We start from the raw sequence: 52,915 nt of genomic DNA on the forward strand, positions 1-52,915 counted from the left end.
CGGTGCCGCTCGGCACCACGCTGCATCTCTCGGCCGAGGTGACCGCGGTGGCGGGCCGCAAGATCTACTCCAGGGCCGTCGGGAGCCTCGACGGCGTTCCGATTCCATCTGCCTCTGTCCGACCGCCGCACACCTTTCCGAGGCGCCTCCAGCGAAATCGAGCCGGTATGACTGCAGCGGGACGACGCGAGTCATTCAAGTCCCCTTGCTGATAGGTGAGTTGGGGTACCGAGCGATGAGGCTTGACGTGTCCCTGGTCCGACTTATCCACAGGGCAAAGCGGACCCGCGGGATCCGCGAGATCGTCTGCGCATGACGAATCACGGCGAAACCACTGGATCCTCCGAAAACGGCCCGGCTGTCGGGCGCGACGGTCACACCCCTCGCGACAGTGACACCTCTCACGACAGTCAGGCTCCTCGTGACGTTCACGTACCGCGCGATTGGCACACCCCGCGCAACGGACACGACCACGGCCGACCCCTCGGACCGGAGACGCACACCGGCCCGACCGCCTACGACAGGCACGGCGCGGAGCACCAGGTCACGCTGCGCACCCCGGCCGAACTGGCCGACGCACTGCCCTATCTGCTCGGATACCGCCCCGAGGACAGCATCGTCCTGGTCGCCCTGCACGACAGGGACGGCCGGGGCCGCTTCGGCGGCCGGGCCCGGCTCGGTATTCCCGTCGGCGAGGACGACTGGGGCTGCGTCGCACGGCAGCTGGCGCAGGGCCTGGTGACGGGAAGCGAACGCAGGGGAGCGCGACCCGAACAGATGGTCGCCTACCTCTGCCAGGAACCGGCGCCGGGCGAGTCGGGCCGGCAGGTCATGGAGCGGCTGCGGCCACTGGCCCAGAAGCTCCGTGTCGAGTGCGGTCGGCTCGATGTCCCGGTGATCGAGGCCCTCTGCATCTCGGACGGCCGCTTCTGGTCGTACTGCTGCAGCAACGAGATCTGCTGTCCGCCCGAAGGCCTGCGGATGGGTTTGCCCGGTACGTCGGTACTGGCCGCCGCGGCCACTTACGCCGGCCTGCAGGTGCGGGGCACGCTCCGTGAGCTGCGGGCCAGGCTGCAGCCCTGGGAGACGGCGGCCGCCCTGGACCAGGAGATCGCCCTGGACGCGGCGAGCGCGGCCCTCGTGCCCAGGATCCTCGACGACGCCAGCCGCGCGGGCGTCGCCGAGGAGACGCTCGAACTGGCGCGGAGCGTCATCCATCGCCTGGCGGAAGCACCGCCGATGTCCGGCGCGCTCCTCGCGGATCTGCGCGACGACGAACTGCTCGCCCACGACGAGGCCGCCACGCTGATCCTGGGTCTGCAGGACCGCGCCACGCGCGACCGCGCGGCGGAATGGATGGAGGGCGACGAGGCCGCCCCGGCACTGCGCCTCTGGCGGGCGCTCGCCCGTCGCTGCGTCGGCCCCTACGGCGAACACGCGGCGGCGCCACTGACCCTGGCCGGCTGGGTCGCCTGGTCCAGCGGGGACGACCTGGAGGCCCGGGAAGCGCTCGCCATGGCCCTCGGCGCAGACCCCGGCTATCTCTTCGCCCGTCTGCTGCACCAGGCGTGCAACGAGAGCTTGGACCCGGAGTCGATCCGCCGCTGCCTGCGCGCGGAACGCCGTGACCGTGACGGGGCGCCGGCCCGGCAGTACGAGGGCAAGGGGGAAGCCGCGGTCGAGGACAGCGACCTGACTTCGGGACCGAACCAGGTTCCGCGGGCACCGATGGAATCTCGCCGGGTAGCGAAGGAACCCAGTCCAGCACTTGAACCCACCTCGGCAGGGATGGAATCCACCCAGGCACCCGAGGACGCCCCGCGCGTCCGTCGCCGTTCCCGCTCCGGCGGTACGGCCGTCAGCCGCTCGGCGAAGGCTGCGGTCCGAGGAAGTGGGGCGAGCGTCCCTCGGCCCCGGACGCCGGCGACACGAGGAGGAGGTCGTCCCGGCATCACTCAGACGGGTGGCACGCGCCCTGGTGCGCCCGGCCAGGGGCCGGATCGTCGTCGTGACAACTGCCCCGGGGGCGTGCAGCCGGGAGGCGGTCGTGGCGAGGGGGAGACGTGAGCGATTGCTCCCGGCACATGGGGATCTGGGACCGACGCCGCCATTCGGCCGTGTCGGTCGTCCCAGGGCGTGACCCGGAGGAGCCCCGCTCCGTTCACCTGAGTGGCGGAACGGCTGAAGAGCCGGTGCTGCCGCACAGTCCACGCCTGTCCGGATTCTCCCACCCGGCGCCGTACACGCCCGAGGTGAACAGAGCGCAGAAGAAGCCACCGCATGCATCAGCCGACGCCACCCGCTGCCATCGACGACCGCACCGGGGCCGGGCGATCCCAGCCGCGTCCTTGGACGGCCACCGACCTGTCCGCACCGAATCCTTCCCCGGGCCCATCAATGGGCCGATCACAGAACCCAGCACCGGACGGTTCGCAGGAGCCATCGCAGAGCCGCTCACCGGTCAGTTCACTGAGCGGGTCTCCGGGCGGTTCACGGAACCCACCGCACAGTCGCCCACCGGTCAGTTCACCGAGCGGGTCTCCGGGCGGGTCTCCGGGCGGTTCACGGAACCCACCGCACAGCCGCCCACCGGTCGGTTCACTGAGCGGGTCGTCAGGCAGCTCACAGAACCCATCACAGAGCCGCTCCCCGGACAGTCCGCAGAACAGGTCACCGGACAGATCACCCAGCAGCGCACCGATCCGATCGCCGGGCGGCCCGACCTCGCCACTTCCCGGAGCCGCCCCTACGCCCCGACCCGCCCCTGCACGCCGAGCCGGCCCCACCCTCACGCCCCGACCCGCCGCCATTCCCCCGTCCTCACCCATGCCCCGAGCCGCTCCCTCACCGCCCTCACTCTCCCCCCTACCCCCGCCCTCATCCCCATCCTCGTCCCCACCCCCGCCTCCTCGCCGCCCCACCGGATTGCCCTCCACCCACACCGCCATGATCTGCGTGGCCCTGCCGGGCCTCGCCATCTCCACGGACCAGGGGCAGCTGACCGGGCGGGGGCTGGAGGGGTTCTACCGCGCGGGTCGACGCCTCCTCGCCCGCTGCCAGGTCCGTGTGGCCGGACGCGAACCGCTCGCCGTCCAGGCCAGGATGACCGCGGCCGATCAGGCCCGCTTCGTGGGCACACTGCGCGTCTCCTCGAACTCCGGCCCGGACCCGGACGTGATGGTCGAACGTGTCCGGCATGCGGACGGCACCGAGCGGATCACCCTCCGCAGCGCGGCCTTGCGCCCGTTGCGCATCCCGGTCGAGGTCGCCCTCGGGACGGACCTGGCGGAACTGGGCGCCATCGCGTCCGGCATGGGCGGACCCGAACTGCCCGCCACCGTCCACGACTCGGGCCTGCGTTGGTCCTGCGCCACCGCGACCTCCTCGGTGACGGCGGATCCGCCGCCCGCCGACGCACTGGCCTCGGCCGGCCTGTTGCGCTGGGAACTGGAGCTGCCTCCCGGCGGCAGCAGGAGTGTGGAGCTGCGGGTCCGGCCGGACGGAGCAGGCCCTTTTCGGGCAGCGGGCCGTTCGGCTGCGAGCCCTCTCGCCGACGTATCCGCGTCCGGCGACGATCCCAGGGTCCAGCCGCTCCTGAGGACGAGCGTCGACGACCTTCGGGCTCTCCTGTTGCGCGACCCCGCACATCCGTCCGACACCTATCTCGCCGCCGGAGCGCCCTGGCGCTGCGGACCGGCCCCCGCGGAGGCTCTGGCCGCGGCCCGGATGACGCTGGCCCTCGGCACCCGGCTGGCCGTCGGCACTCTGCGCGCCCTCGCCCGCACCCAACTCCCGGGCACGGGAGCGCAGGCCGGCATGATCCCGGGGCCCCGACGGGACGCGGGCACCCACTTGCCGCCGGGTTGCACGGGCACGGAGGCCACGCTCCTCTTTCCCGTGCTGCTGGCCGAGGCCCGCCGCTGGGGGCTTCCCGAGCAGGAGACGGAGGAACTGCTGCCCGCCGCCGAACGCTGTCTGACCTGGCTGCGGACGGCCGTGGCTGAGTGCACCTACCTCTGCGATCCCCGCCCCGGGGGCCCCGTCCGCTGCGAGACGCAGGCCCATGCCCACCGCGCGGCACTTCTCGGTGCCGATCTGCTCGATGCCCACGGCCGGCCCGGTGGGGCCGAGTTGCGGGAGTGGGCTCAGGTGTTGCGGAGGGCGTTTCGTGAGGAGTTCTGGATCGACGATCTGGGTGGCGGGCGACCGGCGGCCGCCCGCACCCCCGACGGAGGCCGAGTACCGCACCTGGGCGCCGCCGCCGTCCATCTCCTCGACACCGGCCTGCTGGGCGGGGGCCGACCGGCCGTCGGCCTGCTCGACAAGGTGCAGACCGAACAACTGGCGCGACTGCTCGGCGCCCCGGCCATGGACTCGGGCTGGGGGCTGCGCTCACTGGCGGTGAAGGAGGCAGGACACAACCCGTTCGGTCACCGGAGCGGCGCGGTACGGGTCCATGAGACGGCCGTGGCCGTCGCGGGCCTGGCCGGAGCAGGCTACGAAAAGGCGGCGAACTCCCTGCTGCGCGGAGTGCTCGCGGCGTCCGAAGCCTTCGGCCACCGGCTCCCCGAGATGTACGCGGGGGAGCGGCGGACCGAGGGGAGCGCTCCCCTCCCGCACCCGGCCGCATGCCGTCCGGCGGCCACCGCGGCGGCGGCCGGTGTGCTCCTGCTGACCACGCTCGCGGGAATCCGCCCCGACGCTCCGGCCGGCACGGTCACGCTGCGACCGGTGCACAGTGCGCCCCTCGGAGAGATCGTCCTGACCGGACTCCGGGTCGCCGGCGCACCCTTTTCCGTACGGGTGAGCCGGCTCGGGCTCGCCATGGTCGAGGAGGCGGCCGACGGGCTGCAACTGGGAGTGTGACCTCGGACGACGCGCTACCGTGCCACCACGGGGAGCAGAGGGCGGGCCCATACCGGACCGAAGTGGATCAGCGGCCGAAGCGCTCGGCGAAGGGAGTGTTTATCGTCAGGCAGACGACTATGATCGCCGCATGCCCTACGACCCGTCAGCCTTTCCGCCCTTCGCCGTCACCGTGGACCTGGTCGTGCTGACCGTGCGCCGCCATGCCCTGTGCGCGCTGGCGGTACGCAGGGGTGAACCGCCCTTTCAAGGACGCTGGGCGCTACCGGGCGGATTCGTACGGGCCGACGAGGACCTGGCGCAGGCGGCGGCACGGGAACTGGCGGAGGAGACCGGGCTGCGCGCCCATGATCCGTCCGTCCCCGCCCAGGACAACGGCGCCCACCTCGAACAGCTCGCGACCTACGGCGACCCCAAGCGCGACCCGCGGATGCGGGTGGTCAGCGTGGCCCATCTCGCCCTCGCGCCCGACCTGCCCGCACCCCGAGCGGGCGGTGACGCCAGCAACGCACGGTGGGCCCCCGTCGACGAGCTGCTGCAGCAGGGCGGCTACGGCCGTGACGGCGAGCCCGAGGCACCCCTCGCCTTCGACCACGCCCAGATCCTGTCCGACGGCGTGGAGCGTGCCCGCTCCAAGATCGAGTACTCGTCGCTGGCCACGGCGTTCTGCCCCACCGAGTTCACCGTCGGCGAGCTGCGCCGGGTCTACGAAGCGGTGTGGGGTGTGGCGCTCGACCCGCGCAACTTCCACCGCAAGGTGACCGGCACCCCGGGGTTCCTCGTGCCCACAGGCGGCACCACCACCCGCCAGGGCGGCCGCCCGGCCCAGCTGTTCCGGGCCGGCGGTGCCACACTGCTCAACCCCCCGATGCTGCGCCCCGAAGTGTGACGGCGGAGCCCGCGCGGCGCGCTCCTGCCGCGCTGCTTCCACGGACCGGGCGATGCCCGAAAAACCGGAAATAGCACGCTATCTTGCTGTAGGTGATCCAGGCCTTCGGACTGACCAGCAACCCCCGCAAGGACCTTCCGCCCGCCGTCGACGACGTCTCCTTCGAAGCGCGCGCGGGCCGCGTCACCGCGCTCCTCGGCACACCGGGAGCAGGCAAGACGACCGCGCTCAGACTCATGCTCCAGCTCCAACAAGGCCGTGGCATCGCCTACTTCAGGGGCCGCCCCCTGCACCGCATCGCCCACCCCTCGCGTGAGGTCGGCGTACTCCTGGGCGACGTACCGGGCCATCCGGCCCGCACCGTCCGCGGTCACCTGCACATGCTGTGCGCCGCCGCGGGCGTCCCGGTCCGTCGCGCCGACGAAGTCCTCGAAGTCGTCGGCCTCGTCAGCCTGCGCGACGAGCGCCTCAGCACTCTCTCCCGCGGCATGGACCGCCGCCTCGGCCTGGCCTGTGCCCTCCTGCCCGACCCGCACACGCTCGTCCTCGACGAACCGGCCGAAGGCCTCTCCACCCGGGAGACCCACTGGCTGCACAGCACCCTGCGTGCCCACGCCACCCAGGGCGGCACCGTCCTGCTCACCACCGCCGATCCCAAGGAGGCCGCCCGCAGCGCCGATCGGGTCGTCACCCTGGACCGGGGCAGACTCGTAGCCGACCAGGACGCCGCCGAATTCGCCCGCACCCGGCTCCGCCCCCGAGTGGCCGTCCGCAGCCCGCACGCCGCACGACTCGCCGCCCTCCTGACCAAGGAGGCCCGCACCGCACGCCGCTCGGTCGAGGTCGTCCGCGAGAGCGGCAACCGCCTTTCCGTGTACGGCAGTACCTGCGCCGACGTCGGCGAGGCCGCGTTCCGGCACGGCATCCTCGTACACCAACTCGCTGACGAGACCGGGGACATGGGGCCGGGAGCGGAACCGGCTCCCGTCGGCCCCTCTGAAGTGCCCGACGCGCCGCAGGCGATCGAGACGCGACTCACCGTGGCCCAGAACCCCGAGCCCGGTACGGAACCGCGCCCCGGGGCGCCCGGTGACGTATCGCTTCAGGCTGCCGTCGGACCACCCTCCGAGGCGCCTGCGGGCGCACCTTTCGACGCCCTCTCCCCACTCCCACCCCCCATCTCCGTCCGCCCCGCCCCCAGCCCCCTTCGCCCCCTGCGCTACGAGATCCGCCGTGCCGCCGGGATCGGTACCGGCTTCCTCACCGCGGCCGCCGTGCTGCTGGTGTCCGCCGTGACCGCCGTGCTGCTGGCGCGGATCGGGCACACTCCGCAGTCACGGCTGCTGGCCGCCTGGCCGCGAGAGCTGCCCCTGCCGCCCGCGGCGCTGGGCGCGGGGCTGCTGGGGGCGCTGGCCTTCGGTGACGAGTTCCGCCACCCCGCGCTGGCGGCGGACCGCGGCACCGTGCCCCGCCGGCTGGGGCTGCTCGCCGCGAAACTCGTGGTCGCCGCGGCCACCGCGCTGATGCTGGCCTTCCTCGCCGTGGGCTGCGACGCCGAAGTGCTCTATCTCCTCTACGGACGGGAGCTCTCACAAGTTCCCGCCGACTGGCTCTCGCTGGGCGCGAGTTGGATCGGGCTCGTCGTCGGATGTGCCTGGGCCGGGGTGCTGGCCGCCGGTGTCTTCAGGTCCACCACGGCGGGACTCGCGGCCGTGCTGGCCGTTCCGGTCGTCGTCGTGCCCCTCGTACAGAAGGCCTTGACGGGATCGTCCGTGCGGACCGCGGCCGGATTGCCGCTTCGGCTGCGCGAGACGCTCCTGCTGCGGCTGCCCTTCGGGGGAGAGCGCTATCTGTCCGGGGTGGCGCGGGTGATCGTCCAACCCGTGGGCGGGGCACTGGCGTTGTCGCTGACCGCTCTGCTCTGCGCGTATCTGCTCACGACCTTGCGCGGCAGGGTCAGATGACGACCGTCTCTGACCTTTCGTCACGGCCTGCGCACAACTCCCCGGGGAAAGCCCATTTCTTTCCGATAAGGCGTCAATTGCGACGGGGTGAGCGATCACCCTTTCGTGTGCTTTTCACCAAAGACCTCAAGGCAGTTGAGGACGACGCCGACAAAGGATCCGTGAGTACCCTTGCGCACACCATGATGACCGCCGCCCGCTCCGCAGACTCCGGTCTCGCCGGCCCGGGCGAACTCGACCGCTACCCCTACGCCGAGGCCGCCGTCCCCGGTCGCGTGGGAGTCCCCGCCTGGGAGAGCGCGGACCCGGAGCTGGGCCGCGTCGGCCGGCGCGCCGCGGGCAGCCGCGGACGCGGGCTGCACGGCCAACTCGTCCAGCAGCTGGGCCAGATGATCGTCTCCGGGGACCTGGGCGCCGACCGTCCGCTGGTGCCCGAGGAGATCGGCCAGCGTTTCGAGGTCTCCCGCACCGTGGTCCGCGAGTCGCTCCGCGTCCTGGAGGCCAAGGGCCTGGTCAGCGCCCGCCCGAACGTGGGCACGCGCGTGCGTCCCGTGAGCGACTGGAACCTCCTCGACCCGGACATCATCGAGTGGCGGGCCTTCGGCCCCCAGCGGGACGACCAGCGCCGCGAGCTGAGCGAGCTGCGCTGGACCATCGAGCCGCTGGCCGCCCGTCTCGCCGCCGGGCACGGGCGCGAGGACGTGCAGCAGCGGCTCGCCGACATGGTCGAGATCATGGGTCACGCCATGGGGCAGGGCGACGCGCTCACCTTCTCCCGCGCCGACGCCGAGTTCCACTCCCTGCTCATCCAGGTCGCGGGCAACCGCATGCTGGAGCACCTCTCCGGGATCGTGTCGGCCGCCCTCCACGTCTCCGGCGGCCCGGTGACGGGCTGTGACCGGCCGAACGAGGTGTCGCTCGCGCACCACGGCAGGATCGTCGACGCGCTCGCCGCGGGGGACGGTTCGGCGGCCGAGGCGGCCATGCGCCAACTGCTCACCGTCCACCCCGAGGTGGAGCGCGTGGTGCCCGCGCCACGCGAGCACTGAGCCGGGACCGCGGGCGGCGCGGCCGGGACCGCCTCCCCCTCCTGGGGCACCCCCCGGTCGGCGAACCGTCTGCCGTCGGACCCCGCAGGATCCCGGCGATCCTGCGGGGTCCGACGGTGCGACGGGCCGTGTGTTTCCTGGGATGAGCCCGGGTAGGAGAGATGGGTGGCCGTCTCTGACCCTGTCTGACCGTTTTTGAATGCTTACGGGGTGTGACTCGGGCCACGCAGATTGGGCGTAACGCTCGTGGGAACAGCGCGATGACCTAAGAGGTGACAGCCGAGGAGGGAATACGGACGCCGTTGATGGCGCTGTGCATCTTCCCGGCCCCCGCCCGCGCCGTCGGCCCAATCCCCAAGCCGGCGGTCGGCTCCTGTCCGTCCCGGACGGGGCCGGAAGCCGTTTTCCAACGTTCCGAGAGGTTGTTCGTGTCGGCCAGCACATCCCGTACGCTCCCGCCGGAGATCGCCGAGTCCGTCTCTGTCATGGCTCTCATCGAGCGGGGAAAGGCCGAGGGGCAGATCGCCGGCGACGATGTGCGTCGGGCCTTCGAAGCTGACCAGATTCCGGCCACTCAGTGGAAGAACGTACTGCGCAGCCTCAACCAGATCCTCGAGGAAGAGGGTGTGACGCTGATGGTCAGTGCCGCGGAGCCCAAGCGCACCCGAAAGAGCGTCGCAGCGAAGAGTCCGGCCAAGCGCACCGCCACCAAGACGGTCGCGGCGAAGACGGTGACCACCAAGAAGGCCACCGCCACCGCCCCCGCTGCGGCTCCCGCCCCTGAGGCGCCGGTCGAGGACGACGCCACCGGGGTCGCCGCCAAGAAGGCCGTCGCCAAGAAGGCGGCGCCGGCCGCGAAGAAGACCGTCGCCAAGAAGGCGACGGCGGCCAAGAAGACCAGCGCCAAGAAGGACGACGCCGAGATCCTCGAGGAAGAGGTCCTCGAAGACGCCCCCAAGGCCGGCGAGGAGCCCGAGGGCACCGAGAGCGCCGGGTTCGTACTCTCCGACGAGGACGAGGACGACGCGCCCGCGCAGCAGGTCGCCGCGGCCGGCGCCACCGCCGACCCGGTCAAGGACTATCTCAAGCAGATCGGCAAGGTCCCCCTGCTCAACGCCGAGCAGGAGGTCGAGCTCGCCAAGCGCATCGAGGCGGGCCTGTTCGCCGAGGACAAGCTGTCCAACGCCGACAAGCTGGCCCCCAAGCTCAAGCGCGAGCTGGAGATCATCGCCGAGGACGGCCGCCGCGCCAAGAACCACCTTCTGGAGGCCAACCTCCGTCTGGTGGTCTCCCTGGCCAAGCGCTACACCGGCCGCGGCATGCTCTTCCTGGACCTCATCCAGGAGGGCAACCTCGGTCTGATCCGTGCCGTCGAGAAGTTCGACTACACCAAGGGCTACAAGTTCTCCACGTACGCCACCTGGTGGATCCGTCAGGCGATCACCCGCGCCATGGCCGACCAGGCCCGCACCATCCGTATCCCGGTGCACATGGTCGAGGTCATCAACAAGCTCGCCCGCGTGCAGCGCCAGATGCTCCAGGACCTGGGCCGCGAGCCCACCCCGGAGGAGCTGGCCAAGGAGCTCGACATGACCCCGGAGAAGGTCATCGAGGTCCAGAAGTACGGCCGCGAGCCCATCTCCCTGCACACCCCGCTGGGCGAGGACGGCGACAGCGAGTTCGGCGACCTCATCGAGGACTCCGAGGCGGTCGTCCCGGCCGACGCGGTCAGCTTCACGCTCCTGCAGGAGCAGCTGCACTCCGTTCTCGACACCCTGTCCGAGCGCGAGGCGGGCGTCGTCTCGATGCGCTTCGGTCTCACCGACGGTCAGCCGAAGACCCTCGACGAGATCGGCAAGGTCTACGGCGTCACGCGCGAGCGCATCCGCCAGATCGAGTCCAAGACCATGTCGAAGCTGCGCCACCCGTCGCGTTCTCAGGTACTGCGCGACTACCTCGACTAGGCCGCGGTCCTACGACCTTCAAGGCCCGGTTCCCCCTGGGGAGCCGGGCCTTGTCGTTGCCGCGCGGGTGCGGGGTGCCGTGTGCTGAATCACTCTGGGTTTCCAAAGATCATCCGAGAGTGAGGAACCCGAATGCGCCGTCCCGTTTCCCGGGCGCTGGCCCGGCCGCTTGTCCTGGCGGCCGTGGCGACCGTCATACCGCTGCTGTCCGCCGTACCCGCGCCCGCCGACGTCGTCGTGGGCGGTTTCCCGGTCGACATCTCCCAGAGCCCGTGGACGGTCGCGCTGTCCAGCCGTGACCGGTTCGGAGGTACGCGCGCGGGACAGTTCTGCGGAGGTGTGGTGGTGGGCCGTACGACCGTGCTCACCGCGGCGCACTGCATGGGTGAGACGGTTCTGGGCGGTCCGCCCGACCGGGTGCGCGACCTCAAGGTCATCGCGGGCCGTACGGACCTGCTCACGCCCGAGGGCCGGGAGATCCGGGTCCGCCGAGTCCGGGTGAACCCCGGCTACGACAGCTACAGCAACGCGGGGGACTTCGCCGTGCTCACTCTCGCCGAGCCGCTGCCCCAGAGTTCCGTCATCACGATGGCGGCCGCGGGTGATCCCGCCTACGAGCCGGGCATGAGCGCCACGGTCTACGGATGGGGTGATGTCACGGGTGGCGGCGACTACGCGCACAGCCTGCGCGCCGCCCGTGTGCACGTACTGCCCGACGCCCAGTGCGCGAGGGCGTATCCGGGGAGCGCGGACGGCACCTACGCGGCCGACAGCATGCTGTGCGCGGGGGAGGCGGAAGGCGGCCGGGACGCCTGTCAGGGGGACAGCGGCGGGCCCCTCGTCGCCCAGGGGAAGCTGATCGGGCTCGTGTCCTGGGGGAGCGGCTGCGGTCGGGCGGGCGATCCCGGCGTCTACGCGCGCGTGTCGAAGGTGCTACGGCTGTCGGGTGCCGACGGCGCCGTGAGAGGCGCCCGGCAGGGGCGCTGACGGAGCCGCGGACGAGGTCTCCGTACGAGCGCGGGCGGCGCGGTCCCTGAAGCAGGGGCCGCGCCGCCCGTACACCGGCCTGTGCCGGAGCTGGCTCGTCGTTGACGCGAAGTGTCAGCGCTCTTCTTCGGATGCGGACGCGGGAGCGGCCGTCAGCCGCTCCGTCTCGTCCTGTATCTCAGCGGCGATCTTCTTGAGTTCCGGCTCGAACTTGCGGCCGTGGTGGGCGCAGAAGAGCAGTTCTCCGCCGCTGAGCAGGACAACGCGAACGTAGGCCTGCGCGCCGCAACGGTCGCAGCGATCGGCGGCCGTCAGCGGGCTCGCGGGGGTCAGAACAGTAGTCACGTCGCCTCTTCTCTAGCTCGACGAGCTGTCGTACCAGGGTCAACATCCAACCAGCCCCAAAACGTTCCCGCCCGGGGCTTTCCCTCGAAAAAATCTTTCGAGGCCGGCTGTCTGTTGCCGGTTGGCGGCGAATGTGCCGTATTGCGTGTCTTTGTGTCTTACGGGTTCGCTCTGGCTGTCAATGTCCGTCCTCCCGGCTGGCTTGCCGGTTGTTCATGAGGACGTGCCCGGAGCCTAAATGGTTCATGCCTCGAAGGGAACGTGATATGTACTTCACTCCAACGAGGGATCGAACGCGTATGCGACTCTGGACTAGTCTGAGTTCAGACGAGGGTGGCGTTACAACGGCTCTACCAGGCCTCGGTACCCTCTCTACGGCAACCGAAGCCGCGCCCTTACCCAGAAGGGCCTCACCTGAAATTCAGCGAGGAGCGAACCGCGTGACCGCCGAGACGTCCGTGCCGTCCACAGCGCTGCTGGCAGGAGCAGACCGGGACGGTTCCAACTACACCGCGCGGCACCTGCTCGTCCTCGAAGGGCTTGAGGCCGTGCGCAAGCGCCCGGGCATGTACATCGGGTCGACCGACAGCCGCGGTCTGATGCACTGCCTGTGGGAGATCATCGACAACTCCGTCGACGAGGCTCTCGGGAACTACTGCGACCACATCGAGGTGATCCTCCACGACGACGGTTCCGTGGAGGTCCGGGACAACGGCCGGGGCATCCCGGTCGACGTCGAGCCCAAGACGGGCCTGTCCGGCGTCGAGGTCGTCATGACCAAGCTGCACGCCGGCGGCAAGTTCGGAGGCGGCTCCTACGCCGCCTCCGGCGGTCTGCACGGCGTCGGCGCCTCCGTGGTGAACGCCCTGTCGGCCCGCCTGGACGTCGAGGTCGACCGCGGTGGCCATACCCACGCCATCAGCTTCCGCCGCGGTGTGCCGGGCGCCTTCGCCGGGAACGGCGCGGACGCCAAGTTCGACGCCAGCAGCGGGCTGCGCAAGACCAAGAAGATCCCCAGGACCCGCAGCGGCACGCGCGTGCGCTACTGGGCCGACCGCCAGATCTTCCTCAAGGACGCGAAGCTCTCGCTGGAGAACCTGCACCAGCGCGCCCGCCAGACCGCCTTCCTGGTGCCCGGCCTGACCATCGTCGTCCGTGACGAGTTCGGTCTCGGCGAGGGCGGCAGCAAGGGGGAGGAGTCCTTCCGCTTCGACGGCGGCATCAGCGAGTTCTGCGAGTACCTGGCCGCCGACAAGCCGGTCAACGACGTCCTCCGCTTCTCCGGCCAGGGCACCTTCAAGGAGACGGTGCCGGTCCTGGACGAGCACGGTCAGATGACCCCCACCCAGGTCACCCGTGAGCTCGACGTCGACGTCGCGATGCGATGGGGCACGGGCTACGACACGACCCTGAAGTCCTTCGTGAACATCATCGCCACCCCCAAGGGCGGCACCCATGTCGCGGGCTTCGAGACCGCGGTCACCAGCACGCTCAACGAGGTGCTGCGCGCCAAGAAGCTGCTGCGCGTCGCCGAGGACGACATCGTCAAGGACGATGCCCTGGAGGGCCTGACCGCCGTCGTCACCGTCCGGTTGTCCGAGCCCCAGTTCGAGGGCCAGACCAAGGAGGTCCTCGGCACCTCGGCCGCCCGCCGGATCGTGAACACCGTGATCTCCAGGGAGCTCAAGGCGTTTTTGACCTCCACCAAGCGGGACGCCGCGGCCCAGGCCCGCGTGGTCATGGAGAAGGCGGTCGCCGCCGCCCGTACGCGTATCGCGGCCCGCCAGCACAAGGACGCACAGCGCCGGAAGACGGCGCTGGAATCCTCGTCGCTGCCCGCGAAGCTCGCCGACTGCCGCAGCGACGACGTCGACCGCAGCGAGCTCTTCATCGTCGAGGGCGACTCCGCGCTCGGCACCGCCAAGCTCGCCCGGAACTCCGAGTTCCAGGCGCTGCTGCCCATCCGCGGCAAGATCCTCAACGTCCAGAAGTCGTCCGTGACCGACATGCTGAAGAACGCCGAGTGCGGCGCGATCATCCAGGTCATAGGAGCCGGCTCGGGCCGGACCTTCGACATCGACGCGGCCCGCTACGGCAAGATCATCATGATGACCGACGCCGACGTCGACGGTTCCCACATCCGGACCCTGCTGCTGACGCTCTTCCACCGCTACATGCGGCCCATGGTCGAGGCGGGCCGGGTCTTCGCCGCGGTGCCGCCGCTGCACCGGATCGAGATCGTCCAGCCGAAGAAGGGCCAGGACAAGTACGTCTACACGTACTCCGACCGAGAACTGCGGGACAAGCTCCTCGAGCTCCAGAGCCAGGGCGTCCGGTACAAGGACTCCATCCAGCGCTACAAGGGCCTCGGCGAGATGGACGCCGACCAGCTGGCCGAGACGACCATGGACCCGCGCCACCGCACCCTGCGCCGGATCAACCTCTCCGACCTGGACTCCGCCGAGACGGTCTTCGATCTGCTGATGGGCAACGACGTGGCTCCCCGCAAGGAGTTCATCTCCAGCTCGGCGGCGACGCTGGACCGCTCCCGCATCGACGCGTAGGCGCCACGCCGGGCGCGGGCCGGAGGCTGATCCTCCGCCCGCGGGTCTCCCTGCCCGAGCCCGGCGCATCCGCCTGCTTCCGCACCCGCCCGCCTCCGCGTCGGCCGACCGGCCCTCTCCACCCCTGGGTGGAGCCGGCGGCCGTGCCCGGATCCACCCGTGTTCCACCCTGGCTCCGATCTGCCCACCTGTGAATTTCCGTAGCGTCGAAGACGTCGACAGCACCCGCTGCCGCACCCCCTTCTTCGCTCACGGAGGCTCTGATGTCCGGGCTTGTCAACGCGCTGGCGATCGCGGCCGTCGTCGTCCTGGTGGTCGTACGACAGTTCCGCACGCAGCAGATGGGCACGGGCCGGCGCTGGTGGCTCGTGCCCGCCGTCCTGGCCGTCGTCGCGCTGCGCGAGCCCGGCATCGTCGACGCCCGTCACCGCACGGGGTCCGTCCTCCTGCTCGGTGCCGAGCTGCTCATCGGCCTTGCCACCGGAGCCGGCTGGGCGTGGACCACCCGCATATGGGCGGAGCCGGACGGCACCGTGTGGAGCAGGAGCACCAAGGCGAGCGTGACCGTCTGGATCGTCGGTATCGCCCTGCGCGTCGGTCTCTTCGGGCTCGGCACCGCCATCGGCGTGCACCAGGACAGCTCCGCTCTGCTCCTCGCCCTCGCAGGCACCCTCCTGGTCCGCTCCGGGATCCTGCTGTGGCGGTCCCGGTCCATCGCTCCAGGCACGGGCCCGACCCCGGCGTACGGTGACTCCACGGCCTGGTCCGCGCGGAAGGAGCGTGTGTGACGGACAACCCCTGGGCGCGCTGGCCCTCCCGGGAGGCGCTGGGCCGTGAGGGAGCCTCGCGGCCCCGGAGGATGCTCGGCTGGAGCGTGCGTGCGCTGGTCATCGGGATGCTGCTGTGGGGCGCCTACAACAGCACCCGTGTGCACGGCTGGGCCGTGGCAGGAGCCGTGGCGGGGGTCCTGGCGACCGCCGTCGCCGCATGGGCCTTCTGGCGCGCGACGCTCGCGCACCGGCTCCTGCCGTCGATCGCGCTGATCGCCGTGCTCGTGGGGATCGCGGTCGCGGGACAGGCCGCGAGCTTCACGACGGTGTCCCTCGTCATCTGGTGCGGCTGTGCCATCGCCGCTCTGGAGCGGCTTCCCCTGGCCGCCGCGGTACCGGTGACCTCCGTCTCCCTGGCGGCCTACGCCGCGATGAACAACGACGTATGGCTGACCACCGCCGTGACCACTGCCGGACTGGCCCTCGCCGGCTACACCCTGCGCCTGGACGCCGAGGCCCGTGGCCATGCCCAGCGACTGCTCGTCCAGGAGCGGGCCGCCCGGGCCGCCGAGGCCGAGTCGGCGGCGCTCGCGGAGCGGGCACGAATCGCGCGGGAGATCCACGATGTGCTCGCCCACAGCCTCTCGGCGCAGCTCGTGCACCTGGAGGCGGCCCGGCTGCTGATCGAGCGGGGCGCCGACCGGGAACAGATCCTGGACCGGGTGGTGGCGGCACGGGGCATGGCCCGTGACGGGCTCGACGAGACCCGGCAGGCGCTCTCCGCGCTGCGCGGCGAACTGACGCCGCTGGAGGACTTCCTGGCCGAGCTCGTCGGGACGACGACCGGCGCCGAGGTCACCATTACGGGTGAGCGCAAGCCACTGCCCGTCGAGGCGTCGCAGGCCGTGCGCCGGGTCGCTCAGGAGGCCCTGACCAACGTACGCAAGCACGCCCCGGGGGCGAAGGTGCGGCTGCTGCTCGACTACGGCGAGCAGCAAGTGACCCTGGACGTACGGGACTCGGGCGGCCCGCCGGGCGAGCTCACCGCATCGGGCGCCGGGTACGGTCTGCTGGGGATGCGCGAGCGGGCCGAGCTGCTGGGCGGCTCGCTGGCGGCCGGGCCGGACGAGGAGGGGTTCGTGGTGACGCTGAAGGTGCCCGTATGACCGAAGGCGAGGAGGTACGGCCCGCGCGGGTGGTGGTCGCCGACGATCAGACCGTGGTCCGGGAGGGCATCGTGATGCTGCTGGGACTGCTGCCCGGGATCGAGGTCGTCGGAGCCGCGGGCGACGGGGAGGAGGCGGTGCGGCTCGTCGCCGAACTCGCCCCGGACGTGGTGCTGATGGATCTGCGCATGCCCCGCTGCGACGGTGTGGAGGCGACCCGGCGCATCCGGGCGGAGCACCCCGGGACGCAGGTCGTGGTGCTCACGACGTTCGCGGACGACGAGTCCCTGTTCCCGGCGCTGCGTGCGGGAGCGCGGGGCTATCTCACCAAGGACGCGGGAGGAGACGAGATCGTACGGGCCGTGCAGAGCGTGCTGTCCGGTGCCGCCGGGCTGTCGCCGAGCATTCAACGGCGGCTGCTGGAGCGGCTCTCGGAGCCCGAGCCGCAGCCGAGACCCCCGGCGGAGCCGCCCGACGGGCTCACCGCTCGGGAGATCGAGGTGCTGGAGCTGATCTCGGAAGGCCTCAACAACACGGAGATCGGCCGCAAGCTGCATGTGTCCACGGCGACCGTGAAGACGCACATCAACAACATCTTCACCAAGACGGGCCTCAAGGACCGCGCTCAGGCGGTGCGTTACGCGTATGCGAAGGGAATCGCCCGCCCACCAGCGGGTTGAGTCACCTGATGGGGTGAAGAGCACGGGGAAGAGAAGTCGGGGATCTTCCCGTTCTGTCCATCCTTGGGCATGCAGTCAAGCAACGGTCGTCCCCGCGGAGGCGGGGGTGGCGCCGAGAGTTCGGCCGAACACCGCGAGGGCCGCGACCAGGTCCCCGCCGAGGCGTCCGGGAGTATGCGATACGACGATCCGTGGTACGACGCACTCGCCTCCGGATGGGGTGAGCCCACCGGTGCCGGCGTGCCCGAGCCCCGGGCCGAACCGGCGCGGCGGGCGAGGGAGGAGCAGGCCGCGGCCGACGTCTACCTGGAGGTGCAGCGCAGTGCGGCCTTCCAGGAGGTGCGCCGGCGGTACCGCAGGTTCGTGGTGCCGGGCGTGATCGTCTTCCTGGCCTGGTACGTGGGGTATGTCGTCACCGCCACGACCGCGCCCGGGCTGATGGCGCGACCGGTGGCGGGCGCCGTGAACGTGGGGATGCTCGCGGGGCTGGGACAGTTCCTGACCACGTTCGTGCTCGCCTGGGCCTATGCGCGGCATGCGCGGCTGCGCAGGGACCGGGCCGCGCTCGATCTGCGCTGGGACACCCAGGAGCTGACCCGCTCGGTGCGAGGGGGTGCCTCGTGACGGGGCATCACCAGACGCTGGCACTGCTGCTGTTCAGCGCGTTCGTCGCGGTCACGCTCGCGATCACCACATGGGTGAGCCGCGACAGGCATGGTTCGGCGGAGGAGTTCTACGCGGGCGGGCGGCTCTTCTCCCCGCTGGAGAATGGTTTTGCCATCGCCGGCGACTACATGTCCGCAGCGTCCTTCCTCGGCGTCACGGGGCTCATCGCGCTCTTCGGGTACGACGGGCTGCTGTATGTGGTCGGGTTCCTCGTGGCCTGGCTGCTGGTGCTGTTCCTGGTCGCCGAACTGGTGCGCAACTGCGGACGGTTCACGCTGGCCGACGTGGTCGCGGCGCGGATGAGTGAGCGGCCCGTACGGATCGCGACGGGAACCTCCTCGGTCACGGTGTCCGTTCTCTATCTGGTGGCGCAGATGGTGGGTGCGGGCAGCCTGGTCGCGCTGCTGCTGGGAGGGACGAGCCAGGCGGCGCGGGCCTGGACCGTCATCGGGGTCGGCGCTCTCATGGTGATCTATGTGTCGTTGGGAGGGATGCGGGCCACCACCTGGATCCAGATCGTGAAGGCGGTGCTGCTGCTGGCCGGTACGGTCGCGCTGACCGTGCTCGTCCTGCTGAGGTTCCACGGCGACCTCGACCGGCTGCTGCTGACGGCGGCCGAGCGCAGTGGACACGGCGACGCGTTCCTGGCGCCGGGACTGAAATACGGCGGGAGCTGGACCGCCCGCTTCGACTTCATCAGTCTGGGGCTGGCGCTGGTGCTCGGCACGGCGGGCCTGCCGCACATCCTGTCCCGCTTCTACACCGTGCCGACCGCCCGTGCGGCCCGGCGTTCGGTGCTCTGGTCGATCGGGCTCATCGGCGGTTTCTACCTGATGACGATCGTCCTCGGCTTCGGGGCGGCGGCACTCGTGGGTCCGGAGGCGGTACGGCGGTCGAACGCGGCCGGCAACACGGCCGTCCCGCTGCTCGCGCTCGACCTGGGAGGCGGCGCGGGGTCCACGGGTGGAACGGTTCTGTTCGCGATCGTCGCCGCCATCGCCTTCGCAACGATTCTCGCCGTGGTCGCCGGCATCACGCTGGCCTCCTCGGCGTCCGTGGCCCACGACCTGTACGCATCCCTGCGCCGCCGCCATGCCAAGCCACGCGGGGAGGTGGCCGTCGCGCGTATGGCCTCGGTCGGCATCGGCGTGGTGGCGATCGCCCTCGGGCTGCTGGCCCGCGACCTCAATGTGGCTTTCCTGGTGGGCCTCGCCTTTGCCGTCGCCGCGTCCGCGAACCTCCCGGTGCTGATGTACTCGCTGTTCTGGCGCGGCTTCACCACACGGGGAGCGGTGTGGGCCGTGTACGGGGGACTGATCCCCGCGCTCGGGCTTGTCGTGCTGTCTCCGGTGGTGTCGGGAAGCCCCGACTCCCTCTTCCCCGGCCTCGACTTCCAGTACTTCCCGCTCCAGAACCCCGGCCTGGTCTCGATCCCGCTGGGCTTTCTCGCCGGCTGGCTCGGCACGGTCACCTCGGCCGAGGTCCCGGACGAGGCCAAGCACGCCGAGACCGAGGTGCGGTCGCTGACCGGGGCGGGTGCGGTCTAGGCGGCGTGGGCGGCGCCGTCCTGATCGTCGTACGGCTACGGCGTCACCCAGGCGTACAGGTGCTCGGGGCGGCCTGTGTCGCCGTACTTGAGGGAGAGGCGCAGGCGGCCGGCCTGTTCTAGGTGGCGGAGGTAGCGCTGGGCGGTGGAGCGGCTCAGGCCCGTCTCCGCGGCGACCTCGTGGGCGGAGAGGGGGTGGTCGGCGTGGTGCAGGACGTGGCAGATGAGGTCGCTCGTCGGCTCCGAGTGGCCGCTGGGCAGGCCCGGTGAGGACGGCGCGGGAGTGGTGCGCAGGGCACCGAAGATGCGGTCCACCTGCTCCTGGCCCGCGATGCCGCGGCCGCCGACGCGGTCGACGGTGCGGCGCAGGGCGGCGTAGGAGTCGAGGCGGGTGCGCAGGGCTGCGAAGGTGAACGGTTTCACCAGATAGTGCAGCGCGCCCAGGCGCATCGCGGCCTGCACGGTCGTCACATCGCTGGCCGCCGTGATCATGATGACGTCGGTGCCATGGCCCTGTTCCCGCATGCGGTGGACGAGTTCAAGACCGGTCTGGTCGGGCAGATAGTGGTCGAGCAGGACCAGGTCGACGCCCCCGCGCTGCACATTGGCCAGGGCCTGGGCAGCACTGTGCGCGCGGGCGGCCACCCGGAATCCGGGAACCTTTCCCACGTACTTGGCGTTGATCTCGGCGACGCGGAAATCATCGTCCACGACCAGGACGTCAATCATCGGGCCTCTTTCTGTCAAGGCCTGGCGAGCGTTAAGCCCATGTTTCGGCTCCGCAGTTGTAGCGCGAGCAAAACGAGCACAACAGGCTGTTGCAAGCAAAAGAACGGCATGCGCTCACAAGGCTGCTGCTGTGGCCCGAGCCACATCTACCGTCCCCGGCCATGAGCGCAGACACCAGCCCCGCCATCCAGTTGCGGGGCGCGAGCAAGATCTTCAGGACCCCGTCGGGGGGTCTGCACACCGCTGTCAGGGAGCTCGATCTCACGGTCGGGCGAGGTGAGTTCGTCGCCGTCGTCGGACCGACCGGCTGCGGCAAGTCGACCACGTTGACCCTGGTCAGCGGGCTGGAAGAGCCCACCGAGGGTGAGGTCCTGGTCGCCGGGGAGCCGGTGCACGGCGTCGGTGACAAGGTCGGTTTCGTCTTCCAGCAGGACGCCACCTTCCCCTGGCGCACCGTCCTGTCCAACGTCATGGCCGGGCCGCGCTTCCGCGGCGTGCCCAAGGCGGAGGCCAAGGAGAAGGCACGCGAATGGCTGGCCCGGGTCGGGCTCGCGGCCTTCGAGGACCGTTACCCGCACCAGCTCTCCGGCGGCCAGCGCAAGCGTGTCGCGCTCGCCGCGACCTTCGTCAACGACCCCGAGATCCTGCTGATGGACGAGCCGTTCTCGGCGCTCGACGTGCAGACCCGGGCCCTGATGTCGGACGAGCTGCTCGAGCTGTGGGAGGGCACCGGCGCTTCCGTCGTCTTCGTGACCCACGACCTCGAGGAGTCCATCGCACTGGCCGACAAGGTCGTGGTGATGACGGCCGGCCCGGCCACCGTCAAGCAGGTCTTCGACATCGACCTGCCGCGCCCGCGCAAGGTCGAGTCGGTGCGCCTGGAACCGCGGTTCATCGAGATCTACCGCGAGATCTGGGAGTCCCTCGGCGAAGAGGTCCGCATCACCCGTGAGAGGGGTGCCGCGCATGTCGCCTGAGGTTCTCAGCACACCGGTCGTCGACACCGTCAAGGCACCGGACCGTTCGCAGTCACGCGCGCGGGCCGCCCGTAGACGCAAGATCGTCGTCACGGTGGTCCGGGTACTGCTGCTGATCGGCATCCTCGGCCTGTGGGAGGCGCTCTCCCGGGCCAAGGTCATCGATCCGTTCAACTTCTCGATGCCCTCGGAGATCTGGGACCAGATCTGGACCTGGATCACCCATGGCACCGCGCTCGGCCCGCTGGGCGAGCAGATCTGGTACACGCTCTACGAGGCACTGCTGGGCTGGGTGCTCGGTGTGGCCGCCGGTGTCGTGTTCGGTATCGCGCTCGGGCGGATCACCTTCCTCGCCGATGTCCTTGGTCCATACATCAAGGTTCTCAACTCCATGCCGAGGATCATCCTCGCGCCGATCTTCCTGATCTGGTTCGGCCTCGGACCGGCCTCCAAGGTCGCCTCTGCCGTGGTCCTCGTCTTCTTCCCGGTCTTCTTCAACGCCTTCCAGGGCGCCCGCGAGGTCGACCGCAATCTGGTCGCCAACGCCCGCATCCTGGGCGCCAGCGACCGCCGGGTGACCCTTCAGGTCGTCATCCCCTCGGCCACCTCGTGGATCTTCACCAGCCTCCACGTGAGCTTCGGCTTCGCGCTCATCGGCGCCATCGTGGGCGAGTACATCGGTGCCACCAAGGGCATCGGCCTGCTCGTCTCGCAGTCCCAGAACACCTTCAACGCGGCCGGTGTGTACGCCGCGATGGTCATCCTCGCCGTCGTCGCCCTGGCGGCCGAGGGGCTGCTCACCTTCGTCGAGCGCCGGGTCTTCCGCTGGAAGCCGGCGAACTCCTAGCGCCGGCCGCCCCGTCGGGCTCTGTCTCCTCCCCGCACCGCCCTCTCACAAGGACGTGAACCCTCATGCGCAAGTCCGCCAGATACACCACCCTGGCCGCCGCCGGCCTGCTCGCCCTCTCCTCCCTCACCGCCTGCGCCAACGACGCGGCCAGCACCTCCGCCGACGCCGGCAGCAAGGGTGACGGCAAGGGCACGAAGGTCAAGATCATGGTCGGTGGCCTGGACAAGGTCATCTACCTGCCCGCCATGCTCACCCAGCGGCTCGGCTACTTCGACGCCGAGGGCCTCGACGTGGAGATGCTGAGCGAGCCCGCAGGCGTCCAGGCCGAGACCGCGCTGGTCTCCGGGCAGGTCCAGGGGGCCGTCGGGTTCTACGACCACACGCTCGACCTGCAGACCAAGGGCAAGTCGGTCGAGTCCGTCGTGCAGTTCTCGCACGCGCCCGGCGAGGTGGAGATCGTCTCCACCAAGGCGGCGGGCGACATCACCTCGCCCAAGGACTTCAAGGGGAAGAAGCTCGGCGTCACCAGCCTCGGTTCGTCGACCGACTTCCTCACCAAGTACCTCGCCGTCAAGAACGGTGTGAAGGTCAGCGAGTTCACGCCGGTCGCCGTGGGTGCGGGACCGACGTTCATCGCCGCGCTCCAGAAGGGCGCCATCGACGGCGGCATGACGACCGACCCCACGGTCGCCAACATCCTGGACAAGAAAGCGGGCAACGTCCTGCTCGACATGCGGACGCCCGAGGGGTCCCAGAAGGCGCTGGGCGGCCCGTATCCGTCGTCAAGCCTGTACATGCAGACGGACTGGGTCAACAGTCACAAGGACACCGTCCAGAAGATGGTCAACGCATTCGTCAAGACGCTCAAGTGGATGTCCACCCACAGCGCCACCGAGATCGCCGCCAAGATGCCGGCCGACTACTCCCAGGGCAACAAGGCGCTCTACGCGCAGGCCATCAAGAGCACGCTGCCCATGTTCACCACGGACGGTGTGATGCCCGCCGACGGCCCCGCAACCGTTGAGAAGGTGCTCAAGGCGTTCAACCCCAACATCAAGAACGCCAAGGTGGATCTGAGCAAGACGTTCACCACCGAGTTCGTGGAGAAGGCCGCGGGCTGAATCCGTATGTAGAGGGGGCACGGTCCCTTCCCCCGCCCCCAACCGGCCGTGCCCTAGGCGCGGGTCGCCCACACGTAACGGTGTTCAGGGCGGCCCGCGTCGCCGTATTTCAGGGTGAGCCGGGCCCGTCCGGTGCGCTCCAGGAGCTTCAGATAGCGCTGCGCGGTCTGGCGGCTCACCCCGGTCCTGTCGGCGATCTCCTGGGCCGACAGCGGGCCCTCGGCGTTGATCAGGCACCGGCGCACCAGTTCGGCGGTGGTGGGGGAGTGTCCCTTGGGCAGCCCCGGCTCCGACGGGGCGGACAGGGCGCCGAAGATGCGGTCGACCTCGGCCTGTTCGGCCTCGCCGCCACCGTCGAGCGTGCGGCGCAGTTCCGCGTAGGCCTCCAGCTTGGCGCGCAGGCCCGCGAACGCGAACGGTTTGACCAGGTACTGCAGCGCGCCGTGCCGCATCGCGGCCTGCACCGTCGACACGTCCCGAGCCGCCGTCACCATGATCACATCGGTCTGGTGGCCACGTCGGCGCATCTCCTGGACGACCGTCAGACCGGTCTCGTCGGGCAGATAGTGGTCCATGAGGACGAGGTCCAGCCGGGGCAGCTCCTCGAGTTGCCGCAGTGCCTCGGCGGCGCTGTGCGCCTCACCGGCGACGTGGAAGCCCGGCACCTTCTCGACGTAGGCGGCGTTGACCTGCGCGACCCTGGTGTCGTCGTCCACGACCAGGACCTCGATCATCGCGACTCCTCCTTGACGGCTGTCTCCACGAACCCGCTCGGGGCCGACTCAGGCGTGTGCTCGGCCAGCGCCTCGGGAAGTACGACGGTGAACTCGGCGCCGCCGCCCTCCGCCTCCCGCACCGTCGCGCTGCCGCCGTGCCGTTCGGCGAGTCTGCGCACCATGGGGAGCCCGATGCCGCGCTTCCGGTGCGCGGGCGGCTCCTTGGTGGACCACCCCTCGGTGAAGATCAACTCATGCTGTTCCGCGGGGATTCCGGGTCCGGTGTCGCGCACTCTGAGGACGGCGGTACGTCCTTCCGTGCGCAGCTCGACCTCCACGCGCGCGTGCGGTGTCGCCGCCACCGCGTCGAGCGCGTTGTCGACCAGGTTCCCGACGATCGTGACGAGCCCCCTGGGGTCGATCAACCGGTCCGGCAGCCGCGTCCGGTCCGACACCCACAGGGCGACCCCGCGCTCGGCCGCGACGGTCGCCTTGCCCACCAGCAGCGCGGCGAGGAGCGGGTCCTGGATCTTCTCGGTGACCTGCTCGGCGGTGGCCCGGTGGTCGCCGACCACCTCGCCGACGAACTCCACGGCGTCGTCGTACATCTCCAGTTCGAGCAGCCCGAGGAGCGTGTGCATACGGTTGGCGTGCTCGTGGTCCTGGGCGCGCAGGGCGTCGATCAGCCCGCGCGTCGAGTCGAGTTCACGGCCCAGCTGCTCCAGCTCGGTGCGGTCGCGCAGGGTGGCCACCGCGCCGCCGTCGTCGGTGGGCATACGGTTGGCGACCAGGACGCGCTGGCCGCGCACCGTGAGCAGATCGGTGCCCGTCACCCGGCCGGTCAGGATGTCGGCCGTACGTCCCTCGCCGAGCGCCTCGTCGGGGGAACGGCCCACCGCCTCCCGGTCGATGCCCAGCAGACGGTGCGCCTCGTCGTTGAGCAGCCGGATCCGGCCCGTGCGGTCCAGGGCGACGACGCCCTCCCGGATGCCGTGCAGCATCGCCTCGCGCTCCGCGAGCAGCGCCGAGATGTCGGAGAAGGCCAGGTCGCGGGTCTGCCGCTGGACCCGGCGGGAGATCAGCCAGGCGGCCAGCGCGCCGACGGCCAGCGCCCCGCCGGCGTAGGCGAGCAGCCCCGGGATCGCGCTGATGAGTTCCGAGCGCACGCTGTCGTACTTGATCCCGACCGAGACCGCGCCGATGATCTCGCCGCGGGTGTCGCGAAGGGGCACCTTCCCGCGCGCCGAGCGGCCCAGCGTGCCGCTGTCGATCTCCCTGACCTGCTTGCCGGCCAGGGCCTCCTTGGGGCTGGTGGAGACGACCTGGCCGATCTGCTTCACGTTCGTGTGCGACCAGCGCACACCGCGCCGGTCCATCACCACGATGTACTCGGCGTGGGTCGCCACGCGGATCCGCTCCGCCTCCTTCTGGACGGGCCCGCCGGCGGTCGGCGCCGTGTGCTGGAGGTCCTCGGCGATCTGCGGTTGTTCCGCCGTGGTCTGCGCTATGGCCAGGGCGCGGTTCATCGCCTCGTTGTCCAGCTGCTTGCTGAGCGGCGCCAGGAACAAGCCGGTCGCCAGCACCGCCACCCCCGCGGCGATCGCCACCTGCATCAGCAGTACCTGTGAGAACACCCGTTTCGGCATACCGAGGCGCAGGCGGCGGGCGGGGGGAGTGGGGCTCATACCCATGACCGTACGTGGGCCCGCCGGACCTGCCGTAGGGGTGTGGCATGGATCTCTTGATCAATACTGAGCGGATCAGCTCGCGAGTGCCGTCGGCACCAGTTCGCGGACCTGGACGACCTCCATGTGGGCGGGAGAGCCCAGCACCGACGTCCCGCAGCTCTCCGGGCGGGGCGGTGCGGAGGCGCCCTGGGCCACGACGACGCGCCAGCGGCGGCCGTCGGAGTGGGCGACCGTCACCTCCCAGCGCGGAGCCGCACCGCGCGTCCCCACGACGGCCAGGGCCTCCGCCGCGTACTCGCGCGCGGCCGTGCGCACGGCCAGCTCGGCCGCCTGTCCGGGCCGCTCCCAGGCGGAGTTCCCGCGGCACCCCTCGACGACGATCCTCCCCTCCTGCACGGAGTGCAGGACCTGCTTCACGGCGTGGGCCCGGGCGCGGCCGTACGCGTAGCCGTACGGCAGCACGAGCAGAGTCGGCGAGAAGCGATGACCACCCAGATGAGTGACCTCCCAGACCCCCTCCACGCCCGAGGCGGCCAGTTCGGCGGCGAGCGGGCGGCCCAGCAGGGCGCAACAGCGGTCGCGCTTGCCGTTGGTGCAGACGAGGGCCAGCGGGTCGCCCGAGTGCGGCCGTCCGCCCAGCGTCGAGTCGAAGCTCCGGTGCTCGCCCCTGCCGAGGGCCGCGAAGTCCAGGTCGAGCAGGTCCTCGGGATCGCGGATCGTGGCGCTGTGCAGCCACACCCCGCCGGGCTCGGTGTGGGCCGCGTAGACCTGCCGTGCGGAGGGTGTGCCGAGATCGGCGTGGCGGCCCGGGCGGCGGATGAGCGCGACACGCACGCCCGTGCCCTTGGCGGCCGCCTCCAGGGCGCGGCCGAGCGCCGGGTCGAGGTGGCTCGACGTGAGCGCCTTGGCGCCCCAGGGGCCCGGCTGCTCCAGCAGCAGCCAGGTCCGCGCGGTGGCCGCGGTTCCCGCGAGGGGCTCGTCGAGCTCCTGGGAAGCGGTTGAGCACGTACTCACAGAGGTGAGCCTAACCTGACTTGGCCCAGGGTGACTTCCGGTCGGGCTTGTGTCCTACTCCGGCAGGGGTTGCGGCGGTTTCGGGCCTACGTAGTGTCCGCTCGGGCGCATCCGCAGGGGCCGTTCGCCGTACTCCTCCAGGGCATGGGCGATCCAGCCCGCCGTACGCGCGACGGCGAAGATGGTCTCGCCCGCCGTGGCCGGCATCCCGCCGGAGGCGGTGAGCACGGCCAGCGCCAGGTCGACATTGGCGTGCAGCGAGGTGTGGCGGGCCGTGGTGGCCACGATGTCGCGGGCCGCGGAGAGGGCGGGGGCGGCTCCCGGGATCTCCTCCAGGAGGCCGAACAGGACACGCGCGCGTGGGTCCTCGCCCGTGTAGAGGCGATGCCCCAGGCCGGGGATACGGCGGCCCGCCCGCAGCTCCTCCGCGATCACGGGGCCCGCGTCGCCCTCGTCGAGCACATCCATGATCAGCCGGTGCGCGAGGCTGCTGGCGGCGCCGTGAAGGGGGCCTTCGAGCACGCCGAGCCCCGCGGAGACGGCCGCGTAGGCGTGCGCGCGGGCCGAGGCGGCGACCCGCACCGCGAGCGTCGAGGCGGCGAGGTCGTGGTCGACGAGGAGGGCGAGGGCCGTGTCCAGGGCGCGCAACGAGGCCTCGTCGGCGTCCCGGCTGCTCAGCCGCGACCACAGACGGTAGGCGAGCGGGCCCTCGTCGCGGCGGTGGGTCCCCTGCTGGGGCAGGGCGGCGACCAGGGTGGGGATGAGGGTGCGCGCGGTGCCGAGGACGGCCTCCTCGGAGAGGTCGAAACGCAAGGGGTCCGCGGTCGCGGCGGCGATCGCCGCGACCCTCAACCGGTCGGTGGGGCTCGTGTGTTCGGGCAGGCCGTCGACCACGTGACGGGCCAGGGCGGCCCCGGCCTCCGGTGCGGTGAAGGTGATGCCGGGGCGCATGTGGCCGGTCCACAGCCACTCGGCGACCTCTTCGTAGGAGTGGCGGGTGGCCAGGGCCGTGGCGTCCACGCCCCGGAAGTAGTACCGGTCCTCCTCGATGAGCGTGATGCGGGTCCGCACGGACAGCTCGCCGCCGGGGCCCGCACTTCCGCTGCTCTCCCGTCTGTTGCGCCGGGCGAGCGCCTCCACCTCCCTGGCGTCGAAGGTGCTGCCGCGGCCACCGGGGACGCGCCGGCTGCCGAGCTGGCCCCTGCTCACGTACGCGTACACGGTCTCGGGCTTCACGCCCAGCAGTTCGGCGGCTTCCTTCGTGGTCAGCCGCTGTTCGGCGGGACCTGGGGAGGGCTCTTGATCGCGCATGAGGTCACCGTATCGGCATAGCGATGCATGGACTCTTGATATTGATTCAATCAATATTGACAGAGATTAAGTCAAGTATGGACAGTCGAATCAAGTCCAGGGAGGAAATCATGTCCGTCAACAGGTCATCCGCCGTCACCGTCGACGTACCGCGAGGTCTCGCCGGTGTCGTCGTCACCGACACCGAGATCGGGGACGTCCGGGGGCTCGAGGGCTTCTACCACTACCGCCAGTACTCGGCCGTCGAACTCGCACAGACCCGCGGTTTCGAGGACGTCTGGCATCTCATGGTGAACGGCGCGCTGCCGGACGCCCGGCAGCGCGCCGCCTTCGCCGCCGAGACGGCGGCCCCGCGGCGGCTGCCCGACGAGGTGCGGGCGGCGCTGCCCGCCATCGCGGCGGCGAGCGAGGGATCCGGCCCGCTGGCCGGTATGCGCAGCGCGCTGTCGCTGCTCGGGGCGGCGAAGGGATTCCGGCCGGTCTACGACAGCACGGCGGACGAACGCCGGCGCGACACCGTCATCGCCGCGGCGGCCGTGCCGACACTGCTCACCGCGCTGTACCGGCTGGGGCGCGGGCTCGATCCGGTCGAGCCGCGCGACGACCTCTCCTACGCGGCCAACTACCTCTACATGCTGACGGGTTCGGAGCCCGCCCCGGAGCGGGTCCGGGCGATCGAGCAATACTTGATCTCAACCATTGATCACGGCTTCAATGCGTCAACCTTCACGGCGCGGGTGATCGCGTCGACCGGGGCGGACGTGGTGGCCTGCCTGGTCGGAGCCGTAGGGGCCCTCTCCGGCCCGCTCCACGGCGGTGCGCCCAGCCGGGCGCTGGACACCCTGAACGCCATCGGCACGCCCGACCGCATCGACGAGTGGATCCGTGAACGCGTCCTGGCCGGCGACCGCATCATGGGCTTCGGGCATGCCGTCTACCGCACGGAGGACCCCCGTTCCCGCATGCTGCGGGAGGTGGCCGAGAGCTTCGGTGGTCCGCGCGTGGAGTTCGCGGTGGAGGTCGAGCGGCAGGTGGAGGCGATCCTGGCCGAGTTGAAGCCGGGACGTGAACTCCACACCAACGTCGAGTTCTACGCGGGCGTCGTCATGGAACTCTGCGGGCTGCCCCGCGAGATGTTCACCCCGACCTTCGCCGCGGCGCGTGTGGTGGGCTGGAGCGCGAACCTGCTGGAACAGGCGGAGGACCCGAAGATCATCCGTCCGGTGGCGCGATATGTGGGGGCGGCGGCACCGGCGGCGATGCCGGGCGTGGGCTGACAGTGCGGTCCTCATGACCCGACCCGCTGAAATCGTTCAACCGGCGGGGATCCTCACGGCTCGTATCCTGTTCCGGCAGGGAAAGCTCGTACGTGCGCCGCGGCCGCGAGCCGGTGCGCGCGTCGGTGGGAGAGAGGTCGCGCGTTGAGCCAGCCGAGCCATGGTGTCCGGCAGATCCCGGTCGTCGTACTCGCCGGATTCCTGGGCTCCGGCAAGACCACCCTCCTCAACCACCTCCTCCACCACAGCGGCGGCAGCCGTATCGGCGCGGTCGTCAACGACTTCGGCGCCATCGAGATCGACGCCATGGCCGTCGCGGGCGCCCTCGGCGACTCCACCGTCTCCCTCGGGAACGGATGCCTGTGCTGCGCCGTCGACGCGAGCGAACTCGACCAGTATCTGGAGCGGCTGGCCCGGCCCTCCGCCCGTATCGACGTCATCGTCATCGAGGCCAGCGGACTCGCGGAGCCCCAGGAGCTCGTACGGATGCTGCTGGCCAGCGAGCAGCCGGAGGTCGTCTACGGCGGTCTCGTCGAGGTCGTCGACGCCGTCGAGTTCGACGAGACCCGCGCCAGGCATCCGGAGATCGACCGGCATCTCGCCCTCGCCGACCTGGTCGTCGTCAACAAGGCCGACCGGGCCGAGGACGGGGAGAGGGTTCTGCGGCTCGTGCGGTCCCTTGCCGGCCGCGCAGCCGTCGTACCCGCGGTGTACGGACGGGTCGACCCCGAGTTCCTCTTCGACTGCCGGCCCAGTGAGGAGCGCGTCGGACAGCTGTCCTTCGACGACCTGCACCACCACGGGGAGGACGCCGAGCACAGTCATTCCGGACATCTGCACTCGGCGTACGACAGCCTGTCCTTCACCTCGGAGACGGCCATGGACCCGCGTCGGCTGATGGGATTCCTCGACAGCAGGCCCGAGGGGCTGTACCGGATCAAGGGGTACGTCGACTTCGGCGCGTACGACGGGCGGAACCGCTACGCCGTCCATGCCGTCGGCCGCTTCCTGCGGTTCTACCCGGAGCCGTGGACGGCCGGTGAACCGCGGCTCACCCAGCTCGTCCTCATCGGCTCCGGCATCGACGCCCCGGCCCTCGGCAAGGAACTGCAGGCGTGTGCGAGCGACGCCCCGCAGACCGCCGACGAGCACGGCATGTGGGGCGTCCTGCGCTACGTACAGGAGCCGGACGAGGACGTAGTGGAGCCCTCGTAGCGCCGCCTAGACCGGTCCCGCCACCACCGCCACCGTCTTCGGCAGGGAGACGCCCGAGCCGTCGCGGCGCGGGTCGATCTCGGGAAGGTCGGCCGGGGTGCCGTTCTTCTGGGCCGCCTTGGCCGGGACCGCGCCCGCCCAGGCCAGGGACAGACAGTCCTCGCCCTTCAGGAAGCGCTGGCAGCGCACGCCGCCGGTGGCGCGGCCCTTGCGCGGGTACTGGTCGAACGGGGTCAGCTTGGCCGTCGTCTGGACCGAGTCGTCGAGGGTGCCGCGCGAGCCCGCGACCGTGAAGACGACCGCGTCCGCCGCCGGATCCACCGCGGTGAAGGAGATCACCTTCGCGCCCTCGGTGAGCTTGATGCCCGCCATGCCGCCCGCCGGCCGTCCCTGGGGGCGGACCTGCGAGGCCTGGTAGCGCAGCAGTTGGGCGTCGTCGGTGATGAAGACCAGATCCTCCTCGCCGGTGCGCAGTTCGATCGCGCCGACGATACGGTCACCCTCCTTGAGGGTGATGACCTCCAACTCCTCCTTGTTCGACGGGTAGTCGGGCACCACGCGCTTGACGACGCCCTGTTCGGTGCCGAGGGCGAGGCCGGGGGAGGACTCGTCGAGGGTGATCAGGCAGATCACCGTCTCGTCGTCCTCCAGGGAGAGGAACTCGGAGAGGGGCGCGCCGCCGGACAGGTTCGGCGCCGACGCCGTGTCCGGGAGCTGCGGGAGATCCACCACGTTGATCCGCAGCAGACGGCCCGAGGAGGTCACGGCGCCGATCTCGCCACGGGCCGTCGCCGGGACCGCGGAGACGATCACGTCGTGCTTCACGCGCCGGGCGCCCTCGTCCTCCGGGAAGGGCTCGCCGTTCGACGTACGGGCCAGCAGGCCCGTCGAGGACAGCAGCACCCGGCACGGGTCGTCAGCGACCTGCAGTGGCACGGTGGCCGCGGGGGCGCCCGCGGCCTCCAGCAGGACCGTACGCCGCTCGGTGCCGAACTTCTTGGCCACCGCGGCCAGTTCGGAGGAGACCAGCTTGCGCAGCTCCGCGTCCGAGTCGAGGATCCGGGTCAGCTCGGCGATCTCCGCGTTCAGCCGGTCCTTCTCGGACTCCAGCTCGATGCGGTCGTACTTGGTCAGGCGCCGCAGCGGGGTGTCGAGGATGTACTGGGTCTGGATCTCCGACAGGGAGAAGCGCTCCATCAGGCGCTCCTTGGCCTGCGCGCTGTTCTCGCTGGAGCGGATCAGCCGGATGACCTCGTCGATGTCGACGAGCGCCGTGAGCAGGCCTTCCACCAGGTGCAGTCGGTCCCGGCGCTTGGTGCGGCGGAACTCGCTGCGGCGGCGCACGACCTCGAAGCGGTGGTCGAGGTAGACCTCCAGGAGCTCCTTCAGGCCGAGCGTGAGCGGCTGGCCGTCCACCAGCGCGACGTTGTTGATGCCGAAGGACTCCTCCATCGGCGTCAGCTTGTAGAGCTGCTCCAGGACGGCCTCGGGCACGAAGCCGTTCTTGATCTCGATGACCAGGCGCAGGCCGTGCTGGCGGTCGGTGAGGTCCTTGACGTCCGCGATCCCCTGGATCTTCTTCGAGCCGACCAGGTCCTTGATCTTGGCGATCACCTTCTCCGGACCGACCGTGAAGGGCAGTTCGGTGACGACCAGGCCCTTGCGGCGCGCGGTGACCGTCTCGATCTCGACCGTGGCGCGGATCCTGAAGGTGCCGCGGCCCGTCTCGTACGCGTCCCGGACGCCGGCCAGACCCACGATGCGGCCGCCGGTCGGCAGGTCGGGGCCGGGGACGTGCTTCATCAGGGTGTCCAGATCCGCGTTCGGGTAGCGGATCAGGTGGCGGGCGGCCGCGATGACCTCGGAGAGGTTGTGCGGGGGCATGTTGGTCGCCATGCCGACCGCGATGCCCGAGGAGCCGTTGACCAGCAGGTTCGGGAAGGCGGCCGGGAGGGCGACCGGCTCCTGTTCCTGGCCGTCGTAGTTGGGCGCGAAGTCGACCGTGTCCTCGTCGATCGACTCCGTCATCAGACTGGTCGCCTGGGCCTGGCGGCACTCGGTGTACCGCATGGCGGCCGGCGGGTCGTCGTTGCCCAGCGAGCCGAAGTTGCCGTGGCCGTCGACCAGCGGCACTCGCATGGAGAAGGGCTGGGCCATGCGCACCAGGGCGTCGTAGATCGACGCGTCGCCGTGCGGGTGCAGCTTGCCCATGACCTCGCCGACCACGCGCGCGCACTTCACATAGCCGCGGTCGGGGCGCAGTCCCATCTCGTTCATCTGGTAGACGATGCGGCGGTGGACCGGCTTGAGGCCGTCGCGGGCGTCCGGGAGCGCGCGGGAGTAGATGACCGAGTACGCGTACTCGAGGAAGGAGCCCTGCATCTCGTCGACGACGTCGATGTCGAGGATCCGCTCCTCGAACGAGTCGTCGGGCGGCGGGGTCTTCGTGCTGCGGCGGGCCATCGCTGCCGGCTCCTCTTTCCTGGTCGCTCGCTGAAGCGTGAACGGGTTCTGACGCGACCATTGTGGACCGCGGCACTGACAACGTGGACGAGCACCTGGCGTCGGCCTCGGTTCCCGGCGTGGCGGAAGGCTACGCGATCCGCTGTGGGCGTACGTCCCGCGGGAACTTCGCCCAGGGTCCGCACGCTTGCATACAGTGGCAGGACCGGCAGGAAAACCGCGGTTTCCACCACCGCATCCGCGAGGCGAAGGGACGTACATGCCCATGGGTCACACGGCCACAGACCAGGCAGGCTCCGGAGGCCTGACAGCGATCGAGCACCGCCTGGCCAACGGGCTGCGCGTGGTGCTCTCCGAGGACCATCTGACCCCGGTCGCGGCGGTGTGCCTCTGGTACGACGTCGGCTCGCGCCACGAAGTCAAGGGCCGTACCGGCCTGGCTCACCTCTTCGAGCACCTGATGTTCCAGGGCTCGGGCCAGGTGAAGGGCAACGGCCACTTCGAACTGGTGCAGGGAGCCGGCGGCTCGCTCAACGGCACCACCAGCTTCGAGCGCACCAACTACTTCGAGACCATGCCCACCCACCAGCTGGAGCTCGCCCTCTGGCTGGAGGCCGACCGCATGGGCTCGCTGCTCGCCGCCCTGGACGACGAGTCCATGGAGAACCAGCGCGACGTCGTCAAGAACGAGCGCCGGCAGCGCTACGACAACGTGCCCTACGGCACGGCCTTCGAGAAGCTCACCGCCCTCGCCTACCCGGAGGGCCACCCCTACCACCACACTCCGATCGGCTCCATGGCCGACCTGGACGCGGCCACCCTGGAGGACGCGCGCGCGTTCTTCCGCACCTACTACGCCCCCAACAACGCCGTCCTGTCGGTCGTCGGCGACATCGACCCGGAGCAGACGCTCGCCTGGATCGAGAAGTACTTCGGCTCCATCGCCTCGCACGACGGCAAGCCCGCCCCGCGCGACGGCTCGCTGCCGGAGATCATCGGCGAGCAGTTGCGCGAGGTCGTCGAGGAGGAGGTCCCCGCGCGCGCGTTGATGGCCGCCTACCGGCTCCCGCACGACGGCACGCGCGAGGCGGACGCCGCCGACGTGGCGCTGACCGTCCTCGGCGGCGGCGAGTCCTCCCGCCTCTACAACCGCCTCGTGCGCCGCGACCGTACGGCCGTGGCCGCCGGCTTCGGCCTGCTGCGGCTGGCCGGAGCGCCCTCCCTGGGCTGGCTGGACGTGAAGACCTCCGGTGACGTCGAGGTGCCGGTCATCGAGACCGCCATCGACGAGGAGCTCGCCCGGTTCGCCGAGAAGGGCCCCACGGCCGAGGAAATGGAGCGCGCCCAGGCCCAGTTGGAGCGCGAGTGGCTGGACCGGCTGGGCACGGTCGCGGGTCGCGCCGACGAACTGTGCCGGTTCGCCGTCCTGTTCGGCGACCCGCAGCTCGCCCTGACCGCCGTCCAGCGGGTGCTGTCGGTGACCCCCGAGGAGGTCCGCGAGGTCGCCAAGGCCCGCCTGCGCCCCGACAACCGCGCGGTGCTCGTCTACGAGCCGATCGCCGCCGAGACCGCAGAGGACGCCGATCCCCCCGAGGACCCCGAGGCCGAGGCCACGGTCGAAGCCGGCGACAAGAACGAGGAGGCGGCCAAGTGACCGAGCTCGCCACGATGGAGTTCCACCCGCAGCCCCAGGCCGGCGAGGCCAGGCCCTGGGCCTTCCCGGCGCCCGAGCGCGGCGCGCTGGACAACGGCCTGACGGTGCTGCGCTGCCACCGCCCCGGCCAGCAGGTCGTCGCCGTCGAGGTGCTCCTCGACGCGCCCCTGGACGCCGAGTCGGCCGGCTTCGACGGTGTCGCCACGATCATGGCGCGCGCCTTCTCGGAGGGCACCGACAAGCACTCCGCCGAGGAGTTCGCCGCCGAACTGGAGCGCTGCGGCGCCACCCTGGACGCGCACGCCGACCACCCCGGCGTCCGTCTCAGCCTGGAGGTCCCCGCCTCCCGGCTCGCCAAGGCGCTCGGTCTGCTCGCCGACGCGCTCAGGGCGCCCGCGTTCGCCGACAGCGAGGTCGAGCGGCTGGTCCGCAACCGCCTGGACGAGATCCCGCACGAGCTGGCCAACCCCTCCCGCCGTGCCGCCAAGGAGCTCTCCCGCCAGCTGTTCCCGGCGACCTCGCGCATGTCGCGCCCGCGCCAGGGCACCGAGGAGACCGTCGAGAAGATCGACGCGGTGGCGGTACGAGGCTTCTACGACCGTCATGTCCGGCCGGCCACGGCCACCGTCGTGGTCGTCGGCGACCTCGCCGGCATCGACCTGGACGGGCTGCTGGGCGAGACCCTGGGTGCCTGGACCGGCTCCGGCGCCGACCCCCGCCCGGTGCCCGCGGTGACGGCCGACGACACCGGCCGCGTGATCATCGTGGACCGTCCGGGAGCCGTCCAGACGCAGCTCCTCATCGGCCGCGTCGGCGCCGACCGGCACGACCGGGTGTGGCCCGCCCAGGTGCTCGGCACGTACTGCCTGGGCGGCACCCTCACCTCGCGTCTGGACCGTGTGCTGCGCGAGGAGAAGGGCTACACGTACGGGGTGCGCGCCTTCGGGCAGGTCCTCAGGTCCGCCCCGGACGGCACCGGCGCGGCCATGCTCGCCATCAGCGGTTCCGTGGACACCCCGAACACCGGTCCCGCACTGGACGACCTCTGGAAGGTGCTCCGCACGCTCGCCGAGGGCGGTCTCACCGACGCCGAACGCGATGTCGCCGTACAGAACCTCGTCGGCGTTGCGCCGCTCAAGTACGAGACCGCGGCGGCCGTCGCGGGCACCCTGGCCGACCAGGTCGAGCAGTACCTGCCCGACGACTACCAGGCGACGCTGTACCAGCAGCTCGCCGCGACCGGCACCGTGGAGGCCACCGCGGCGGTCGTGAACGCGTTCCCGGTGGACCGGCTGGTGACCGTGCTGGTCGGCGACGCGGCCCAGATCAAGGAGCCCGTCGAGGCCCTCGGCATCGGTGAAGTCACCGTGGTGTCCGCCGAGTAGCGCCACGCGCGCGTGGGGCCCTGGTGACGCGCGCGTCACCAGGGCTCTCTTTTGTCCGAATTGGCGGGGAATCGAAGGAGAGTTGCCTGTCTGCCCTGTGGGATGCGCTACAAACACCGTGATCCGTTTGGGGATTGAAAGCGGCCCCGCTTAGCGTCGTCCGGGCTGTCCGTCAGGCACCGCGCCGCATCCGCGGCACCGGACAGCCATCGCCGAGTCCCCGTACGGCGCGAGCCAGGGGAGCCGGGGACCCACGCAGTCCCTGGGGTGAATCGGATGCCCGTGCGAGCCGCGAGGGGGTCCGTAGGAGACCTTCCTGCTCCGAACCCGTCAGCTAACCCGGTAGGCGAGAGGGAAGGAAAGGACCAGCCACCACATGGCGTTCATGTGCGCCACCGGGAAGCACCGTCGTCCCAGCCGCATCAAGCGCGGTACAGCCCAGGCCGCGAGCGTCGCGGCCCTCGCCACCACCGGTGTGATCGGCGGCCTCGCGGCTCCCGCGCTCGCCGCCGACAACTCCGTGGAGCAGACCGGTCTCACCCCCGTCATCACGATCGGCGACTCCATAGCCGACAAGATCGACGCCCAGGCCGCCGCGCAGAAGCAGGCCGCCGAGGAGACCGCGCGCAAGAAGGCCGCCGCCGAGGCCGCGCGCAAGAAGGCCGAGGCGAAGGCCAAGGCGGAGCGCGAGGCCAAGGAGCGGGCCGCCCGCGAGGCCGAGCGCAAGCGCCTCAACACCTTCGTCGCCCCGATCTCCGACTCGTACGTCTCCACGGGTTACAAGACCGGCGGCTCCCTGTGGTCCTCCGGCAGCCACACCGGCATCGACTTCCACGCGGCGAGCGGCACCGTCGTCCACGCCGTGGGCTCGGGCACGGTCGTGCAGACCGGGTGGGGCGGGGCCTACGGCAACCAGATCGTGATCAGGATGGCCGACGGCACGTACACCCAGTACGGCCATCTGTCGTCCATCGGGGTCTCGGCCGGCCAGAAGGTCACCCCGGGCCAGCAGATCGGCCTCTCCGGCTCGACCGGCAACACCACCGGACCGCATCTGCACTTCGAGGCCCGTACGACCGCCGAGTACGGCTCGGACATCGACCCGGTCGCCTACCTGCGCTCGCACGGCGTGAACGTCTGACGACGGACCGCGAGATCTTCCGAGGCCCCGGCTCCCCGAGCCGGGGTTTCGCCGTTTCTGTCGCCCTGCTGTCCAAAAAATATCCATGGATTCCGGTCCGCCGTCGGAAATTCCGGCTCATTGCAATAGAGTCCTTGGACACAACGTCAATCGACGACGTTTCACGGGGATTAAGGCGGAGGTTGGTCATGCGTATTCCGGCGCACTCGGTGTGCACGGCCATCCGTGACGACATCGTCGCGGGTGTCTACGAGCGCGGCAGCCGCCTCACCGAGGAACTCCTCGCCCGCCGCTACGGCGTCTCCCGCGTCCCCGTCCGTGAGGCCCTGCGCACCCTGGAGGCCGAGGGCTTCGTGGTGACCAGGCGGCACGCCGGCGCGTGCGTCGCGGAGCCGACCGAGCAGGAGGCCTCCGACCTGCTGGAGATGCGTATGCTCCTGGAGCCGCTCGGCGCCTCCCGGGCCGCCCAGCGGCGCACCGAGGCCCACCTCAAGGTCCTCCGAGGCCTCGTCAGGCTGGGCCAGGAGCGCGCCAGGAGGGGCAGCAGCGAGGATCTGCGCTCCCTGGGGGGCTGGTTCCACGAGACGCTCGCGCAGGCCTCCGGCAGCCCCGCGCTGACCTCGATGCTGACCCAGCTGCGCCACAAGATCGCCTGGATGTACGCCGTCGACGCGCCCGCCAACCCGGTCGAGTCCTGGGCGGAGCACGGCGCGATCGTCGACGCGGTGGCCCGCGGGGACGGCGACCGCGCGCGTGCCATCACCACGCTGCACACCGAGCGCTCGACCGCCGCCCACCGCCTGCGCTTCGGCGCCCCCGAACGGGTGAACGGTGTGAGGAACTCGCAACATCCCGTAAACATGTCGGGCCTGCGGCATTAACACGGGCGCCGTATACAAAGAGGAGACAATTCGCGGGGGATTACTTCTGCTGCCCGCGAAAGGGAAAAGCGAAGGGCCCGCCCGGTAATTCCGGACGAGCCCTTCAGTGCTGTGGGGCGGCGAGTGCCGTGAACCTCAATTCGCTTTTCAGACGGTCTCGGGAAGCTCCTCGAGCCCCTCCGCGACCAGCTTGGCGAGACGGTCGAGAGCGGCGTCCGCACCCTCGGCGTCCGAGGCGAGGACGATCTCCTCGCCACCCTGGGCGCCGAGGCCCAGGACGGCCAGCATGGAGGCCGCGTTGACGGGGTTGCCGTCGGCCTTGGCGATCGTCACGGGGATGCCTGCGGCCGTGGCGGCCCGGACGAAGATGGAAGCGGGGCGGGCGTGGAGGCCCTCGGCCCAGCCGACGTTGACGCGGCGCTCAGCCATGTGATGCTGCCCTTCGGTTCTCAGAGTTGTCTAGACCAGTTTCCCACACATGAGGCGTCTCCGGAGCGGTCCCTCATCCCGTCCGGGGTGGGTGGTCGGACCGCGGCCTCGGCCCGACGTCCGTCCTTCTTCAGTTCTCCACAGGCCGCCGATCCGGCTCTCCACAGCCCGCGGTGTTCTCCACAGACTGCCTCGCGCCGTTGTCGGACGCGAGCCGTACTCTGGGGCCCATGCAGACCTCGTCGGACCGGCACGAGTACCCCGCCCACTGGGAGGCCGACGTGGTGCTGCGCGACGGCGGCACCGCGCGCATCCGCCCCATCACCGTCGATGACGCGGACCGCCTGGTCAGCTTCTACGAGCAGGTCTCGGACGAGTCGAAGTACTACCGCTTCTTCGCGCCCTACCCGCGCCTGTCCGCGAAGGACGTCCACCGCTTCACGCACCACGACTTTGTGGACCGGGTGGGACTCGCGGCCACGGTGGGCGGCGAGTTCATCGCCACCGTACGCTATGACCGCATTGGTGCCGACGGCATGCCCGCGTCCGCGCCCGCCGACGAGGCCGAGGTCGCCTTCCTCGTCCAGGACGCCCACCAGGGCCGGGGCGTCGCCTCCGCGCTCCTCGAACACATCGCCGCCGTCGCCCGCGAGCGCGGCGTCAGCCGCTTCGCCGCCGAGGTGCTTCCCGCCAACAGCAAGATGATCAAGGTGTTCACGGACGCCGGCTACACCCAGAAGCGCAGCTTCGAGGACGGCGTCGTCCGCCTGGAGTTCGACCTCGAACCCACCGACCGCTCCCTCGCCGTGCAGCGCGCGCGTGAACAGCGCGCCGAGGCCCGTTCCGTACGGCGGCTGCTGGCCCCCGGCGCCGTCGCCGTCGTCGGCACCGGGCGCGCGCCCGGGGGCGTCGGCCGCAGCATCCTCGACAACATCAGGGACGCCGGATACGCCGGGCAGCTCCACGCCGTCAACAAGGCCTTCCCCGAGGACCTCAAGGAACTGGACGGCATCCCCGCCCACCGCTCGGTCCGGGACATCGACGGCCCCGTCGACCTGGCCGTCGTCGCCGTACCCGCCGAGCACGTCCCCGAGGTCGTCGCCGAGTGCGGCGAACACGGCGTGCAGGGGCTGGTCGTGGTCTCCGCCGGGTACGCCGAGAGCGGGCCCGAGGGGCGCGAGCGCCAGCGCGAACTCGTCCGACACGCGCGCACGTACGGCATGCGGATCATCGGGCCGAACGCCTTCGGCGTCATCAACACCTCCGCGGACGTGCGCCTCAACGCCTCCCTCGCCCCCGAGATGCCCCGCCCCGGCCGTATCGGCCTGTTCGCGCAGTCCGGTGCCATCGGCATCGCGCTGCTGTCCCGGCTGCACCGGCGCGGCGGCGGTGTCACCGGCGTCACCGGGGTGTCCACCTTCGTCTCGTCCGGCAACCGCGCGGACGTCTCCGGCAACGACGTCATCCAGTACTGGTACGACGACCCGGACACCGACGTCGTCCTGATGTACCTGGAGTCCATCGGCAACCCGCGCAAGTTCACCCGCCTCGCCCGGCGGACGGCGGCCGCCAAGCCGCTGGTCGTCGTCCAGGGCGCCGGTTCCGCGCCGCAGGGACACGCCGTCCGGGCGACGCGGCTCCCGCACGCCACGGTGTCCGCGCTGCTCCGGCAGGCCGGCGTGATCCGCGTGGACACGATCACCGAACTGGTCGACGCGGGGCTGCTGCTGGCCCGCCAGCCGCTGCCGGCCGGCCCGCGCGTGGCGATCGTGGGGAACTCCGAGTCCCTCGGGCTGCTGACCTACGACGCCTGTCTCGCCGAAGGCCTCAGACCGCAGCGCCCGCTGGACCTGACGACCGGCGCGACGGCGGCGGACTTCCACGCGGCGCTGCTGCGGGCGCTCGGCGACGACTCCTGCGACGCGGTGGTGGTGACCGCGATCCCGGCGATCGGCGAGACCTCGCCCCAGGACGCGGAGCTGGCGGATGCCCTGCGCTCCGCCGCGGAAGCGGCCCCCACGAAGCCGGTACTCGTCGTACACGTGGAACTCGGCGGCCTCGCGGCGGCCCTGTCGGCGGCGGCCAGCACGGCGCCCCAGGCGGACGGCACGGCGACCAGGACGGCGGGTGCCGCGCCCCGGGCGGGCGGCACGGCGACGACGACGGCCGGCCTCGTACCCCGGGCGGCCGGCTCCGTCACGGGAGCGGGGGGTGCCGCGCCCCGGGCCGACGGTACGGCTCCCGGGCCGGCCGGTGCCACGTCGGGTGACGGTATGAGTGGCGAGGGGGCGGGCGCCGGGGGAGGGGTCCGGCGGCTGCGGCCCTCGCAGCAGTTGCCGCCGCCGGCCGCGGCACCGGTCTCGGCGGGTGTGGCCGCGGCGCAGCCCCCGGCCCCCGAGGCCTGCTCGCGCCTGATCCCGGCCTATCCCGCCGCCGAGCGGGCCGCCCGTGCCCTCGCCGAAGCGGTGCACTACGCGCAGTGGCGGCGTGAGGCCGCCGATCCCGGCAGGGTCCCCGAGTACGAGGACATCGACGAGAAGGGCGCCGCCGAGCAGATCGACGGACTGCTCGCGCGCGGGCAGGGCCTCACCCTCGGCACGGACGAGACCTGCGAGCTGCTGGGCCGCTACGGGATAGCCGTACGCCGGGCCACCCCCGCCTTCACCCCGGACGACGCCGTCCGCGCCGCCGACGGCCTCGGCTACCCCGTCGCCCTCAAGGCCACCGCCCCGCACCTCAGGCACCGCGCCGACCTGGGCGGCGTACGCCTGGATCTCGCGGACGAGGAGCAACTGCGGCGTGCGTACGCCGAGTTGACGGAGCTGTTCGGCAAGCCGGAGGAGCTGCGGCCCGTGGTGCAGGGGATGGCACCACGCGGTGTGGACACGATCGTGCGGGCCGTCGTCGACCCCGCGGCCGGCGCCGTGGTCTCCTTCGGCCTGGCCGGACCCGCCTCCCAGCTGCTCGGCGACATGGCGCACCGCCTGGTCCCGGTCACCGACCGGGAGGCGACCTCGCTGGTCCGGTCGATCCGCACGGCCCCGCTCCTGTTCGGCTGGCGCGGCTCGACCCCGGTCGACACGCCTGCGCTGGAAGAACTGCTCCTGAGGGTGTCCCGACTGGTCGACGACCACCCCGAGGTCGTCGCGGTCACCCTGGAGCCGGTCGTCGTCTCCCCGCGCGGCCTGAGCGTTCTCGGCGCCTCCCTGCGCCTGGCCCCGCCGCCCGCCCGCGACGACCTCGGCCCGCGCACGCTCCCGGTGTACTGAACCACCCGTGAGCGGTGCCTCGCAGTCAGTGGGCCACCGTAGGATGGACGTCATGGCCAAGACCAGTACGACGACCCAGGGGCTGCGAGCGGCGATCGAGCGCAGTGGCTACTACCCGGCCCTCGTGGCCGAGGCGGTGGAGGCCGCCGTGGGCGGCGACTCCATCCGGTCGTACCTGGTCCACCAGGAGACGACGTTCGACCAGAACGAGGTGCGGCGGCATGTGACCGTGCTCGTCCTCACCGCCAACCGCTTCATCGTCAGCCACACCGACGAGCAGGCGGCCGACACCACCTCCCCGACGCCGTACGCCACGACGTCGACGGAGTCCGTGAAGCTCGGCCGGATCTCCTCGGTCGTGGTCAGCCGTGTGGTCGCCAACCCCGAGCAGTACACGGTGGGCACCCTGCCCCGCGAGGTCGTCCTCACCATCGGCTGGGGCGCCGTCTCCCGTATCGACCTGGAGCCCGCCGCCTGCGGCGACCCCAACTGCGAGGCGGACCACGGCTACACGGGCAACTCCACGGCCGACGACCTCAGCCTGCGCGTCAGCGAGGCCGGCGACGGGCCCGAGACGGTCCGCCAGGCCCTCGCCTTCGCCCAGTCGCTCTCCGAGGCGACCGCGGACATCACCCGCTGATGGTTCACGCCCCCTCCCCCTGGGACGCCCACCCCGAACCCCTCGCCGTCGACTCCGCGCCGCTGCCCGAATACGGCAGCGGCTCCCTCGCCGACCTCCTGCCGACCCTGGCCGCGGGCATGGGCGTACCCGGGATGGCGGCCGCGATCTCCGAGCTCGCCCCCGCCGACCGGAACTGCGTGTTCCTGATCGACGGCCTCGGCTGGGAGCAGCTCAGCGCCCATCCGGACGAGGCGCCGTTCATGACCTCGCTGCTGGCGAGCTCGCGCGGCGGCACCGGCCGCCCGCTGACCACCGGCTACCCGGCGACCACCGCGACCTCCCTCGCCTCCGTCGGCACCGGCCTGCCGCCCGGCGCGCACGGCCTGCCCGGCTACACCGCGCGCAACCCGGAGACCGGCGAGCTGATGAACCAGCTGCGCTGGCAGCCGTGGACGCCACCGAGCGCGTGGCAGCCGTATCCCACCGTCTTCCAGCTGGCCCACGACGCGGGTGTGCACGCCGCGCAGGTCTCGTCGCCCACCTTCGAGAACACCCCCCTGACCAAGGTCGCGCTCAGCGGCGGAACGTTCCAGGGACGGCTGTCCGGCGAGGAGCGCATGGACCTCGCCGCCGAGCAACTGGCCGCCGGCGACCGCTCCTTGGTCTACACGTACTACGCCGAGCTCGACGGCGCCGGCCACCGCTACGGCGTCGCCTCGGACACCTGGCGCGGCCAGCTCATGCACGTCGACCGGCTGGTCCAGCGCCTCGCCGGGCAACTCCCGCCGCGCACCGCGCTGTACGTCACCGCCGACCACGGAATGATCGACGTCCCCTTCGACGAACAGCACCGCATCGACTTCGACGAGGACTGGGAACTGCGCGCCGGAGTAGCCCTGTTGGGCGGCGAGGGCCGTGCCCGCCATGTCTACGCGGTGCCGGGCGCCGAGAACGACGTACTGACCTGCTGGCGCGAGGTGCTCGGCGAGCAGTTCTGGGTGGCCTCGCGGGACCAGGCGATCGCGGCGGGCTGGTTCGGCCCCCACATCGACGACCGTGTGTACGCGCGCATCGGGGACGTGGTGGCGGCCGCCCGCGACGACGTCCTGATCATCGCGTCCGAGCGGGAGCCGAAGGAGTCGGCGATGGTCGGCAACCACGGTTCGATGACCCCTGCCGAACAACTGATCCCCCTGCTCGAAGTACGCTCCTGAAGCCCGTCCTGTGTCCCGCTGCCCGAAAGGTGCTCGACTCCCCATGCCCGAGCTGGTGTTCTTCTCCGGAACGATGGACTGCGGGAAGTCGACGCTGGCTCTCCAGATCGAGCACAACCGCTCGGCGCGCGGCCTGGCGGGCATGATCTTCACACGGGACGACCGCGCGGGCGAGGGCAAGCTCTCCTCCCGCCTCGGCCTGGTCACGGACGCGGTGGAGGTCGAGGACGGCCAGGACCTCTACGCCTACCTCGTCGACCATCTCTCCCAGGGCGGCCGCGCGGACTACGTCATCGCCGACGAGGCACAGTTCCTGGTGCCCGAACAGATCGACCAGCTCGCACGTGTGGTCGACGACCTGGGGCTCGACGTCTACGCCTTCGGCATCACGACCGATTTCCGCTCCAAGCTCTTCCCCGGCTCGCAGCGCCTGGTCGAACTCGCCGACCGCGTGGAGGTCCTCCAGGTCGAGGCCCTGTGCTGGTGCGGCGCCCGCGCCACCCACAACGCCCGCACCGTGGGCGGCGAGATGGTCGTCGAGGGCGCGCAGGTGGTCGTCGGTGACGTCAACCAGGCGGAGGCCGTCGGCTACGAGGTCCTGTGCCGCCGGCACCACCGCCGCCGCATGACAGCGGCAACGGCCCGCGCGGCGGCGCTGTCGCCCGACGTACTGCCGGTGCACTCGCTCTGAGCCGGGCTCAGCGGGGGCCTTCGATCAGGGAGAAGCGTGCTCCCTCGGGGTCCGCGACCGTGGCGACCCTGCCGTGGGGGCTGTCCTTCGGGGAACTGAGGACATGGCCGCCCAGATCCACGAGGTGGGAGACGGACTCGGCCGCGTCGGCGACCTCGAAGTAGGTGATCCAGTGCGGGCCCCGGTCGCGGGGGAGGGCGTGTCCGACGCCTTGGATGCCGGCGACGGGCCGGCCGTCGACATGGAGGGTGACGTAGTCGAAGTCGGCGGAGACGACCGGCTCCTCCTCGTAACCGAACACGGTCTCGTAGAACTTGGCGACGCTCACCGACTCGTAGGTGAGGAGCTCGTTCCAGGCGGGGGTGCCGGGCACGCCCGTGATGCCCGTGCCGAGGTGGGCCGCGGCCTGCCAGATGCCGAAGACCGCGCCGGAGGGGTCGGAGCCGATCGCGAGACGGCCGGCCTCGGCGGCGTCCAGGGGACCCACACCGATCGTGCCACCGCACAGCCGAACGGTCTCCGCCGTCAGATCCACGTCGTCCGAGGCCAGATACGGCGTCCAGGCGATCGGCAGATGACGGTCCGGCGGGAGCTGGCCGATACCGGCCACCTCGTGACCGTCGAGCAGCGCCCGGACGTAGGGCCCCAGCTGCTGCGGCCCCGGCTGGAACTCCCAGCCGAACAGGGCGCCGTAGAAGTCCTGGGTCGCGGCCAAACCGTGCACCATCAGGCTCACCCAGCAGGGTGTCCCAGGTGTGTGCCGGGCGTTCGTGTCGCCGTTCGGGCCGGCCGACCCCCGTGCCTCGGTCATCGTCACTCTCCCTCGACCCCTCGCGGTGGCCGTGTCGCTTCCGCTCTCCGGTACCCGTGCCGATGCTCGCACCACCCGTGGCGGTGCGCGCTCCGGGCGCGCCGCGACCGGATGCCCGGGCCCGCAGAGTGCCCGGTGTGCCGTTCCGCGTCCGTTCGGTGCGATGGCCCACGGGTGTCGATCAGCTGTACAGCATGTGCTCGAGTCCGTACGCCTCGTGATCGAGCGTGTCCGGCCGAGCAGAGTAGCCGGACATGGACGATGCGGCCACCCCGTGCGCGAGGATGGTGGCCATGAACGCCATCATCTCCGCATCCCGACTCGCGAGCGACCTGGCGGGAACCAACCCGCCCGTGGTGCTCGACGTCCGCTGGCAGCTCAGCATGCCCAAGGCGGCCGGAGAGCCCGCCTTCGACGGCCGTGCCGAGTACGCGGCCGGGCACATCCCCTCTGCCGCCTACGTCGACCTGGACTCGGAACTGGCCGCCGCGCCCGGTGAGCACGGCCGGCACCCGCTGCCCGACCTCGCGGTCTTCGGCGCCGCGATGCGACGTGCGGGTGTCTCGGCCGGTACGCCGGTCGTCGTGTACGACGGCGGACAGGGCTGGGCGGCCGCCCGGGCGTGGTGGTTGCTGCGCTGGACGGGTCACCCGGACGTGCGGGTCCTCGACGGCGGGTTGCCGACCTGGGAGGGACGACTGGAGACGGCGGTGGCGACGCCGGACGAGGGTGATTTCCAGCCGGTCGCGGGGGAGTGGGGGCTGCTGGACGCCGACGCGGCCGCCGCGTTGGCCCGGGACGGAGTGCTGTTCGACGCGCGGGCGGGGGAGCGGTACCGGGGTGAGGTGGAGCCGATCGACCGGGTCGGCGGGCACATCCCGGGTGCAGTCTCCGCGCCCACGAACGAGAACGTGGGGGAGGACGGGCGGTTCCTGCCCGTGGAACAGCTCGCGGAGCGTTTCAAGTCCCTGGGCGCGGCGGACGGTTCGGAGGTCGGCGTGTACTGCGGCTCGGGAGTCTCCGCGGCGCACGAGGTACTGGCACTCGCGGTGGCGGGGATCCCGGCGGCGCTGTACGTGGGCTCCTGGTCGGAGTGGTCCTCGAACCCGACCCGACCGGTGGCCGTGGGCCCGACCCCCCAGTAGCCGCCGGCCCGCGGCCTCCCCGGCGGGTCTGCGTCCGCGAGAACTCGCCGGCTGGTGCACGCCGGAGTGCCTGGACAGCCGGCACTGGCTGCGGGGGCTGAGCGGCCGTCCCGCGTACGCGAGGGGGCTCGACTGCCGGCTGGCGGGCGGGGGTTCGACTGGCGCCGCCGGCGTGCGGGGGCGTGGTGGCCGGTGCGCGTGCGTGAGGGCTGGACGGCCGGTGCGCGTGGGAGGGGTTCGGCGGCCGGTACCGGTTGCGGGGGCTGAGCGGCCGTCCCGCGTGCGCGAGGGGTTGGACTGCTGGCCGGCGGGCGGGGGTTCGACTGGCGGCGCTGGCGTGCGAGGGCTGAGTGATCGGCACGCGTGCGTGTGGGGTGGACAGCCAGTGTGGCGGCCACGGGTTCGATGGCTGGTGCTGGCGTGTGCGAGGGGCCGGCCGGTACACGTGTGGGAGGGCTGGTGTGCGTGTGTGGGCTGGACAGCCGGTGTGTGTGCGGGGGTTCGGCCCGGGCGTGCGGGGGATTGGTGGCCGGTGCGCGTGCGTGAGGGTCCGGCGGGCGATGCGGTGGCCACGGGTTCGACTGGTCGTGCCGGCCGCGAGGGGATTGGCTGGGGGGAGTGAGGGTGAGGGGCCGTTGCCTGTCGGGTCGCCGGGCCCTCACCCTCGTACTCCTGTCTGCTACTCCTGCTTCTTGCGGCGGGTGCCGAAGACGATCTCGTCCCAGCTCGGGACCGCCGCGCGGCGGCCAGGGCGGACGCCGTCCGCCTCCGCCTGGCGGTCCGTCGCACCGACCAGGCGGTCACGGTGGCTGGTGACCGAGCGGGGCATGAGGACGTCCGCGTAGGCCGAACCCGCCGAGGCCGCGGGGGCCGGGGGCTCCTCCTCCACCGGTTCGGCGGCGGGGGGCTCCTCGGCGGCGGGGGCCTCGGAGGGGCGCTCCGGGACCACCAGGTCGCCGCGGAAGCTCGGTACCGCCTCCAACAGGCTGGTCAGCGAGTCCCGTTCGCTCGCCGTGCTCTCCTCCGCGGGCTCGGACGCCTGCGCCGGCAGGCTCGGCCGGTCGAGGGCGCGGTCCAGCGGACGGTCGCGCGGCAGCCGGGCGATACGCGGGACGAAGGGAAAGCTGGGCTCCGGCGCGGCGAGGTCGTCGGACTCGCCGATCAGCGAGCGAGCCTCCTCGTCGACGGCCTGGACGAGCCGCCGGGGCGGGTCGTAGGTCCAGCTCGCCGAGTGCGGTTCGCCCGCGACCCGGTAGACCAGCAGAACCTCCCAGGTGCCGTCGTCGCGGCGCCAGGAGTCCCACTGGACGGTGTCCTTCTCGGCGCCGCGCAGCAGCAACCGCTCCTGGACGGCCTCGCCGAGCTGCGGCCCGGCGTTCTCACCGGGCCTGCGGACCGGGGTCTTGCGCGCCCGCTCGGCCATGAACGCACGCTCCGCGAGCACGGGGCCCTCGAAGCGGCGTACGCGGTCGACGGGGATTCCTGCGAGCTGCGCGACTTCTTCCGCCGTGGCACCGGCGCGTATACGCGCCTGGATGTCACGGGGACGGAGATGGCTTTCGACCTCGATCTCGATCTGGCCGAGGCGGGGCCGGTCACCGCGGACGGCGGCACGCAGCCGCTCGTCGATCGGAAGGGTGTACTCCGTTGAGTCGGCAGCCTTGAGCACCAGCCGTGTGCCGTCATTCGAGACGGCCACGACACGCAGTTCGGGCATGGGGACCTCCCGGGTGGTGCCTGCCGACGTCACGTGCGTCGCTGCTTCCGCTAGTCGAGTGTGGCCTGCCCGGGTGCAGCCTGCCACAACCTTGCCGAGTTGCCCGGCGTGTCGGGCACGAGCCCTGAGTCGCCGTTATGGCACGGTTACCTATTCGCAACGCTAAGTGACCAACTCCGTCACCCTGTGCAACTAGCCCCCTCCCGGCGGTCCTTGAAGCCGAGGACGCCCTGGCGGGAGACCTGACCCAGGGCTCGCAACAGTACTCCATTTGGACCACGTGCGTGGATTGGCGCGCCCCCCAACTTCTGACAAGAAGCCGGGTGTGACCGCCTGTTGAGCGGTTTTTGGGATCTTGGACGTGGCATAGTTCACGGAATCGCCGTAAACGGAACCAATCGCCGGGTGCGCTACGCCCCCAACACCCGCCGCAGATAGTCGTTCTGGAAACGCCGGTCCGGGTCGAGGCGGTCCCGCAGGGCGGTGAACTCGTCGAAGCGGGGGTAGACGGACGCGAAGTACTCGGCGTCGCGGGTGTGCACCTTGCCCCAGTGCGGCCGGCCCTCGTGCGCGGTGAGGATGCGCTCGGCGGCGGTGAAGTACGCCTGGTAGGGCGTGCCCTTGAACATGTGGACGGCGACATACGCGCTGTCGCGGCCCGAGGCGGTGGACAGGGTGATGTCGTCGGCCGGGGCGGTGCGCACCTCGACGGGGAAGCTGACCCTGAGGCCGGAGCGGTCCACCATCGTCTTCAGCTCCCGCAGCGTCTCTTTCAGCGCCTCGCGCGGGACGGCGTACTCCATCTCCACGAAGCGCACCCGGCGCGGCGAGGTGTAGACCTTGTAGGGGATGTCGGTGTAGCTGCGCGCGGACAGGGCCTTGCTGGAGATCCGGGCGATCGTCGGGACCGTGCCCGGCACCGCCCGGCCGACCCACTGGGCCACCTGAAAGACGCCGTTGGAGAGGAACTCGTCCTCGAACCAGCCGGCGACCGGGCTCACCGGCTTCTCCGGGCCCGCGCTGCGGTTGTTGCGCTTGGTGTTGGTGTTGCCGGTGTGCGGGAACCAGTAGAACTCGAAGTGCTCGTTCTCGGCCCAGAGTTCGTCGAACTCGGCGAGCACCCTGTCGAACGGCATCGGTTCCTCGCGGGCCGTCAGCAGGAAGACCGGCTCCACGGCGAAGGTGATCGCGGTGACGATTCCGAGGGCGCCCAGGCCGATCCGGGCGGCCGCGAACACCTCCGGGTTCTCCTTCTCGGAGCAGACGAGCACCGAGCCGTCGGCGGTCACCAGCTCCAGTCCCTTGATCTGGGCGGCGATCGAGGCCGAGTCGCGCCCCGTGCCGTGCGTACCGGTGCTGGTGGCGCCGGAGACGGTCTGCTCCATGATGTCGCCCATGTTGGTGAGCGACAGACCCTCGCGCGCCAGGGCCATGTTGAGCCTCTTGAGCGGGGTGCCTGCCTCCACCATGACGGTCATGGCGTCGCGATCTATCTTGCGGATGCCGGTCAACAGTTGAGGGCGGATCAACACTCCGTCCGTGGCCGCGATCGACGTGAAGGAATGGCCCGTACCGACCGCCTTCACGGTCAGCCCGTCCTCCCCGGCCTTCCGCACGGCCGCGGCCAGCTCCTCCACGGAGGCCGGAGTGACCTCCCGCGCGGGACGGGCCGTGACATTGCCGCCCCAGTTACGCCACGTGCCGTTCTTCGCGCTCGCTGTGCTGCTCAACGGTGCCTCCCCGTCGCGGAGCCGGCCTGCTGAGCCGGCGATACCCCAGGAAACCGACCGCGACCGCGACGGCTCCGGACACCGCCGGAACCCCGTACCCGGCACGTGCGCCGGCCGCGTCGATGACCCAGCCGGCCACGGACGAGCCGAGCGCGACACCGACGGCGAGACCCGTGCTGATCCAGGTCATGCCCTCGGTCAACTGCGCGCGTGGTACGTGCTCTTCGATCAGGGACATCGTCGTGATCATCGTGGGAGCGATGGACAGGCCCGAGACGAAGAGCGCCACGGCCAGAAACGGCAAGTTTCCGACCAGTAGGAGGGGGATCATACTCACGGCCATCGCGCATATGCCCAGCAGCCAGCGACGTTGTGGTGTCCCTGTGAACCGCAGCAGCCCGAACACGATTCCCGCCGCGCAGGACCCGGCCGCGTACAGGGCGAGCACGACACTCGCGGCGGCCTTGTGCCCCCGCTCGTCGGCGAAGGCCACGGTGACGACGTCCACCGCCCCGAAGATCGTCCCGGTCGCGACGAAGGTGGCCACCAGAACCTGCAGCCCACGCGCGCGCAGCGCCGAGCCGCCGCCCTGCCTCTCGCGCGGGTGGGGCTTCGGCTCGGTGGCCCGCTGGGCGGTCAGCCAGAAGACGCCGACGGCGAGGAAGCAGGCGGCGAGCAGCGGCCCGGCCTCCGGGAACCAGGCGGTGGACAGCCCGATGGAGATGATCGGCCCGAAGATGAAGCAGACCTCGTCGACCACCGACTCGAACGAGTACGCGGTGTGCAGCTGCTCGGTCCCCCGGTACAGCGCCGCCCAGCGGGCCCGGATCATCGCCCCCAGGCTGGGCACCGCCCCGATCCCCGCGGCGCACACGAACAGCACCCAGTCCGGCCACCCGAGCCGTGCGGCGAGCAGCAGCCCGGCCGCCGAGGCGAGCGCGACCAGCGTCGCCGGCCGCAGCACCCGGCGCTGCCCGTGCTGATCCACCAGCCGGGATATCTGCGGTCCGATCGCCGCGGCGGCCAGCGCGATGGTGGCCGACAGCGCGCCCGCGAGCCCGTACCGCCCGCTGATCTGGGAGACCATCGTGACCACGCCGATGCCCATCATCGACAGCGGCATCCGGCCGAGGAAGCCCGCGGCGGAGAAACCCTTGGAGCCGGGTGCGGCGAACAGGGCGCGGTAGGGGCTGGGCACGGCGGGCTCCGATGAGGAAAGGGACAGCGGCTCGGTAAGGCGCGTATGCGGCCGATACAGCTTACGAGTTAGGTGACCCTGACGCACCTGTCCGGACGGCCTCGCACCGGTTCGGCCGCCGCGGGAACCCGGCCCGTCACCCCACCGTTTCCCGGCTGTCAGTACCGGATGACAGGATCGACCCATGCGAGACGTGCTCGACGCCACCCCCTACGACGCCCTGCTCCTGCTCTCCTTCGGCGGCCCCGAGGGCCCCGACGACGTGATCCCCTTCCTGGAGAACGTCACGCGCGGGCGCGGAATCCCCAAGGAACGCCTCAAGGAAGTCGGCGAACACTACTTCCTGTTCGGCGGGGTCAGCCCCATCAACGACCAGAACCGCGCCCTGCTGGACGCCCTCCGCAAGGACTTCGCGGACCACGGCCTTGACCTGCCCGTCTACTGGGGCAACCGCAACTGGGCGCCGTACCTGACGGACACCCTGCGCGAGATGGTCGCCGACGGCCGGCGCCGCATCCTGGTGCTGGCCACCAGTGCCTACGCCTCGTACTCGGGCTGCCGCCAGTACCGCGAGAACCTGGCGGAGTCGCTGGCCGCCCTGGAGGCGGAGGGCCTCGACCTCCCGAAGGTCGACAAACTGCGCCACTACTTCAACCACGAGGGCTTCCTGGAGCCGATGACCGAGGGCGTCCTCCAGTCCCTCGCCGACCTCCCCGAGGACGTCCGGGACGGCGCCCACCTCGCCTTCTCCACGCACTCCATCCCCACCGCGTCCGCGGACACCTCCGGACCGGTCGAGGACCACGGGGACGGCGGCGCGTACGTCGAGCAGCACCTGGAGGTGGCGGGGCTGATCGCCGAGGCGGTCCGCGACCGCACCGGTGTCGACCACCCCTGGAGGCTCGTCTACCAGTCCCGCTCGGGCGCCCCGCACATCCCCTGGCTGGAACCGGACATCTGCGATCACCTGGAGACCCTCCAGGAGGCCGGCGCCCCGGCGGTGGTCATCGCCCCCATCGGCTTCGTCTCCGACCACATGGAGGTCCTCTACGACCTCGACACGGAGGCCAGGGCCAAGGCCGAGGAACTGGGTCTCCCCATGCGCCGCTCGGCCACGGTGGGCGCCGACCCGCGCTTCGCGGCCGCGATCCGCGACCTGGTGCTGGAGCGGGCGGGCACCGAGCGCGGCGAGGACGTCACCCCCTGCGCCCTGGGCGCTCTCGGCGCCGGCCACAACCTCTGCCCGATCGGCTGCTGCCCGACCCGCGCCCCCAAGCCGGCCGCCGCGGGCGCCGACAGCCCCTACGCATGAGGAGCCAGGTGACCGACCCCCTCCACCAGGAGCTGCTGGAGCTGGCCCGGGAGGCCGCCCGCCGGGCCGGCGACCTCCTGCGGGACGGCCGCCCCGCCGACCTCGCGGTGGCCGCCACCAAGTCGAGCCCCATCGACGTGGTGACCGAGATGGACATCGCGGCCGAGAAGCTGATCACGGACCTGATCTCCGCCCGGCGCCCGGACGACGGCTTCCTCGGCGAGGAGGGCGCCTCCAGCGAGGGCACCAGCGGTGTCCGCTGGGTGATCGACCCCCTCGACGGCACCGTCAACTACCTGTACGGACTACCCACTTGGTCGGTGTCCATCGCGGCGGAGCAGGACGGCGAGACGGTCGTCGGGGTCGTGGCGGTCCCGATGCGCGGCGAGACGTACCACGCGGTCCGCGGCGAGGGCGCCCGGGCCACGGGCGCGTGGGAGGGCGAGCGCGCGCTGGCCTGCCGCCCCGCGCCTCCGCTGGAGCAGGCCCTGGTCTCCACCGGGTTCAACTACGTCACCGAGGTCCGCACCCACCAGGCCGAGGTCGCCCGGCGGCTGATCCCGCTGCTCCGCGACATCCGGCGCGGCGGCTCCGCGGCGGTCGATCTCTGCGACCTCGCGGCCGGCCGCCTGGACGGCTACTACGAGCGCGGTCTGAACGCCTGGGACTACGGCGCGGGCGACCTCATCGCCCGTGAGGCGGGCGCCCTGACCGGCGGACGCCCCGGAGAGCGCCCGTCACGCGGTCTGACGGTCGCGGGGACCCCAGGCGTCTTCGAGCCCCTCCAGGGCCTCCTGGAGGTCGACAGCGGCGGTCTGCCCGGCTGGCTGACCACCAAGGCCGGCCACAACCGCAGCGACGACCCGCAGTTCATCACCAACTCCGGTACCGACATCACC

General features: G+C 71.3%; 40 protein-coding genes, 2 pseudogenes and 1 riboswitch. Of the genes and pseudogenes, 30 read left to right on the forward strand and 12 right to left on the reverse strand.

Going from position 1 to position 52,915, the window contains the following annotated elements:
• The 8 genes and pseudogenes from ABZT17_RS31600 to ABZT17_RS31635 form a co-directional block, all read left to right on the forward strand.
• Positions 1-95 (forward strand): annotated as a pseudogene (locus ABZT17_RS31600) (PaaI family thioesterase); the annotation flags it as partial.
• A gap of 217 nt (positions 96-312) precedes the next feature.
• Entirely contained in the window at positions 313-2,067 is a 1,755-nt protein-coding gene (locus tag ABZT17_RS31605) for a DUF4192 family protein (protein ID WP_356353816.1), read from the forward strand.
• 879 nt (positions 2,068-2,946) lie between these two features.
• Positions 2,947-4,866, forward strand: a complete 1,920-nt coding sequence (locus tag ABZT17_RS31610; RefSeq protein ID WP_356353818.1) for a glycogen debranching N-terminal domain-containing protein — start codon at positions 2,947-2,949, stop codon at positions 4,864-4,866.
• 130 nt (positions 4,867-4,996) lie between these two features.
• Positions 4,997-5,755: an NUDIX hydrolase gene (locus ABZT17_RS31615; RefSeq protein ID WP_356353820.1), complete on the forward strand. Its 759-nt coding sequence runs from the start codon at positions 4,997-4,999 to the stop codon at positions 5,753-5,755.
• 92 nt (positions 5,756-5,847) lie between these two features.
• Positions 5,848-7,719 carry an ATP-binding cassette domain-containing protein gene (locus tag ABZT17_RS31620; RefSeq protein WP_356353821.1) on the forward strand — a complete coding sequence of 624 codons (1,872 nt, stop codon included), beginning with the start codon at positions 5,848-5,850 and terminating at the stop codon, positions 7,717-7,719.
• Between the two features lie 161 nt (positions 7,720-7,880).
• On the forward strand, positions 7,881-8,768 hold the full coding sequence (locus ABZT17_RS31625; protein WP_356353823.1) for a FadR/GntR family transcriptional regulator: 888 nt from the start codon (positions 7,881-7,883) through the stop codon (positions 8,766-8,768).
• 428 nt (positions 8,769-9,196) lie between these two features.
• Entirely contained in the window at positions 9,197-10,732 is a 1,536-nt protein-coding gene (locus tag ABZT17_RS31630; RefSeq protein WP_356353825.1) for an RNA polymerase sigma factor, read from the forward strand.
• Between the two features lie 132 nt (positions 10,733-10,864).
• Positions 10,865-11,719 (forward strand): serine protease, encoded by an 855-nt coding sequence (locus ABZT17_RS31635; protein ID WP_356353827.1) that lies wholly within the window; start codon positions 10,865-10,867, stop codon positions 11,717-11,719.
• Positions 11,720-11,833: 114 nt separating this feature from the next.
• Here the strand turns inward: ABZT17_RS31635 and ABZT17_RS31640 are convergent, their stop codons facing one another.
• Entirely contained in the window at positions 11,834-12,064 is a 231-nt protein-coding gene (locus tag ABZT17_RS31640; protein WP_053749190.1) for a hypothetical protein, read from the reverse strand.
• A gap of 440 nt (positions 12,065-12,504) precedes the next feature.
• On the opposite strand from ABZT17_RS31640, the gene ABZT17_RS31645 reads away from it, so the two are divergent.
• The 6 genes from ABZT17_RS31645 to ABZT17_RS31670 all read left to right on the forward strand — a co-directional run bounded on the left by ABZT17_RS31645 (position 12,505) and on the right by ABZT17_RS31670 (position 19,457).
• Complete coding sequence (locus ABZT17_RS31645; RefSeq protein ID WP_356353829.1) at positions 12,505-14,628, forward strand: DNA topoisomerase IV subunit B; 2,124 nt, start codon at positions 12,505-12,507, stop codon at positions 14,626-14,628.
• Positions 14,629-14,891: 263 nt separating this feature from the next.
• The gene (locus ABZT17_RS31650) at positions 14,892-15,416 is read left to right on the forward strand and encodes a DUF1453 domain-containing protein (RefSeq protein ID WP_356353831.1); all 525 of its coding nucleotides are present in this window, start codon (positions 14,892-14,894) and stop codon (positions 15,414-15,416) included.
• Positions 15,413-16,564, forward strand: a complete 1,152-nt coding sequence (locus ABZT17_RS31655; protein WP_356353833.1) for a histidine kinase — start codon at positions 15,413-15,415, stop codon at positions 16,562-16,564. Before ABZT17_RS31650 ends, ABZT17_RS31655 begins: the two co-directional genes overlap by 4 nt.
• On the forward strand, positions 16,561-17,244 hold the full coding sequence (locus ABZT17_RS31660; protein ID WP_356353835.1) for a response regulator transcription factor: 684 nt from the start codon (positions 16,561-16,563) through the stop codon (positions 17,242-17,244). The genes ABZT17_RS31655 and ABZT17_RS31660 overlap by 4 nt, the downstream gene beginning before the upstream one ends.
• 69 nt (positions 17,245-17,313) lie before the next feature.
• Complete coding sequence (locus ABZT17_RS31665) at positions 17,314-17,868, forward strand: DUF485 domain-containing protein (RefSeq protein ID WP_356353837.1); 555 nt, start codon at positions 17,314-17,316, stop codon at positions 17,866-17,868.
• Positions 17,865-19,457 (forward strand): cation acetate symporter, encoded by a 1,593-nt coding sequence (locus tag ABZT17_RS31670; protein WP_356353838.1) that lies wholly within the window; start codon positions 17,865-17,867, stop codon positions 19,455-19,457. The genes ABZT17_RS31665 and ABZT17_RS31670 overlap by 4 nt, the downstream gene beginning before the upstream one ends.
• Positions 19,458-19,492: 35 nt before the next feature.
• Here ABZT17_RS31670 and ABZT17_RS31675 read toward each other — a convergent pair whose 3' ends face one another.
• Complete coding sequence (locus ABZT17_RS31675; RefSeq protein ID WP_356353840.1) at positions 19,493-20,185, reverse strand: response regulator; 693 nt, start codon at positions 20,183-20,185, stop codon at positions 19,493-19,495.
• A gap of 161 nt (positions 20,186-20,346) precedes the next feature.
• Between ABZT17_RS31675 and ABZT17_RS31680 the strand changes: the two genes are divergently transcribed.
• From ABZT17_RS31680 to ABZT17_RS31690, 3 genes are all read left to right on the forward strand, one after another.
• On the forward strand, positions 20,347-21,162 hold the full coding sequence (locus tag ABZT17_RS31680) for an ABC transporter ATP-binding protein (protein ID WP_356353842.1): 816 nt from the start codon (positions 20,347-20,349) through the stop codon (positions 21,160-21,162).
• On the forward strand, positions 21,152-22,009 hold the full coding sequence (locus ABZT17_RS31685) for an ABC transporter permease (RefSeq protein WP_356353843.1): 858 nt from the start codon (positions 21,152-21,154) through the stop codon (positions 22,007-22,009). Before ABZT17_RS31680 ends, ABZT17_RS31685 begins: the two co-directional genes overlap by 11 nt.
• Positions 22,010-22,074: 65 nt before the next feature.
• Positions 22,075-23,133 (forward strand): ABC transporter substrate-binding protein, encoded by a 1,059-nt coding sequence (locus ABZT17_RS31690; RefSeq protein WP_356353845.1) that lies wholly within the window; start codon positions 22,075-22,077, stop codon positions 23,131-23,133.
• Positions 23,134-23,186: 53 nt separating this feature from the next.
• Here ABZT17_RS31690 and ABZT17_RS31695 read toward each other — a convergent pair whose 3' ends face one another.
• The 4 genes from ABZT17_RS31695 to ABZT17_RS31710 form a co-directional block, all read right to left on the reverse strand.
• Positions 23,187-23,867 carry a response regulator gene (locus tag ABZT17_RS31695; RefSeq protein ID WP_356353847.1) on the reverse strand — a complete coding sequence of 227 codons (681 nt, stop codon included), beginning with the start codon at positions 23,865-23,867 and terminating at the stop codon, positions 23,187-23,189.
• On the reverse strand, positions 23,864-25,534 hold the full coding sequence (locus tag ABZT17_RS31700) for a sensor histidine kinase (RefSeq protein WP_356353848.1): 1,671 nt from the start codon (positions 25,532-25,534) through the stop codon (positions 23,864-23,866). The genes ABZT17_RS31695 and ABZT17_RS31700 overlap by 4 nt, the downstream gene beginning before the upstream one ends.
• A gap of 75 nt (positions 25,535-25,609) precedes the next feature.
• Complete coding sequence (locus ABZT17_RS31705) at positions 25,610-26,551, reverse strand: sucrase ferredoxin (protein ID WP_356353850.1); 942 nt, start codon at positions 26,549-26,551, stop codon at positions 25,610-25,612.
• Positions 26,552-26,605: 54 nt separating this feature from the next.
• Entirely contained in the window at positions 26,606-27,862 is a 1,257-nt protein-coding gene (locus ABZT17_RS31710) for a citrate synthase (RefSeq protein ID WP_356353852.1), read from the reverse strand.
• Between the two features lie 110 nt (positions 27,863-27,972).
• Between ABZT17_RS31710 and ABZT17_RS31715 the strand changes: the two genes are divergently transcribed.
• On the forward strand, positions 27,973-29,139 hold the full coding sequence (locus tag ABZT17_RS31715; protein ID WP_356353853.1) for a citrate synthase/methylcitrate synthase: 1,167 nt from the start codon (positions 27,973-27,975) through the stop codon (positions 29,137-29,139).
• A 144-nt stretch (positions 29,140-29,283) separates the two neighbouring features.
• Positions 29,284-30,354 (forward strand): GTP-binding protein, encoded by a 1,071-nt coding sequence (locus tag ABZT17_RS31720; RefSeq protein WP_356353855.1) that lies wholly within the window; start codon positions 29,284-29,286, stop codon positions 30,352-30,354.
• A 6-nt stretch (positions 30,355-30,360) separates the two neighbouring features.
• On the opposite strand, the gene ABZT17_RS31725 is transcribed toward ABZT17_RS31720, so the two are convergent.
• On the reverse strand, positions 30,361-32,817 hold the full coding sequence (locus tag ABZT17_RS31725) for a DNA topoisomerase IV subunit A (RefSeq protein ID WP_356353857.1): 2,457 nt from the start codon (positions 32,815-32,817) through the stop codon (positions 30,361-30,363).
• Between the two features lie 265 nt (positions 32,818-33,082).
• Here ABZT17_RS31725 and ABZT17_RS31730 point away from each other — a divergent pair, with 265 nt between their 5' ends.
• The 4 genes from ABZT17_RS31730 to ABZT17_RS31745 all read left to right on the forward strand — a co-directional run bounded on the left by ABZT17_RS31730 (position 33,083) and on the right by ABZT17_RS31745 (position 37,878).
• A complete protein-coding gene (locus tag ABZT17_RS31730; protein ID WP_356353881.1) occupies positions 33,083-34,471 on the forward strand; it encodes a pitrilysin family protein in 1,389 nt (462 codons plus the stop codon).
• Complete coding sequence (locus ABZT17_RS31735; protein ID WP_356353859.1) at positions 34,468-35,856, forward strand: pitrilysin family protein; 1,389 nt, start codon at positions 34,468-34,470, stop codon at positions 35,854-35,856. The genes ABZT17_RS31730 and ABZT17_RS31735 overlap by 4 nt, the downstream gene beginning before the upstream one ends.
• Before the next feature lie 200 nt (positions 35,857-36,056).
• Positions 36,057-36,220: riboswitch (cyclic di-AMP (ydaO/yuaA leader) on the forward strand.
• A gap of 12 nt (positions 36,221-36,232) precedes the next feature.
• Positions 36,233-36,997 (forward strand): M23 family metallopeptidase, encoded by a 765-nt coding sequence (locus ABZT17_RS31740; protein ID WP_356353861.1) that lies wholly within the window; start codon positions 36,233-36,235, stop codon positions 36,995-36,997.
• A 188-nt stretch (positions 36,998-37,185) separates the two neighbouring features.
• Positions 37,186-37,878: a GntR family transcriptional regulator gene (locus ABZT17_RS31745; RefSeq protein WP_356353863.1), complete on the forward strand. Its 693-nt coding sequence runs from the start codon at positions 37,186-37,188 to the stop codon at positions 37,876-37,878.
• 147 nt (positions 37,879-38,025) lie between these two features.
• Here the strand turns inward: ABZT17_RS31745 and ABZT17_RS31750 are convergent, their stop codons facing one another.
• Positions 38,026-38,307, reverse strand: coding sequence for an HPr family phosphocarrier protein (locus ABZT17_RS31750; protein WP_007385204.1), 282 nt, complete (start codon positions 38,305-38,307; stop codon positions 38,026-38,028).
• 230 nt (positions 38,308-38,537) lie between these two features.
• On the opposite strand from ABZT17_RS31750, the gene ABZT17_RS31755 reads away from it, so the two are divergent.
• Genes ABZT17_RS31755 through ABZT17_RS31770 form a run of 4 tightly spaced genes read left to right on the forward strand, consistent with a single transcriptional unit; the run spans position 38,538 to position 44,103 of the window.
• Positions 38,538-41,576 (forward strand): GNAT family N-acetyltransferase, encoded by a 3,039-nt coding sequence (locus tag ABZT17_RS31755; RefSeq protein ID WP_356353865.1) that lies wholly within the window; start codon positions 38,538-38,540, stop codon positions 41,574-41,576.
• 43 nt (positions 41,577-41,619) lie between these two features.
• The gene (locus ABZT17_RS31760) at positions 41,620-42,216 is read left to right on the forward strand and encodes a DUF5998 family protein (RefSeq protein ID WP_356353867.1); all 597 of its coding nucleotides are present in this window, start codon (positions 41,620-41,622) and stop codon (positions 42,214-42,216) included.
• The gene (locus ABZT17_RS31765) at positions 42,216-43,412 is read left to right on the forward strand and encodes a nucleotide pyrophosphatase/phosphodiesterase family protein (protein WP_356353869.1); all 1,197 of its coding nucleotides are present in this window, start codon (positions 42,216-42,218) and stop codon (positions 43,410-43,412) included. The genes ABZT17_RS31760 and ABZT17_RS31765 overlap by 1 nt, the downstream gene beginning before the upstream one ends.
• Before the next feature lie 43 nt (positions 43,413-43,455).
• Entirely contained in the window at positions 43,456-44,103 is a 648-nt protein-coding gene (locus ABZT17_RS31770; protein ID WP_356353871.1) for a thymidine kinase, read from the forward strand.
• A gap of 7 nt (positions 44,104-44,110) precedes the next feature.
• On the opposite strand, the gene ABZT17_RS31775 is transcribed toward ABZT17_RS31770, so the two are convergent.
• Positions 44,111-44,914, reverse strand: a complete 804-nt coding sequence (locus ABZT17_RS31775) for a VOC family protein (RefSeq protein WP_356353873.1) — start codon at positions 44,912-44,914, stop codon at positions 44,111-44,113.
• 293 nt (positions 44,915-45,207) lie between these two features.
• On the opposite strand from ABZT17_RS31775, the gene ABZT17_RS31780 reads away from it, so the two are divergent.
• Entirely contained in the window at positions 45,208-46,059 is an 852-nt protein-coding gene (locus ABZT17_RS31780; protein WP_356353875.1) for a sulfurtransferase, read from the forward strand.
• Between the two features lie 679 nt (positions 46,060-46,738).
• Here the strand turns inward: ABZT17_RS31780 and sepH are convergent.
• The 3 genes from sepH to ABZT17_RS31795 form a co-directional block, all read right to left on the reverse strand.
• Positions 46,739-47,776, reverse strand: a complete 1,038-nt coding sequence (sepH, locus tag ABZT17_RS31785) for a septation protein SepH (RefSeq protein ID WP_356353876.1) — start codon at positions 47,774-47,776, stop codon at positions 46,739-46,741.
• Positions 47,777-48,186: 410 nt separating this feature from the next.
• A complete protein-coding gene (locus ABZT17_RS31790; protein WP_356353877.1) occupies positions 48,187-49,506 on the reverse strand; it encodes a D-arabinono-1,4-lactone oxidase in 1,320 nt (439 codons plus the stop codon).
• Positions 49,466-50,704: an MFS transporter gene (locus ABZT17_RS31795; RefSeq protein WP_356353878.1), complete on the reverse strand. Its 1,239-nt coding sequence runs from the start codon at positions 50,702-50,704 to the stop codon at positions 49,466-49,468. The genes ABZT17_RS31790 and ABZT17_RS31795 overlap by 41 nt, the downstream gene beginning before the upstream one ends.
• A 184-nt stretch (positions 50,705-50,888) precedes the next feature.
• Between ABZT17_RS31795 and ABZT17_RS31800 the strand changes: the two genes are divergently transcribed.
• Both ABZT17_RS31800 and ABZT17_RS31805 read left to right on the forward strand, forming a co-directional pair.
• Positions 50,889-52,016 carry a ferrochelatase gene (locus tag ABZT17_RS31800; protein WP_356353879.1) on the forward strand — a complete coding sequence of 376 codons (1,128 nt, stop codon included), beginning with the start codon at positions 50,889-50,891 and terminating at the stop codon, positions 52,014-52,016.
• Positions 52,017-52,024: 8 nt separating this feature from the next.
• A pseudogene (locus ABZT17_RS31805) lies at positions 52,025-52,816 on the forward strand (inositol monophosphatase family protein); the annotation flags it as partial.
• Positions 52,817-52,915: the final 99 nt, after the last annotated feature.

Origin of the sequence: Streptomyces sp. NPDC005648 (assembly GCF_040605395.1) — a bacterium.
In the GTDB taxonomy this organism is placed as follows: domain Bacteria; phylum Actinomycetota; class Actinomycetes; order Streptomycetales; family Streptomycetaceae; genus Streptomyces.

Coding starts and splice junctions, on each gene's coding strand:
- ABZT17_RS31680 (WP_356353842.1), top strand. CDS start 20,347: ATGAGCGCAGACACCAGCCCCGCCATCCAGTTGCGGGGCGCGAGCAAG.
- ABZT17_RS31660 (WP_356353835.1), top strand. CDS start 16,561: ATGACCGAAGGCGAGGAGGTACGGCCCGCGCGGGTGGTGGTCGCCGAC.
- ABZT17_RS31765 (WP_356353869.1), top strand. CDS start 42,216: ATGGTTCACGCCCCCTCCCCCTGGGACGCCCACCCCGAACCCCTCGCC.
- ABZT17_RS31675 (WP_356353840.1), bottom strand. CDS start 20,185: ATGATTGACGTCCTGGTCGTGGACGATGATTTCCGCGTCGCCGAGATC.
- sepH (WP_356353876.1), bottom strand. CDS start 47,776: ATGCCCGAACTGCGTGTCGTGGCCGTCTCGAATGACGGCACACGGCTG.
- ABZT17_RS31710 (WP_356353852.1), bottom strand. CDS start 27,862: ATGCGCGATCAAGAGCCCTCCCCAGGTCCCGCCGAACAGCGGCTGACC.
- ABZT17_RS31755 (WP_356353865.1), top strand. CDS start 38,538: ATGCAGACCTCGTCGGACCGGCACGAGTACCCCGCCCACTGGGAGGCC.
- ABZT17_RS31770 (WP_356353871.1), top strand. CDS start 43,456: ATGCCCGAGCTGGTGTTCTTCTCCGGAACGATGGACTGCGGGAAGTCG.
- ABZT17_RS31610 (WP_356353818.1), top strand. CDS start 2,947: ATGATCTGCGTGGCCCTGCCGGGCCTCGCCATCTCCACGGACCAGGGG.
- ABZT17_RS31715 (WP_356353853.1), top strand. CDS start 27,973: ATGTCCGTCAACAGGTCATCCGCCGTCACCGTCGACGTACCGCGAGGT.
- ABZT17_RS31605 (WP_356353816.1), top strand. CDS start 313: ATGACGAATCACGGCGAAACCACTGGATCCTCCGAAAACGGCCCGGCT.
- ABZT17_RS31695 (WP_356353847.1), bottom strand. CDS start 23,867: ATGATCGAGGTCCTGGTCGTGGACGACGACACCAGGGTCGCGCAGGTC.
- ABZT17_RS31730 (WP_356353881.1), top strand. CDS start 33,083: ATGGGTCACACGGCCACAGACCAGGCAGGCTCCGGAGGCCTGACAGCG.
- ABZT17_RS31700 (WP_356353848.1), bottom strand. CDS start 25,534: ATGAGCCCCACTCCCCCCGCCCGCCGCCTGCGCCTCGGTATGCCGAAA.
- ABZT17_RS31780 (WP_356353875.1), top strand. CDS start 45,208: ATGAACGCCATCATCTCCGCATCCCGACTCGCGAGCGACCTGGCGGGA.
- ABZT17_RS31760 (WP_356353867.1), top strand. CDS start 41,620: ATGGACGTCATGGCCAAGACCAGTACGACGACCCAGGGGCTGCGAGCG.
- ABZT17_RS31650 (WP_356353831.1), top strand. CDS start 14,892: ATGTCCGGGCTTGTCAACGCGCTGGCGATCGCGGCCGTCGTCGTCCTG.
- ABZT17_RS31665 (WP_356353837.1), top strand. CDS start 17,314: ATGCAGTCAAGCAACGGTCGTCCCCGCGGAGGCGGGGGTGGCGCCGAG.
- ABZT17_RS31615 (WP_356353820.1), top strand. CDS start 4,997: ATGCCCTACGACCCGTCAGCCTTTCCGCCCTTCGCCGTCACCGTGGAC.
- ABZT17_RS31775 (WP_356353873.1), bottom strand. CDS start 44,914: ATGACCGAGGCACGGGGGTCGGCCGGCCCGAACGGCGACACGAACGCC.
- ABZT17_RS31725 (WP_356353857.1), bottom strand. CDS start 32,817: ATGGCCCGCCGCAGCACGAAGACCCCGCCGCCCGACGACTCGTTCGAG.
- ABZT17_RS31740 (WP_356353861.1), top strand. CDS start 36,233: ATGGCGTTCATGTGCGCCACCGGGAAGCACCGTCGTCCCAGCCGCATC.
- ABZT17_RS31750 (WP_007385204.1), bottom strand. CDS start 38,307: ATGGCTGAGCGCCGCGTCAACGTCGGCTGGGCCGAGGGCCTCCACGCC.
- ABZT17_RS31745 (WP_356353863.1), top strand. CDS start 37,186: ATGCGTATTCCGGCGCACTCGGTGTGCACGGCCATCCGTGACGACATC.
- ABZT17_RS31690 (WP_356353845.1), top strand. CDS start 22,075: ATGCGCAAGTCCGCCAGATACACCACCCTGGCCGCCGCCGGCCTGCTC.
- ABZT17_RS31635 (WP_356353827.1), top strand. CDS start 10,865: ATGCGCCGTCCCGTTTCCCGGGCGCTGGCCCGGCCGCTTGTCCTGGCG.
- ABZT17_RS31685 (WP_356353843.1), top strand. CDS start 21,152: ATGTCGCCTGAGGTTCTCAGCACACCGGTCGTCGACACCGTCAAGGCA.
- ABZT17_RS31800 (WP_356353879.1), top strand. CDS start 50,889: ATGCGAGACGTGCTCGACGCCACCCCCTACGACGCCCTGCTCCTGCTC.